Annotated in this window: 56 protein-coding genes and 2 tRNA genes (1 of these 58 running past the window's edge); 36 read left to right on the top strand and 22 right to left on the bottom strand. The window is 30.2% G+C overall.

What is annotated here, in order from left to right:
• The 3 genes in view from HGI79_RS11590 to HGI79_RS11580 are tightly spaced (at most 42 nt apart) and all read left to right on the top strand, a layout consistent with a single transcriptional unit that may run on beyond the window.
• Nucleotides 1-781, top strand: the 3' portion of a protein-coding gene (locus tag HGI79_RS11590; RefSeq protein ID WP_185650849.1) for an acetyl-CoA carboxylase biotin carboxylase subunit. It extends 566 nt beyond the left edge of the window; 781 of the gene's 1,347 nt are visible here — the last part of the coding sequence; the start codon falls outside the window, past its left edge; it ends in the stop codon at nt 779-781.
• A gap of 36 nt (nt 782-817) precedes the next feature.
• Nucleotides 818-1,693 carry an acetyl-CoA carboxylase, carboxyltransferase subunit beta gene (gene accD / locus HGI79_RS11585; protein WP_185650848.1) on the top strand — a complete coding sequence of 292 codons (876 nt, stop codon included), beginning with the start codon at nt 818-820 and terminating at the stop codon, nt 1,691-1,693.
• 42 nt (nt 1,694-1,735) lie between these two features.
• Nucleotides 1,736-2,581 (top strand): acetyl-CoA carboxylase carboxyltransferase subunit alpha, encoded by an 846-nt coding sequence (locus HGI79_RS11580; protein WP_185650847.1) that lies wholly within the window; start codon nt 1,736-1,738, stop codon nt 2,579-2,581.
• Nucleotides 2,582-3,010: 429 nt separating this feature from the next.
• On the opposite strand, the gene HGI79_RS11575 is transcribed toward HGI79_RS11580, so the two are convergent.
• The 13 genes from HGI79_RS11575 to HGI79_RS11515 all read right to left on the bottom strand — a co-directional run bounded on the left by HGI79_RS11575 (nt 3,011) and on the right by HGI79_RS11515 (nt 13,610).
• Nucleotides 3,011-3,520, bottom strand: coding sequence for a ferritin (locus HGI79_RS11575; RefSeq protein ID WP_185650846.1), 510 nt, complete (start codon nt 3,518-3,520; stop codon nt 3,011-3,013).
• Nucleotides 3,521-3,668: 148 nt separating this feature from the next.
• Nucleotides 3,669-4,865, bottom strand: coding sequence for a S8 family serine peptidase (locus HGI79_RS11570; RefSeq protein ID WP_185650845.1), 1,197 nt, complete (start codon nt 4,863-4,865; stop codon nt 3,669-3,671).
• A gap of 95 nt (nt 4,866-4,960) precedes the next feature.
• Nucleotides 4,961-5,854 (bottom strand): selenium metabolism-associated LysR family transcriptional regulator, encoded by an 894-nt coding sequence (locus HGI79_RS11565; RefSeq protein ID WP_185650844.1) that lies wholly within the window; start codon nt 5,852-5,854, stop codon nt 4,961-4,963.
• 129 nt (nt 5,855-5,983) lie between these two features.
• Nucleotides 5,984-6,415, bottom strand: a complete 432-nt coding sequence (locus HGI79_RS11560; RefSeq protein ID WP_185650843.1) for a DMT family transporter — start codon at nt 6,413-6,415, stop codon at nt 5,984-5,986.
• 109 nt (nt 6,416-6,524) lie between these two features.
• A complete protein-coding gene (locus tag HGI79_RS11555) occupies nt 6,525-7,010 on the bottom strand; it encodes a dUTP diphosphatase (RefSeq protein WP_185650842.1) in 486 nt (161 codons plus the stop codon).
• 282 nt (nt 7,011-7,292) lie between these two features.
• Entirely contained in the window at nt 7,293-8,684 is a 1,392-nt protein-coding gene (asnS, locus tag HGI79_RS11550) for an asparagine--tRNA ligase (protein WP_185650841.1), read from the bottom strand.
• 48 nt (nt 8,685-8,732) lie between these two features.
• Nucleotides 8,733-9,200 (bottom strand): methylated-DNA--[protein]-cysteine S-methyltransferase, encoded by a 468-nt coding sequence (locus HGI79_RS11545; RefSeq protein WP_185650840.1) that lies wholly within the window; start codon nt 9,198-9,200, stop codon nt 8,733-8,735.
• A gap of 180 nt (nt 9,201-9,380) precedes the next feature.
• The gene (gene rlmH, locus HGI79_RS11540) at nt 9,381-9,860 is read right to left on the bottom strand and encodes a 23S rRNA (pseudouridine(1915)-N(3))-methyltransferase RlmH (RefSeq protein WP_185650839.1); all 480 of its coding nucleotides are present in this window, start codon (nt 9,858-9,860) and stop codon (nt 9,381-9,383) included.
• 73 nt (nt 9,861-9,933) lie between these two features.
• Nucleotides 9,934-10,437: an SEC-C metal-binding domain-containing protein gene (locus HGI79_RS11535; protein WP_185650838.1), complete on the bottom strand. Its 504-nt coding sequence runs from the start codon at nt 10,435-10,437 to the stop codon at nt 9,934-9,936.
• Between the two features lie 111 nt (nt 10,438-10,548).
• Nucleotides 10,549-11,115 (bottom strand): GerMN domain-containing protein, encoded by a 567-nt coding sequence (locus HGI79_RS11530; RefSeq protein WP_185650837.1) that lies wholly within the window; start codon nt 11,113-11,115, stop codon nt 10,549-10,551.
• A gap of 17 nt (nt 11,116-11,132) precedes the next feature.
• Nucleotides 11,133-11,918 carry an MBL fold metallo-hydrolase gene (locus HGI79_RS11525; protein ID WP_185650836.1) on the bottom strand — a complete coding sequence of 262 codons (786 nt, stop codon included), beginning with the start codon at nt 11,916-11,918 and terminating at the stop codon, nt 11,133-11,135.
• A gap of 28 nt (nt 11,919-11,946) precedes the next feature.
• Nucleotides 11,947-13,209 (bottom strand): UDP-N-acetylglucosamine 1-carboxyvinyltransferase, encoded by a 1,263-nt coding sequence (locus HGI79_RS11520; RefSeq protein ID WP_185650835.1) that lies wholly within the window; start codon nt 13,207-13,209, stop codon nt 11,947-11,949.
• Between the two features lie 239 nt (nt 13,210-13,448).
• Nucleotides 13,449-13,610, bottom strand: coding sequence for a DUF1540 domain-containing protein (locus HGI79_RS11515; RefSeq protein ID WP_185650834.1), 162 nt, complete (start codon nt 13,608-13,610; stop codon nt 13,449-13,451).
• Between the two features lie 283 nt (nt 13,611-13,893).
• Between HGI79_RS11515 and HGI79_RS11510 the strand changes: the two genes are divergently transcribed.
• A complete protein-coding gene (locus HGI79_RS11510; RefSeq protein WP_185650833.1) occupies nt 13,894-14,442 on the top strand; it encodes a 2'-5' RNA ligase family protein in 549 nt (182 codons plus the stop codon).
• Between the two features lie 149 nt (nt 14,443-14,591).
• Here the strand turns inward: HGI79_RS11510 and HGI79_RS11505 are convergent, their stop codons facing one another.
• Complete coding sequence (locus HGI79_RS11505) at nt 14,592-16,685, bottom strand: glutamine synthetase III (protein ID WP_185650832.1); 2,094 nt, start codon at nt 16,683-16,685, stop codon at nt 14,592-14,594.
• A 345-nt stretch (nt 16,686-17,030) separates the two neighbouring features.
• Between HGI79_RS11505 and murI the strand changes: the two genes are divergently transcribed.
• The 6 genes from murI (at nt 17,031) to HGI79_RS11475 (ending at nt 22,573) form a co-directional block, all read left to right on the top strand.
• Entirely contained in the window at nt 17,031-17,813 is a 783-nt protein-coding gene (gene murI, locus HGI79_RS11500; RefSeq protein ID WP_185650831.1) for a glutamate racemase, read from the top strand.
• Between the two features lie 159 nt (nt 17,814-17,972).
• Entirely contained in the window at nt 17,973-18,635 is a 663-nt protein-coding gene (locus HGI79_RS11495; protein ID WP_185650830.1) for a hypothetical protein, read from the top strand.
• Nucleotides 18,636-18,787: 152 nt separating this feature from the next.
• Nucleotides 18,788-19,303, top strand: a complete 516-nt coding sequence (locus HGI79_RS11490) for a peptidylprolyl isomerase (protein ID WP_185650829.1) — start codon at nt 18,788-18,790, stop codon at nt 19,301-19,303.
• Between the two features lie 28 nt (nt 19,304-19,331).
• Nucleotides 19,332-19,706 carry a DUF3783 domain-containing protein gene (locus HGI79_RS11485; RefSeq protein ID WP_185650828.1) on the top strand — a complete coding sequence of 125 codons (375 nt, stop codon included), beginning with the start codon at nt 19,332-19,334 and terminating at the stop codon, nt 19,704-19,706.
• 15 nt (nt 19,707-19,721) lie between these two features.
• Complete coding sequence (locus HGI79_RS11480) at nt 19,722-20,390, top strand: helix-turn-helix domain-containing protein (RefSeq protein WP_185650827.1); 669 nt, start codon at nt 19,722-19,724, stop codon at nt 20,388-20,390.
• A gap of 383 nt (nt 20,391-20,773) precedes the next feature.
• Nucleotides 20,774-22,573: a heme NO-binding domain-containing protein gene (locus HGI79_RS11475; protein WP_185650826.1), complete on the top strand. Its 1,800-nt coding sequence runs from the start codon at nt 20,774-20,776 to the stop codon at nt 22,571-22,573.
• A gap of 188 nt (nt 22,574-22,761) precedes the next feature.
• Here the strand turns inward: HGI79_RS11475 and HGI79_RS11470 are convergent, their stop codons facing one another.
• A complete protein-coding gene (locus HGI79_RS11470; protein ID WP_185650825.1) occupies nt 22,762-23,661 on the bottom strand; it encodes a radical SAM protein in 900 nt (299 codons plus the stop codon).
• Between the two features lie 224 nt (nt 23,662-23,885).
• The gene (locus tag HGI79_RS11465; protein ID WP_185650824.1) at nt 23,886-24,932 is read right to left on the bottom strand and encodes a transporter; all 1,047 of its coding nucleotides are present in this window, start codon (nt 24,930-24,932) and stop codon (nt 23,886-23,888) included.
• A gap of 182 nt (nt 24,933-25,114) precedes the next feature.
• Between HGI79_RS11465 and HGI79_RS11460 the strand changes: the two genes are divergently transcribed.
• The 4 genes from HGI79_RS11460 to HGI79_RS11445 all read left to right on the top strand — a co-directional run bounded on the left by HGI79_RS11460 (nt 25,115) and on the right by HGI79_RS11445 (nt 29,382).
• Entirely contained in the window at nt 25,115-26,239 is a 1,125-nt protein-coding gene (locus tag HGI79_RS11460) for a hypothetical protein (protein ID WP_185650823.1), read from the top strand.
• Nucleotides 26,240-26,273: 34 nt separating this feature from the next.
• The gene (locus HGI79_RS11455; protein WP_185650864.1) at nt 26,274-27,194 is read left to right on the top strand and encodes a TIGR01212 family radical SAM protein; all 921 of its coding nucleotides are present in this window, start codon (nt 26,274-26,276) and stop codon (nt 27,192-27,194) included.
• 119 nt (nt 27,195-27,313) lie between these two features.
• Nucleotides 27,314-28,423 (top strand): ABC transporter ATP-binding protein, encoded by a 1,110-nt coding sequence (locus HGI79_RS11450; protein ID WP_185650822.1) that lies wholly within the window; start codon nt 27,314-27,316, stop codon nt 28,421-28,423.
• Between the two features lie 11 nt (nt 28,424-28,434).
• Nucleotides 28,435-29,382 (top strand): CdaR family transcriptional regulator, encoded by a 948-nt coding sequence (locus HGI79_RS11445; protein ID WP_185650821.1) that lies wholly within the window; start codon nt 28,435-28,437, stop codon nt 29,380-29,382.
• Nucleotides 29,383-29,593: 211 nt separating this feature from the next.
• Here HGI79_RS11445 and HGI79_RS11440 read toward each other — a convergent pair whose 3' ends face one another.
• Nucleotides 29,594-30,769 (bottom strand): class I SAM-dependent rRNA methyltransferase, encoded by a 1,176-nt coding sequence (locus HGI79_RS11440; RefSeq protein WP_185650820.1) that lies wholly within the window; start codon nt 30,767-30,769, stop codon nt 29,594-29,596.
• A gap of 525 nt (nt 30,770-31,294) precedes the next feature.
• Here HGI79_RS11440 and HGI79_RS11435 point away from each other — a divergent pair.
• Nucleotides 31,295-32,851, top strand: a complete 1,557-nt coding sequence (locus HGI79_RS11435; RefSeq protein ID WP_185650819.1) for an ABC-F family ATP-binding cassette domain-containing protein — start codon at nt 31,295-31,297, stop codon at nt 32,849-32,851.
• A gap of 49 nt (nt 32,852-32,900) precedes the next feature.
• Here the strand turns inward: HGI79_RS11435 and HGI79_RS11430 are convergent, their stop codons facing one another.
• From HGI79_RS11430 to murC, 5 genes are all read right to left on the bottom strand, one after another.
• Complete coding sequence (locus HGI79_RS11430) at nt 32,901-33,314, bottom strand: hypothetical protein (protein ID WP_185650818.1); 414 nt, start codon at nt 33,312-33,314, stop codon at nt 32,901-32,903.
• Nucleotides 33,315-33,398: 84 nt separating this feature from the next.
• Nucleotides 33,399-34,052 (bottom strand): HAD family phosphatase, encoded by a 654-nt coding sequence (locus HGI79_RS11425; protein ID WP_185650817.1) that lies wholly within the window; start codon nt 34,050-34,052, stop codon nt 33,399-33,401.
• 466 nt (nt 34,053-34,518) lie between these two features.
• The gene (locus tag HGI79_RS11420; protein ID WP_185650816.1) at nt 34,519-35,865 is read right to left on the bottom strand and encodes a [Fe-Fe] hydrogenase large subunit C-terminal domain-containing protein; all 1,347 of its coding nucleotides are present in this window, start codon (nt 35,863-35,865) and stop codon (nt 34,519-34,521) included.
• Between the two features lie 247 nt (nt 35,866-36,112).
• Entirely contained in the window at nt 36,113-36,427 is a 315-nt protein-coding gene (locus tag HGI79_RS11415; protein WP_185650815.1) for a hypothetical protein, read from the bottom strand.
• A 75-nt stretch (nt 36,428-36,502) separates the two neighbouring features.
• Complete coding sequence (murC, locus tag HGI79_RS11410) at nt 36,503-37,882, bottom strand: UDP-N-acetylmuramate--L-alanine ligase (RefSeq protein ID WP_185650814.1); 1,380 nt, start codon at nt 37,880-37,882, stop codon at nt 36,503-36,505.
• A gap of 213 nt (nt 37,883-38,095) precedes the next feature.
• On the opposite strand from murC, the gene purR reads away from it, so the two are divergent.
• The 21 genes from purR (at nt 38,096) to HGI79_RS11305 (ending at nt 57,671) form a co-directional block, all read left to right on the top strand.
• Complete coding sequence (purR, locus tag HGI79_RS11405; protein WP_185650813.1) at nt 38,096-38,911, top strand: pur operon repressor; 816 nt, start codon at nt 38,096-38,098, stop codon at nt 38,909-38,911.
• A 100-nt stretch (nt 38,912-39,011) separates the two neighbouring features.
• Complete coding sequence (spoVG, locus tag HGI79_RS11400) at nt 39,012-39,302, top strand: septation regulator SpoVG (RefSeq protein WP_185650812.1); 291 nt, start codon at nt 39,012-39,014, stop codon at nt 39,300-39,302.
• Between the two features lie 276 nt (nt 39,303-39,578).
• Nucleotides 39,579-40,949, top strand: a complete 1,371-nt coding sequence (gene glmU, locus HGI79_RS11395; protein WP_185650811.1) for a bifunctional UDP-N-acetylglucosamine diphosphorylase/glucosamine-1-phosphate N-acetyltransferase GlmU — start codon at nt 39,579-39,581, stop codon at nt 40,947-40,949.
• A gap of 19 nt (nt 40,950-40,968) precedes the next feature.
• On the top strand, nt 40,969-41,928 hold the full coding sequence (locus HGI79_RS11390) for a ribose-phosphate diphosphokinase (protein WP_185650810.1): 960 nt from the start codon (nt 40,969-40,971) through the stop codon (nt 41,926-41,928).
• 172 nt (nt 41,929-42,100) lie between these two features.
• Nucleotides 42,101-42,787: a response regulator transcription factor gene (locus HGI79_RS11385; protein ID WP_185650809.1), complete on the top strand. Its 687-nt coding sequence runs from the start codon at nt 42,101-42,103 to the stop codon at nt 42,785-42,787.
• Nucleotides 42,788-44,203 (top strand): HAMP domain-containing sensor histidine kinase, encoded by a 1,416-nt coding sequence (locus tag HGI79_RS11380; protein ID WP_185650808.1) that lies wholly within the window; start codon nt 42,788-42,790, stop codon nt 44,201-44,203.
• 82 nt (nt 44,204-44,285) lie between these two features.
• Nucleotides 44,286-45,479 (top strand): S1C family serine protease, encoded by a 1,194-nt coding sequence (locus HGI79_RS11375; protein ID WP_185650807.1) that lies wholly within the window; start codon nt 44,286-44,288, stop codon nt 45,477-45,479.
• 95 nt (nt 45,480-45,574) lie between these two features.
• Nucleotides 45,575-46,138, top strand: a complete 564-nt coding sequence (gene pth / locus HGI79_RS11370) for an aminoacyl-tRNA hydrolase (RefSeq protein ID WP_185650806.1) — start codon at nt 45,575-45,577, stop codon at nt 46,136-46,138.
• Nucleotides 46,139-46,316: 178 nt separating this feature from the next.
• Nucleotides 46,317-49,838, top strand: a complete 3,522-nt coding sequence (gene mfd, locus HGI79_RS11365; RefSeq protein ID WP_185650805.1) for a transcription-repair coupling factor — start codon at nt 46,317-46,319, stop codon at nt 49,836-49,838.
• A gap of 77 nt (nt 49,839-49,915) precedes the next feature.
• Entirely contained in the window at nt 49,916-50,938 is a 1,023-nt protein-coding gene (locus HGI79_RS11360) for a peptidylprolyl isomerase (protein ID WP_185650804.1), read from the top strand.
• 268 nt (nt 50,939-51,206) lie between these two features.
• Nucleotides 51,207-51,761: a stage V sporulation protein T gene (spoVT, locus tag HGI79_RS11355; protein WP_185650803.1), complete on the top strand. Its 555-nt coding sequence runs from the start codon at nt 51,207-51,209 to the stop codon at nt 51,759-51,761.
• A gap of 207 nt (nt 51,762-51,968) precedes the next feature.
• A complete protein-coding gene (locus HGI79_RS11350) occupies nt 51,969-53,504 on the top strand; it encodes a polysaccharide biosynthesis protein (protein ID WP_185650802.1) in 1,536 nt (511 codons plus the stop codon).
• A 14-nt stretch (nt 53,505-53,518) separates the two neighbouring features.
• Nucleotides 53,519-54,970 carry a nucleoside triphosphate pyrophosphohydrolase gene (gene mazG / locus HGI79_RS11345; protein WP_185650801.1) on the top strand — a complete coding sequence of 484 codons (1,452 nt, stop codon included), beginning with the start codon at nt 53,519-53,521 and terminating at the stop codon, nt 54,968-54,970.
• Nucleotides 54,971-55,060: 90 nt separating this feature from the next.
• A complete protein-coding gene (locus HGI79_RS11340; RefSeq protein WP_185650863.1) occupies nt 55,061-55,354 on the top strand; it encodes an HU family DNA-binding protein in 294 nt (97 codons plus the stop codon).
• A 59-nt stretch (nt 55,355-55,413) separates the two neighbouring features.
• Nucleotides 55,414-55,674: an RNA-binding S4 domain-containing protein gene (locus HGI79_RS11335; RefSeq protein ID WP_185650800.1), complete on the top strand. Its 261-nt coding sequence runs from the start codon at nt 55,414-55,416 to the stop codon at nt 55,672-55,674.
• A 133-nt stretch (nt 55,675-55,807) separates the two neighbouring features.
• Complete coding sequence (gene yabP / locus HGI79_RS11330; RefSeq protein ID WP_185650799.1) at nt 55,808-56,110, top strand: sporulation protein YabP; 303 nt, start codon at nt 55,808-55,810, stop codon at nt 56,108-56,110.
• Between the two features lie 10 nt (nt 56,111-56,120).
• The gene (yabQ, locus tag HGI79_RS11325; protein ID WP_185650798.1) at nt 56,121-56,531 is read left to right on the top strand and encodes a spore cortex biosynthesis protein YabQ; all 411 of its coding nucleotides are present in this window, start codon (nt 56,121-56,123) and stop codon (nt 56,529-56,531) included.
• Nucleotides 56,532-56,612: 81 nt separating this feature from the next.
• The gene (locus tag HGI79_RS11320; protein WP_185650797.1) at nt 56,613-56,885 is read left to right on the top strand and encodes a septum formation initiator family protein; all 273 of its coding nucleotides are present in this window, start codon (nt 56,613-56,615) and stop codon (nt 56,883-56,885) included.
• 61 nt (nt 56,886-56,946) lie between these two features.
• Nucleotides 56,947-57,357, top strand: a complete 411-nt coding sequence (locus tag HGI79_RS11315) for a S1 domain-containing RNA-binding protein (protein ID WP_185650796.1) — start codon at nt 56,947-56,949, stop codon at nt 57,355-57,357.
• A gap of 147 nt (nt 57,358-57,504) precedes the next feature.
• Nucleotides 57,505-57,593, top strand: a tRNA-Leu gene (locus HGI79_RS11310).
• Nucleotides 57,594-57,599: 6 nt separating this feature from the next.
• A tRNA-Met gene (locus tag HGI79_RS11305) sits at nt 57,600-57,671 on the top strand.

Below are 57,671 nucleotides of genomic sequence, written 5' to 3'. Positions count from 1 at the left end.
ATCAGCTTTTGGAGATGATACAATATATGTAGAAAAGTTTATTGAAAAACCTAGACATGTAGAAATACAAATACTAGGTGATAGCTTTGGTAATGTGGTATATTTAGGTGAAAGAGATTGTTCTATGCAGCGAAGAAATCAAAAAGTTCTTGAGGAAGCTCCAAGTCCTGTTATGACAGAAGAGCTCAGAAGATCAATGGGGGAAACAGCAGTGCGTGCAGCTAAGGCTGTTAACTACAATAATGCAGGAACAATAGAATTTTTACTAGATGCTAGTGGAAACTATTACTTTATGGAAATGAATACTCGTATTCAGGTAGAACATCCTATTACAGAAATGGTTACAGGTATAGATTTAATTAAGGAACAAATAAAAATTGCTGCAGGAGAAAGATTAGGATTCACACAGGAAGATATAAGAATAAGTGGTCATGCTATTGAGTGTAGAATAAATGCTGAAGATACAAGTAATGGATTTAGACCCTGCCCAGGAAAGATTCAGGATTTATATGTGCCTGGAGGCTTTAATGTAAGAGTAGATAGTGCAGTTTACTCAGGATATACAATATCACCTTATTATGATTCAATGATAGGAAAACTTATTACCTATGGAAAGACAAGAGAAGAAGCTATTTGTAGGATGAGAAGAGCATTAGGAGAATTCATAATAGAGGGTGTTCATACTAATGTGGATTTTCAACTTGAACTTATAAATAGTGAGGAATTTATAAAAGGAACTTATAATACAAAGTTTATTGAAAGTAAGTTTGATGTTTCATAGCAATTTATTATAATCCTTGACTGGAGGTAATTTAACTTGTTTAATAATTTATTTAAAAAGACTAAGTATATAACCGTAAGTCAACAAGCATTAAGAAAGAATGAAGAGGAAACAGAAAAGAAACCAAGTATTCCAGATGGCATGTGGGTAAAGTGTGAAAGTTGTGGTCAGGTATTATATAAGAATGATTTAAAAGATAACAATAAGGTATGTAGCTATTGTAAGCATCATTTTAGGATGACTGCTAGAGAAAGAATAGAACTAGTAATGGATAAGGATACTTTTAGCGAATTTGATGCAAGTATGAAGCCAGTAAATCCTATAAATTTTGATAAATATGAAGAAAAAATTAATAAAATTCAGGAAAACACAGGAATAAATGATGCAGTAATAACTGGAAGTGGTAAAATAGGTGGAGAAGATGCTATAATTTGTGTAATGGATAGTTTTTTCATGATGGGAAGCATGGGGTCAGTTGTAGGAGAAAAAATTACTAGAGCAATTGAAAAGGCTATACAATTTAAACTACCATTGGTTATTTTTACTACTTCTGGTGGTGCAAGAATGCAAGAGGGAATGTTTTCACTTATGCAAATGGCTAAGATAAGTGCTGCATTAGGTAGGCTTAGTAATGAGGGCCTACTGTATATAACGGTTCTAACGGATCCAACTACAGGAGGAGTTACTGCTAGCTTTGCTATGCTTGGAGATATTATTCTATCAGAACCTGGAGCATTAGTAGGTTTTGCAGGAAAAAGAGTCATAGAGCAAACTATAAGACAGAAGCTTCCGGAAGGATTTCAAAAAGCAGAATTTCTATTAGAACATGGTTTTATAGATAATATAGTTCCTAGAAGTGAACTAAAAGCCACAATTAAAAAAATATTGTCTATTCATAGTAGAAACAGATAGTTTAGAGGTATTTAGATTTTCTAAGGAAAGGAAGCTACTCATATGGAAAAATTAGAAAAAGTACAGCAAATGATAAGCAAAAAGTTTGATAATAAAACTGCGTGGGAAAGGCTGACTTTGGCAAGAATGATTGAAAGACCTACATCTCTTGATTATATAGAAAGAATATTTGATTCTTTTGTAGAGTTTCATGGTGATAGATGCTTTGGTGATGATTCTTCCGTAGTGGGAGGGATAGCTTTATTAGATGGGGTACCTGTAACTATAATTGCACATGAAAAAGGAAGAAATACGGCTGAAAAAATCAAGAGAAATTTTGGATCTCCTAACCCAGAGGGTTACAGAAAAGGCTTAAGACTTATGAAACAGGCAGAGAAATTTAATAGACCTATTATATGTTTTGTAGATACACAGGGAGCTTATCCAGGAGTAGGTGCTGAAGAGAGAGGCCAAGGTGAGGCTATTGCAAAGAATCTTTTAGAAATGTCATCTTTAAAAACACCAATTATATCTATAATCATAAGTGAAGGTGGCAGTGGTGGTGCTTTAGCCTTTGCTGTATCTGATGAAGTTTGGATGATGGAGAATGCTGTATATTCAGTATTGTCCCCAGAGGGATTTGCAAGTATATTGTGGAAAGATTCGTCAAGAGCAAAAGAAGCAGCAGAAATTATGAAGATAACTGCAAAAGATTTAAATGAATTTGGCATTATAGATAAAGTATTAAAAGAACCATTAGGTGGAGCACATAAGGATGTAGACAAAATGTCAGCCTTAATAAAAAGAGAATTAATAGATGGATTTAGTATGTTAAAAAAGCAATCCATAGATGAGTTGTTGCAAAGAAGGTACGAAAAGTTTAGAAATATGGGCAAATATGCAGAATAATTGTATAAAAATGTACTAAATAGAAATTTAACCAATAGATTTTTATAATACATATATTATATTATTACATAAAGTAGCTTTTAAAGAAGGCTGCGTTATATTATAGAGTGCAGTTAAATGCTCAAGTGTTAAATAAAGAATAACTAATAAAGATTAAGTAAAAAAGTATTAGACTAATGAATTTATAAGTTGTTAGTCTAATACTTTTTTAACATTTTATCCGATGACTACCCGCTCTAATACTCCCATCTTTATAGGAAACTCCTCTTCAGCGGAGTACTCACAGAGTAAGCCACCATATCAAAATCGCAGATTTTGTATGTCTGCTTAACTGGGAGTAAAGAGCAGCTACGTCCCTGGATTCGTAAGACAAACCCCATCTGATTCAAGTTTCACTTTATGTTTTAGCCTATAAAGGACATAAGATATCTATTGAGTTGTAGGTGGAGTAAATACTCTAGCTGCAAGCTCCTTATCTAATATATACAGAGCTGTAGAGTCCTCACCAATTCTTTCAAGTCTTTTAACTATAGCATTAAAAGTATTTTCTTCTTCTACTTGCTCATCTATAAACCATTTTAAAAGGCTTATAGTTGCATGTTCTCTTTCATCAGTAGCAATGTTCATTAGGTTATAAATTCGCTCAGTTACTGTTTTTTCATGAGCTAAGCCTTCTTTAAAGGCATGAAGTGGTGATTCAAAATCATTTTTAGGAGCTGGAAGCGAGTCAACTAAAACTCTTCCACCCATTTGGTTTAAATAATTAAAGAATTTCATAGCATGAAAATTTTCCTCTTGAATTTGTACGCTAAAAAAATTCGCAAAACCATCTAAGTCATTGGCAGAAAAATAAGCTTGCATTGCAAGATAGACATTAGCAGAAGAAAGTTCATAATTTATTTGGCCGTTTATGGCACTCTTTAGTTTTTCACTTAACATAACATTACCTCCTGTGTTTTCAAAATAATCTGAGAATTAGTATGTTCTAGAATATATTAACATATAATTTGTATATTTTAAATATACTTTGATACCATTACTTATTTATTATAATAAATTAAATATTTTTTATTACTATAAATTAATTTCAAGGAAGCAATTTGCCTAAATCTAATACACCTGAACCCTGAATCCACTTAGATAGTTCAGTTAAGTTGCAGGATACTTTTAAAAGAGATACTATATCTTTAAAGGATAGGTTAGGGTTGTTTTCATACAATAGTGCACAAATACTGCTTATATATGCTGCAGCACATGAGGTACCAGAGTAGACTGTATAAGGAGTATCTAATGCTTGAGGATATATTTTTACTCCATTTTTTTCCGATATATATTTTTTGTTTGAATTAGTTGAACATATGTCCACAGCTGCAGCTGCTAAATCAGGTTTTTCTAAAGTACCTAAAGGTCCTGAGGAAGAATAGATATAGGGCTTAACTATATTACTACTGGTATCTACTCCACCAATAGTAATACAGTTACCTAGAGTTGCAATACCACTAATGCTGCCTTCATTGTTTCCATTATGACCAGCAGGGACCACAACTGCTATATTATTCCTTATAGCTATATCAAATAAATTGGAGAAAAGAGATATAATAAAGTGATTATTAAATGTAAGTTCAAAGGGCAAGCAAATAACTTTAATGTTATAGCTATCCTTTTCGCTTAGTAAAGTTTGTATAGCAAATAGAATATCTGAAACATATCCCTTTCCTATGCTGTTAAATGCTTTTATAGCGTATAGGGAGCTATTTTCAGCAACGCCTTTATACATACCCTTAGATAAATATCCACTGCCACAAAGTATACCGCTAATAAAAGTTCCGTGACCGTTATCGTCATAAGGATAATGATACTTATTTATAATATCTAAAAAAGCTTTTATCTTATTATGAGGATTCAGTAAATCTGGATGAGGATATACACCAGTATCTACTAAACCTATGCATATATTTTTACCTGTAAGTTTATATTTTTCTTGAAATAATACTCCATTAGATGAAAGAACAGCTTTTCCACATAGTATAGCAAAAAAATCTAAACTTATATAATCCACCTGAGGAAACTCTGAAACCTTATCTATTGCATTTGGAGAAAGAATTGCACATACACAATTGATAAGAGGGATGACATGAATAATAGTTCCTTTATAGGATGGTATTTTCTTCTCTATTGATTCGGGTATGCTTTTACAATAAATAATTACTCTATATGTCTTATATTGTTTTTTTGCTATTGAATCTTTTAAACTGGGATCTAATTTATTCCTAATAGAAAACATTTAACGCTCCCTAAAAATTAATTACATTATATATTATAATATTAATACTTAATATATATGTGCTAGAGTAAAATTAATTTTTGAAAATTGATACCTTATTTGATATTAAATCTTTGTTTACATAAATCAAAAAAAGCCTTTGCTGTGGGAGTAAGTGTTCTTCTAGAACTTATAACTAAATAGATAGACCTTTTTAGTGAAATGTCTTTTATAGTGCTTTCTCTAATAAGATTATAGGACATATAATTTTTAAACACTTGCTTTGATACTATAGATACACCTAAACCTTCTTTAACAAACTGAAACAATGTATCTAAATTACTTACCTCGAAACATATATTTATGCTAGAAGTATTAATTCCTTGCTTTTCAAGAGATTCTTCAAAGGTCTTACGAGTTGCCGAACCTTCTTCTCTTAATATAAACTTATATTTTAACAAGAATTCTATTGTAATAGAATCAGGAATATTTAAAGAGGGAGAAGATATTAGAACCAAATCATCGGCTGTTAACTCATAGACCTTAATTCTATCATCTTTAACTAACTCTCCAATTAAGCCTATTTCATAATCAAATTTAATAATTTTGTCAACTATAGTACCTGAGCTTTGTTCTATAATGTTAAAAGATACATCAGGATATAAACTATGAAACTCTTTTATTAGTCCAGAAACTATTGTATTACAAGGTGTAGTACTGGCAGCTAGTTTTAATTTTCCTCCTACAGATTCATTAAAATTAGCTAAATGATAAATTGCTTTATCCCGTGTATTTAATATATTTATAGCATATTTTAAAAATGATTCTCCAGCAGGTGTTAACATTACCTCTTTAGATGTTCTGTCGAAAAGTTGAACATTTAAGTCTTTTTCTAAACTAGCTATGTGTGAACTTACAGCCGGTTGAGATAAGAAACTAGAATTTGCAGCTTTTGAAAAACTTTTAAATTTAGCAACATTAATAAAAGCCTCTATTTGCTTAAAGTCCATTGAGTTATTCCCCCCGAAGGTATACTTGTAATAATTATATAAGTATATTATAGTCCTATATACTAAATTAGTCTAATAAATTAAGTATATTAACAAAGCAAGGCTGAGTTTTGCTGCAGCCTTGCTTTGTTAACATTTATATTTAAATATAAGTATACCTACAATCATTACTGCAACCCCAATAAGCTTTGTTATACCAAATTTAACTTGAGGAGTATCAAATAATCCGAAAGCATCAATTAAAGCTGCAGAAGTAAGCTGAGCCACTAAAATTACAGCAATGGAGCAGGTAGGTCCTAGTGATTTAATACCTTGCATTACAGTGAATATTATTATTACGCCTAACAAACCACCTAGCAGATATAATTTATTAGCATTTTTTATGTTTTTCAGATTACCTTTTCCAAACATGAAAAGTACTATCAGAGTTAAGATAAATCCCGTACCTTGCACAAAAGCATTTGTTTCCCATTGGCCTATTTTGTCACCCAAGCGGGTATTAAAAACTCCTTGAAAACTCATACTTACACCTGCAATTAATGAGGATATTATACCAAGCATTTACATCAACCTCCTAGGTTTATTTTAACCATAATATTTACTTATTATTATAAAAAACCTATGATATTAATATCATAGGTTTTTTGAGAATATTACTATAAGTTTAACACTAATATCCTTCATCTTGTCTTTTATGATTTACAGAGTTCTTGTCATAATAAGCTTCTTCTATTTCGCTAAAAGAGAAACCTAAGCTTTTCCCTAGGCTTAAAAAGTCTTCAAACAGAGTTAAATAGTGATCCTTAGAGTAGCAAACCACAAAGTCGTTAACATCTATATAAAGATTTAAAAATTGTGCTGTCATATCGTAATTAACATCTCTATGTTCAATTACAATATCAGTAAAGTTCTTTTCTAAACCTAAGGTTAAGATGAAATGTAGGCAATCAACATACTCCTCTAAGATAGCTTGTTTATTAGATGGTTTCTTATCGCTCCAGAATTTAAAGCATCTTGTCTCATTTGCAAGTTCAGCAAGTTCAACTTGTAGCGCTAAAACTTTTTTTGAAAGTAATGATTCGCTCTCAAGTCCATGTTGTTTTTTTATGCGCTTATCTAAGTTTTCTTGTAATTCAAATAATTTTGCAAGATTCATGTATTAAAGCCGCCTTTCCATATCCTTATAATTTAATACATATTAACCTGGGGTTACTGTCGGTAGTACAAATACCCCACCTATATATTTTATCGAAATTTAATAAATATTGAAATAACACGGGAACGATTACATGAATTTTTTTTAAAAATTATGATAAAAATTTAACTTGTAATATTTATATATTACACATTATACATAAATAAAGCAAAACTTAACAGACCAATATTTGAAAAGTTTTGCTTTATTCAATACTAAAAGGAAAATTTATAAAAGGCTAAGCTAAAATTCAGCAGAACCTGTTGTTCTTGGAAATGGAATTACATCTCTTATATTAGACATTCCTGTTAAATACATAAGAATTCTTTCAAAACCAAGTCCAAACCCAGAGTGTTTAGTTTCACCGTATTTTCTTAATTCTAAATACCACCAGTAGTCCTGCTTGTTAAGGCCTAGTTCTTCAATTCTCTTTTCAAGAACATCAAGTCTTTCCTCTCTTTGGCTTCCACCTACTATCTCTCCAACACCAGGTACAAGTAAATCCGCTGCAGCTACAGTTTTTCCATCACCATTGATTCGCATATAAAAGGCTTTAATATCTTTAGGATAGTCTGTAACAAATATAGGTTTTTTAAATACCTTTTCAGTTAAATATCTTTCATGCTCTGTTTGAAGATCTATTCCCCATTCAACAGGATATTGAAATTGTTCGCCGCACTTTTGTAGGATACTTACAGCTTCTGTATAAGTTATTCTGCCAAATTCAGAGTTAGCTACATTATCTAATCTATCAAATAATCCTTTATCTATAAAAGAATTAAAAAATTCCATTTCTTCAGGTGCATTTTTTAAAACATACTTTATTATATATTTGACTAATTCTTCTGCTACATCCATGTAATCTACTAATTCAGCAAAAGCCATTTCAGGTTCAATCATCCAAAATTCAGCTGCATGTCTTGCTGTATTTGAATTTTCAGCTCTAAAGGTTGGTCCGAAAGTGTATACATTTCTAAAGGCTAAAGCAAGAGTTTCTGCTGATAACTGGCCACTTACAGTAAGATTAGTTTCTCTGCCAAAAAAATCTTGTGAAAAGTCTATATTTCCAGATTGATCCTTTGGAATATTGTGCATATCTAGTGTGGTTATTCTAAACATTTCACCAGCACCTTCACAATCACTGCCTGTAATTACTGGTGTGTTAACATAGACAAATCCTTTTTCTTGAAAAAATTTATGAACAGCATAAGCTGCTAAGGAACGTACTCTAAATACTGCAGAGAAAGTATTACTTCTTGGTCTTAAGTGAGCTATAGTTCTTAAATACTCAAGAGTATGTCTTTTCTTTTGGAGAGGATAATCTGAGGAGGATTTTCCTTCTATATTTATTTTTTTTGCTTTTATTTCAAAGGGTTGTTTTGATTCTGGTGTTAGGATAAGAGTTCCTTCTACTAATAGAGAAGTACTAAGTGGTAGCTTACTTATTTCTTTAAAGTTCTCTAAACTATCCTCAAATATTACCTGAACATTCTTAAAGAAACTTCCATCATTTAGCTCTATGAAACCAAATGCCTTTGAGTCCCTTATGGTTCTAACCCAACCTAATATTTTTACATCTTTTCCACTAAAGTTATTTGTTTCTCTATACAGACTTTTTATTAATGTTGTTTCCATAACTTAGTTTCCTCCTAGTTTCATATAAAAAGTAATTTTATACATTAATTATTTATATTGTCTTTCATGGTTTAATAACCACTCTTTTCGCCATAGACCACCACCATAGCCTGTTAAGCTACCATCAGAGCCGATAACTCGATGACAGGGGATAATAATGCTTATTTTATTATTATGGTTAGCTCCACCTACAGCTCTAACAGATTTTTCATTCTCTATTGCTTTTGCTATATCTAAGTAAGAACAGGTTTCACCGTATGGAATATTCATAAGTTTATTCCATACCTTTTTTCTAAAGAGTGTTCCATCAATATTTAGTTTTAGATTAAATTCTTTCCTAGTTCCTTTAAAGTATTCATTTAGTTGTTTTATGCATTCATTAATATAACTATTAGTATTTTCAAAGTTAACAGGTTCATCTATAAAATATAAAGAAGATATACCAGAAATATCTGCAGTTATTTCTATTAAACCTATAGGAGATTTATAATATGATACGTTATTTATTTTACTCATTTTATCACCTAATAAAAATTTATGTTTATTTATAATAATAGTTTATAATAAGCTAGCTGTAATGTTTATTTCAATCTTAAAAGTAGTAGACAATATAAATAGAGTTCTTTGCTTTAGTGGGAGTGCTAGAGCGAGTGGTCAGCGGGTAAATGCTGCTTAATTGAAGTTTATTAATATATGCTATTTATGATAAGGCTCATTATTTGCTATTCTATAACTTCTATATATTTGTTCTAATAATATAACCCTTATAAGTTGATGAGGGAAAGTCATTTTAGAAAAGCAAATGCTAAAGTTAGCTCTTTTTAAGACTTTTCCACATAACCCTAAGGATCCTCCAATTATAAATGCTAAATTGCTAGTACCCTTCACTCCTAAATCTGTTATGAAGTATGATAACTCTTCGGAAGAAAGCATTTTCCCTTTAAGATCTAAGGTTATTACAAACATATTGTCTTTAATGTGTTTTAATATGTTATCGCCTTCTTTTTCCTTTATTATCAATTCATCTTTTATAGAAGCATTATCTGGGGTTTTCTCATCTTGAAGCTCAATTATTTGTAACTTACAGTATCTTATAAGTCGTTTAGAGTATTCTTCAATTGCATCTTTTAAATACTTTTCTTTAAGTTTTCCTACACATATAATATATATATTCACAGTGGTTTCCTCGTTTCTTGTATGTATTATAGTAAAAAACCTTACACTTTAGTGTAAGGTTTTAATATACATTTTAAGCATTTTTTCCGCAACAATGTTTATACTTTTTACCACTTCCACAAGTACAAGAATCGTTTCTTCCAATCTTGTTTTTGTTAACTACAGTTCTAGATGCAACCCATTGTTGACGAATTTCTTTTCTTTTTTCTGGTGAGAATATAGAATCCCATTGAGGAAGTCCATATAAATAATCTGCTTTAGCATCTAACATATTAAAGTATAACTTCTCAAAGTTAATCTTAATGTCTATGTTTGAGTCTTCTCCTAAGTTTTCAAGATTAAGGGATTCTACAAGACTATCATTTACTCCATCTAAAAATCCCATAAAGAATACTGTTGAAGTCTCAAATTTATTAGCTAATTCTTTTATGTCGCCACTAATGCTATCATTATGTTCAGCTAAGATCTTTGTATAGATTTGTTTTTCAATTGAGCCATATTCATTCCAGAATGCAGCTTCACCTTTCGTTTTTACAAAATCTATAACCATATCTGTCCAATCTTTGTACAAACTCATAACATTTTCTCCTTTGATAATATGTTTTAATTTTAAAAATATATCACCTGAAATATTATAATAAAAATTATAATATTTTTCAATAATTTTTAATGTTTACATAAATAGTATTTACTTATTTTTTACTTTTTCAATATCATCTTTTCCTATAGGTTTTGAAAGATTAAAGTGTCCTCCCCATAAATCTGTATCTTTATTTTCTATGAAAAATTTTATTTTTTCAACAGAAGAAATTTGGGTTACAGACCAAATCATGCTTTTTATACATAATTCTTCTTGAATAATAGTCATATTAATATTGGCTTCTTTACTTAAATTAATATAAGCAATGTTATCTTTTATAGAAAAACTCAATAGTCTTGTTTCTTTAGGTAATGTTGGTTTCAAGTTACTTTTTGATGAAGGTCCTTTAATAAGTTCGTTTATTATGGTTTCACCAAGCATTTCATCTTTTTTTAGAACTCTTTCTTCTTTTGAAAGCTCAGATGAGTTGCTATCTTTAGACGAAGCAAAGTATATATTTAGATCAAAGATATTTTCTTTTTCTTTAGACAATACTATTTTTTTTTCTTTTTCTTTGTTGTTTAACTTGAAGTTATCTATTTTTTCACAAGATGTCAAAGTTAACATAGAAACTATAACTAAAGAATTAACAAGTAAGTTAAGAGCTTTTTTCATATGCTTCACCTTTTTCTTTAAAATTCTACATAATTACTTGGCATGTCTCTCTTTGCCATGGTCAAACGCAAATCTTTATCTAGTTTAATTCCAGAATCACTTAGTATATTGACAACAGTTTGATATGCAAGCTCAGGATAATTATTAGTTTTACTCAAATGTCCTAAGATCACTCTTTTGAACTTGTCATTAGTAATACTAACTATAGCATTGCCACAATCATCATTAGATAAATGTCCAACATTACTTAATATTCTTCTTTTTAAGTTATATGGATAGGGGCCAAATTTTAGCATCTGAACATCATGATTACACTCAAGTAAAACAACATCTGCATCTGCCAAAGATTTTTCTACTTCGTTAGAAAAAACACCTAAATCTGTGGCCACACAAGCTTTCTTATTTTTTGAAATTAAAGTATATCCAGAAGGTTCAGCTGCATCATGAGAAATTTTATAACTTGATACATCTAAATCTTTAATACTAACATAAGTACTGTCTATGAATTTTATGTTATGCTCTTTTATTTTTCCAACGGTACCAGCCATAGCCTGCCAGGTTGGAGCATTTGCATATATAGGAATATCATATTTTCTTGATAAAACTCCAACCCCTTTTGTATGATCAGTATGCTCGTGGGTAACAAATATAGCATCAATATCTTTAGCATTCTGTCCTATATGTACAAGAGCCTGCTCGATACTCTTTCCTGGAAGACCAGCGTCTATTAAAACTTTTGTGTTTTCAGATGATACAAATATACTATTTCCACTACTACCACTATATAAAGGACAAAAAATCATATATATGTCTCCTATTCTTAATTTACAATTAATCGGAGCAAGAAACTCTTTTTATATTAGCACCTAGTTCTCTAAACTTATCTTCAATGTTTGGATAACCTCTGTCAATATGTTCGATACTTAATACCTCAGTTGTTCCATCAGCAATAAGACCAGCTATAACCATAGCTGCACCAGCTCTTAAGTCAGTAGCCTTAACAACTGCTCCGGTGAGCTTATCTACTCCATCTATAATGGCAGTTCTACCTTCTACTTTTACGTTAGCCCCCATTTTCTTTAATTCATCTACATGTTTAAATCTACTTTCCCAGATACTTTCATTTATAATGCTTCTTCCTTCAGCAACAGTTAATAGTGTACTCATAGGTTGCTGTACGTCTGTAGGGAAACCAGGATAAGGTTGAGTTTTAATGTTTACTCCTTTTAGTTTTCCATTAGATTTTACAGTAACAGAATCACCATTTTCTGTTACCTCTGCACCCATTTCAATAAGCTTTGCAGTAATAGATTCAAGATGTTTTGGAATGACATTCTCTATAGTTACCTCGCCACCACAAGCAGCAGCTGCAATCATGTATGTACCTGCTTCAATTTGATCAGGAATTACACTATAAGAACAACCTTTTAAACTTTCAACGCCAACAACTCTTATAACATCTGTGCCAGCACCCTTTATATTAGCACCCATACTATTTAAAAAGTTTGCTACATCCACTACATGAGGTTCTTTTGCTACGTTTTCTAAAGTTGTTACGCCCTCGGCAAGGGTAGCAGCAAGCATAACATTAATAGTAGCCCCTACACTCACTACATCAAAAAATATATTAGTACCAATTAATCTGTCAGCTTCAACTGTAACGCAGCCATGCTTTATTTCTACTTTAGCACCTAAAGCTTCAAATCCTTTAATATGTTGATCTATTGGTCTAACACCAATTGGACATCCGCCAGGAAGTTCTACTACTGCTTTTTTAAACCTTCCTAAAAGAGCGCCAATTAAATAGTAAGAAGCTCTCATTTTTCTTACGTCTTCAGTATTAGCTTTAAAATTATGTATATCAATACTATCCATGCTAACTGAATTTTTTCCTATGGTTATCTTACAGCCAAGACTTTCTGTTATTCTTTGAATGCAATGTACATCTTCGATTTCAGGTATGTTATCTATAAAACAGCTGCCAGTACTAGCCATAATAGCAGCAGGAAGTATTGCTACAGCAGCATTTTTAGCACCGTTAATTTCTATAAAACCAAATAGAGGGTTACCTCCATTAATAACTAATTTATCCATTCCCGTATCCATCCTTACCATAATTAATAATTTATATTAAAATTACAATCTTAAATTCACATTATTACACAAATTTTATTATAACATAATTCTATAGTATTTTAACATTAAATTTAAAAATATGGATAGGATGTTTATGTAATTTCTCTTTATTCATTAAAAATGCTCATTTAATAATAAAATAGTTAACTTATCAAGAAAGTATTATAAGTAAAAGCACCCTGTAAGGGTGCTTTTACTTATTGCCTTTCAAAACTTCCACAATCTGTGCATTCAGTAGTTTCTGCCCTAGATTTGTGCTTAGTAACCTGAATCTTTTCTAATGTACAATAGTTATCATCTTTATGGTGAAATCTACATTCAAAGACTGTACAGCCTATACTATCATTATAATTTGTCATAACATATACCTCCAAATATATTTTGTGAGTGTTAACAATATTATTTTTTCATCAAGCAATTAATATATACTGAAAACATATATTAACTATTTAGTCATAGATAAATATAATGTAATTTTGCATAAAGCATGTTATAACTATATATTACTACGAACTATTACAAAAATTTTCAAATAAATTACAATGTAATATAATGTACAAGGATTATGTGTTATAATAGTACTTAATATTGTATAATTACACTTAACACAATACACAATGAGCTTTGGGGGATTGAGAAAAATTGAAATATTACTTAGTTGCATTATTTGATAAAGAATCTTATTCTTATATTGAAAATATACAGAGAAACATATGTAGAAAGTATAAGATATATAAGAATATTCCTGTTTTACACATTACATTAGAAGTCATTGGAGATCCAGATGTGGATAAACTTACTAAAGTAGTTTCTGATATGCTAAAACCATATAAGAAATTTAAAACTGAAATTAATGGAGCTATATGTTTTGACCCACCGTATAAATCTGTTAACCTCAAAATTGAAAATAAGGGTTATATAATTAGGCTAGCTAGACAATTAAATGAAACCTTAAAACTACATGGTTTTGAAGTAAGAAGCAATATAGATGATTGGGATTTGCATGTAGCTTTAGCAAATACTAATTATGCTATAAGAGAGTGGAGCAGCAAAGAATATGTGGCTGCCTGTGAAAGTGCTAAAAAAGAGAATATTCATAAGATGGCTAAAATAGATAGGATAGAATTATGGAAACCTATAAATAATAAAAAAGAAATGACTATAAAAAGTTTCTTATTAAGAGATTATTAAGTATATGAGTAAAATAATTAGTACACTGCAATACCTAAGAGATTATACTAAGAACATGTAAAAACCTGTTAGTTTATGATATATCTATCATAAACTAACAGGTTTTTTATTTGAGTTCTATATAATCAAAGTAATATCTTTATTACTAATTATACGTAGAATAACATATCTGCATATGTTGGTAATGGCCAGAATTCTTTATCAACTATAGTTTCAAGCTTATCAGCATCTGCTCTAAGAACAGACATCTTTTCAAATACATCAAATCTATAGAAAGCAGCTTGCTCATAAGTATCTCCATGTAAGTTTTCTGCTTTTTCAACAGATTCTTCAAGAATAGCAATATTCTTTTTCAATGAAGCTGTTAATGATGAAACTTCAGTTAATAATTCAGTTTGTGCTGATACGTCAGCATTTACACCTGCTGCATTAATAGTGTTTATAGAGCCTGCAAGGCTTGTTGCAAACTTAATAACTGCAGGTAATATTTCACGTTTAGCTATTTCAAGTGTTGTTAACGCTTCAATATTTATAGTCTTAACATAGTTTTCAAGTTGAATTTCATAACGAGATTCTGCTTCTAATTTGCTTAATACGCCATGTTTTTCTAATACAGCAACGTTCTTTTCAGCGATTAGAGCCTTAGTTGCTTCTACAGTTGTTTTTATATTTGCTAATCCTCTCTTTTCAGCTTCAACTACCCAGTCATCTGAATAACCGTTTCCGTTAAATATAACTCTCTTATGGTTTTTAACAATTTCAGTAAGAATAGTTTGTACTTCAGCATTTGCATCGCTAGCTTTTTCAAGTCTATCTGCAATTTCAGATAAAATTTCAGCAACTATTGTATTTAAAACAAAGTTAGGTCCAGCAATAGAAGCTGAAGAAGGAACCATTCTGAATTCGAATTTATTTCCAGTGAAAGCAAATGGTGAAGTTCTATTTCTATCAGTTGCATCCTTTGGAAGTGCAGGAAGCGTAGAAACTCCTATTGTTAACTCACTAGCAGATTTTGAAGTTTTAGCACCGCCATTTTCAATTTGTTCTAGTATGTCTTCTAATTGTTCTCCTAAGAATATAGAGATTATTGCTGGAGGAGCTTCATTAGCACCTAAACGGTGGTCGTTACCAGCATTAGCAGCAGATAATCTTAATAAATCCGCATATTCATCTACAGCTTTTATAACAGCGCAAAGGAATAAAAGGAATTGTTCATTGTCATGTGGAGTTTTACCTGGTTCAAGAAGGTTTATTCCATCATCAGTAGCCATAGACCAGTTATTATGCTTTCCTGATCCATTTACACCAGCAAATGGTTTTTCATGAAGCAAGCAAACAAGATCATGTTTTAATGCAACTCTTTTCATCATTTCCATAGTAAGTTGGTTATGATCAGTTGCTACGTTTGTTGTACTGAAAATTGGAGCTAATTCATGTTGTGCAGGAGCAACTTCATTATGCTTAGTTTTAGCAGAAATTCCAAGCTTCCAAAGTTCTTCATCTAATTCTTTCATATAATCAGAAACTCTTTGTCTGATAGTACCAAAGTAGTGATCTTCAAGTTCTTGGCCCTTTGGAGGTTGTGAACCAAATAATGTTCTACCAGTAAATATAAGATCCTTACGTTTTTCATAATCTTTTTTGTCAATTAAGAAATATTCTTGTTCTGGTCCTACAGTTGTAATTACTTTATTTGAAGTAGTATTACCAAGAGCTTTTAAAACACGTAGAGCCTGTTTTGATAAAGCTTCCATTGAACGTAATAGAGGAGTTTTCTTATCAAGGGCTTCACCTTTATATGAACAGAATGCAGTTGGAATGCATAATGATCCATCCTTTACGAAAGCTGGAGAAGTACAATCCCATGCAGTATATCCTCTAGCTTCGAAAGTAGCTCTAAGTCCGCCTGAAGGGAATGAAGAAGCATCAGGTTCACCTTTAATTAATTCTTTTCCTGAAAATTCCAATATTACTTTTCCATCTGAAGTTGGAGAAATAAAGGAATCATGCTTTTCAGCAGTAATACCAGTAAGTGGTTGGAACCAGTGAGTAAAGTGAGTAGCTCCTTGTTCAATAGCCCAATCCTTCATTGCAGATGCTACAACATCAGCTACGGCAGGATCTAGAGGAAGTCCTTCTTCGATTGTCTTCTTTAAAGCCTTATATGTAGCTTTAGGAAGACGTTGTTTCATAACAGCATCATTAAATACACTTGATCCAAAAATTTCATTTAAATTGCTCATTTTGAGATCTCCTTTCATAATTAAAAAAAAGTATTAAGTAATGGTAATATTTGATTTTTAGACTAATCAATTTGTTATATAGTATTGCTTAAATAAAAAAAATATCTTGATTAATAATTATAATATAATGATTAAAAATATACAATATAAATTATAAATTTATTATTTACGTTCTGTAAAAATTATAATTTTGTCATATGGTGTCTGGTGATTACGTACAATTTATTCAAAGCTTAATTAAGACAATTATGGAAAAACACTAGTTTAATTTTTAAAATTTGTATACTACAAATCTATGCTATATAATATAAACTATATACATATATAACACGATGAGGTGATAAAGTGAATGTAGATGACAGACCTATAGGTTTTTTTGACTCAGGTGTTGGAGGAATCAGTGTATTAAAAGAAGCAATTAAAATTCTACCGGGTGAAAATTTTATTTATTTTGGAGATTCTTTGAATGCTCCATATGGCATAAAAAGTGTTGAGGAAGTTAAAAATTTAACGTTTAAGGCTGTAGAATTTTTAGTGGAAAATAATATTAAAGCAGTAGTTATTGCATGTAATACAGCTACAAGTGCTGCAATAATTGATATAAGAGAAAAATATAGTACAAATATACCTGTTATAGGTATAGAGCCGGCATTGAAACCAGCAGTAGAGTATAAAAGAAAAGGGAAAATAATTATAATGGCTACACCTATGACTTTATCAGAAGTGAAGTTTAACGATCTTATGAAAAGTTATGAAAATCAGGCTGAGATACAACCTTTGCCATGTCCAGGGCTTGTTGAATTAATTGAGCAAGGTATAACTGAGGGAGAAATAGTTAAAGCTTATTTAAGAGAAAAACTAAGTCCTTTTGGAAAAGAAGGTATAGCAGCTATAGTATTAGGATGCACACATTATCCATTTATTAAAAAATCTATTTCAGAAATTTTGATTAGTAAAGTACCAATAATTGATGGAAGTAAAGGAACTGCACAACAATTAAAGAGACAACTGATAAAGCGTAATATTATAAGTACTAAAAAAAATGGTGGAAAAGTAGTTATAAATAATTCTTTAAAAAGTAATGATATAATAGAATTAAGTTATAAACTATTAAATTTAATAGATTAAGTTATATGTATTAAATTTCAAGTTATTACCTAGCAGAATTCTGTTAGGTTTTTTATTTTTATGAAAATATAATTGATGTATAATCTATTATTGGGGAATAATTAGTATATATAATAATTAAAGGGGGGAAATAAACCCTGTAAATTTGAGGTGAACTCTATGGATAACAGCGGAATTAATCCTATAAAACAGAATTTAAATATTAAACAGTACATAGGTTGGTCTATAGCTCTATTTTTTCCTTTTGCTATAAAAGGTGTTTCAGATGTTATCAAACTTCCATTGTTAGCAGCAGTTATATATTGGTCTGTATTCGGGATTTTTTTGAGACATTTGATGAGTAAAAGACTGCCATACTTTGATCCTAAGATTAGGGAAGTTAAGAAAGAAATAATAATATTACTCATGATTACTATATTATCTGTTTATTTCCACATGAGTACTTATACGCAGAATAATTTACCTTTAAGAGACATAGTATTAAATTCCCTTCTTTTTGCATTTTTGAATGGATGCTTTGAACAGCTTGTTTGGGTTAACATTTTGGATCTTGCAGGAGCAAGAATAAAGTTAAATGGATTTATAGCAGCCTTTATATATGTGACTCTCATAAATAGTTTATTTTGGGATCAATTTATACCAATGGAACATAACAGAGTTATTTTTTTTATAGTTTCTCAAATTCTACTAAATATAGTACCTTTCATAATTTATATAAAAACTGAAGATATTACTATATGGAGTATTCAACATATTATATATAATATTATATTAGTAATACTAAGTGAGTTTGGCCCTGAAGCATTTTTTTATGGCACTTAAAATTTATACAGCATATGCTAATAAATTATAACTTGTTAACATATTATTTGTGTTTAACTAATAAAAGCATTATTATATAGAATTAGTAAATAATATAAAATATGATATAATTTAAGTAAATACTTATGTTTATACGAAAGGAGAAAAGACTAATGAATCCTATTGTTACAATTAAAATGAAAAATGGAGAGGTAATGAAAGCTGAGCTGTATCCAGAAATTGCTCCTAACACTGTAAATAATTTTATAAGTCTCATTAAAAAGGGTTTTTATAATGGACTTGTATTCCATAGAGTAATTCCTGGATTTATGATTCAAGGAGGTTGCCCATTAGGTTCTGGAACAGGAGATCCAGGATATTCAATAAGAGGAGAATTTTCTTCTAATGGATTTAAGAATACTTTAAAACATACTACAGGAGTTTTATCAATGGCAAGGGCTATGAATCCGAACTCAGCTGGAAGCCAATTTTTTATAATGGTAGAGGATTCCCCACACTTAGATGGACAGTATGCTGCATTTGGTAAGTTAACTGAAGGCTTAGAAGTAGCTAATGAGATAGTAAGTACTAAAAGAGATTTGCGTGATAAACCTTATGAAGAACAAATCATGGAGGAAGTTACAGTAGATACATTTGGAGAAGAGTACCCTGAACCTGAAAAATTATAATGCTTTAAAGGAAGAGAGGGTGATGTTGTTGGAAAATAATAAAATTGCTCTTATTTATGGTTTAGATGAAGAGGAAAAACAATTAATTTATGGATTGCTAACAAAAAATAATCTGCCCATATATAAAGTTATAGATGAATCTATGGGGAAGATGAAAGTAAAAGATATACTTAGTGGATTAAAACTAGAAGTATATAACGCTCATCTTCCTAAGGAAAAAGTAGTTCTTTTTAATAACTTTGATGATCAAGAACTTAATGATATGATAATTGGTATTCGAGAAGGCTTTAAAATAAGGCCTATTATAGCAGTAGTAACAGAAACTTCCATAGACTGGAGTTTTGAATACCTACTTGAACATTTAATTGAAGAGAGAGAGTGGCATAGAAAACGTAGTAGGTAAAAGTGGGGGAAAGCAATGAGTAGAGTCGGAGAAAAAATAAAGGATACAAGAATTAGAGTTGGAATGAGTCAAAAGCAGCTTGCAAAGAAACTAGGAGTTGCTGAAAGCTTTATTAATGAAGTTGAGAATGGAAGAAAGGTTATAAATCAAAGTTTAATTGATAGAATATCGAAGGTCTTAGGTAAGGATATAAATGATATAACTATGTCCTTTGAAGAGCAGGTTTTTCAAGAAGATAAGAAACAAGATTTTTCCGCTAAACCAGAAAAAAAAGTTATAAATGAAGTATGGAATGAAGCATTTGGTTCAGTTTTAAAAAATGTTCCTATATATAAGTATAGTTTAGATAGACCAATAGCCTCAAGACAGCTACCATTAATAAATAATAAAGTAGAGGGCTATGCTCAGGACAAGGTACTATATTTAGAAATTGAAGATGATGATATGATTGGTTTTAGAATATCAAAAGGAGATATAGCCTTTGGACATATAACTCATGAGTTGGAAAATAATTCAGTTTGTCTTGTTGAATACAACGGAGAGAGAGTTATAAGGCAAATAAAGAAGCTAGACAACAACAAAGCCTTACTTTTAAGTAATAAAGGAAGCTTAAGAACAGAAACTATTGAAATTAGAAATATAAAGGTTTTAGTAAAGCTAGATAGGCTGGAAATAAAACTATAAGGTACTATAAAAAGGGGCTGTCTCATAATGCATAAATATGCGATATGAGCAGTCCTCTTTTTCAATGCACAACTAAAATTCCTATTTTTTATCCAAAAAAATTCTAAAAACTATTACTTTTAAAATATTTTTAAGGCTGTTTCAAAACATTTTGTATAATAATTCGTTTTGAGACAGCTCCTTTTTTGTGTTATAAAGTAGAATTTAATAGATATTGTAAAGGCTTTGTTGAAAAATAATTATTTTGTAAAAGTAATTATAATGTTATATAATTTATATGTATAAAAAACTATAAATTGTAAAACAAACAATATTAATTGTTATGTATTATATATGGTATATCAAGAATTTTGTGTGTAAAAGTTAGTTAAGGAGGAGTAAACATGAAAGGTACTGTAGTAGCTACATGGATGAAAACTTGTAAAAAACTATACGGCAATGAAACTGTTGAGAAAGCTATGGATTCCGTTGGTTGGGGAGCTGCTAAAATATTCTCACCAGTAGAAAACGTTGAAGATATAAAAGCTAAAGAAGCTATAAACATTATAGCAAAGGATAACAATATAGATATAAGTAGTTTATGGAGGGAAATAGGAAAAGATAACATAAACTCATTCCATAGTGATTTTCCTGCATTCTTTCAACATGAAAACCTGTACTCATTTTTAAAATCAATGTTTGATGTGCATGTAGTCATGACTAAGAAATTTCCAGGAGCTAAACCTCCACTAGTAACAATTACACCAGTATCAGGTAGAACTGCAGTATTTGAATATAAATCAGAGCGTGGTATGTTTGATTATCTAATGGGTTTAATAGAGGGAAGTGCTAAGTTTTTTAATGAAAAGCTTCAGATTGAAGAATTAGAGCGAAGTAGTAATTTCATAAAATACAAGTTTATCTTCGAAAATGATATATATTATAAAAAAGTTTATAAATTTAATAAGTTGTTATCACTAGGCTTTATTAAAAATATAGGCGGAAAAATAGCTATATTTACTTTTATAATATCATTGATATCTTCTATTTTGATAATAGGCATGAATAGCATTCCAAAAGCGGTTACAATATCTTTAGTATCAGCATTTGCATCCTTTATATCTACTTCAATGCTTATGAGACCTAAATCACTTATATATAGTAGCTTAGAGGACATTAATGAGAATAAGTTTGGTGAAGACGGAGATATTGTTACTGGAGATTTTTTTGAAGAAATATATAAGCTTATAAAGGATCATAAAAAAAGTATTAGGGCCGATTTTGTTGGGTTCAAAGGTGTTACAGATGAGATGAGCACATTTGTTAACACTATTAATATAATATCAGATGCTATGAACAACACATCTAATGAAATATCCGATGTAGTTGAACAAGTAGCTGATTGCGCAGTAGATCAAGCCCAAAATACGGAGAGTGCTGCCTTAGTGCTGAATGACAATATTCGAAATTTAAAAAGTATAGTACATAGCGAAAATGAAAATAAAGCTGAACTAGAAAAGGCATTGGAAAAAGTTAATAACAGCTATGAAAATGTCAATAATGCGAGTAAAAATATTTTAGAAACTTTGGAAAATTTCCAGGAAGTTAAAAATAAAGGGCTGGAACTTCAGGGAAAGGCAAAAGATATTACTGGCATTGTTTCAATAGTCTCAGGTATATCAGAACAAACGAATCTTTTAGCTTTAAATGCTTCTATAGAAGCAGCCCGTGCAGGGGAACAAGGTAGAGGATTTGCAGTAGTTGCTGAAGAAGTTCGTAAATTGGCAGAACAATCTAAAGATGCCGTGGAGGAAATTAATACAAACATAGTGATGTTTGCTGAGGAAATAAAAATTTTGGTTGAAAAAATAGGATATCAATATGAAATACTTCAAGGTGAGACAAAATCACTAGAAACAGTTCGTGATATAAGTTATGAGGCCACTAATTCTATACAAATTGTAGCAACATCTATGATAGAGACAATAAATGAATTAAACAAAGAAACGGATTCTATTGCAAGTATATACGATAACATAGAATCGTTAGCGGCAATAGCAGAGGAAAACTCAGCCTCTTCTGAAGAAGTAAGTGCTAGTGTGTCTAATTATACTAATGAAATCAAAAAACTTATAAATAATATACAAGAATTTAGAAATATAACAGAAACCTTTAAAGTTGAATTAGACAAGTATAAGATTTAATATATTATATAAAGGGGCTGCCTTAAAAGTCAAAATATATGTAGTTTTTTTATAGCATTCATAAGTATACTCAACGTAATAAAAACACTATCAGTTTGTTGAAATTCAATAAACTGATAGTGTTTATCTTTAATTATGAAAGGCTATTAATAAATTTTTCAATAAAAGTGTATTTTGGTGCAGCTTCTCTATATTCCTCTTAAATCAAATTTTGGAACAAAATTTTCTGAAGATGTGCCGTCGTCCTGAATAAAAGCATTTTTTATACCAATTTTTAAGCAGTATTCTATTAAAGCTTCATAGTGCTTTGGGTTTAAAGGTTTATTAACTTCTTCAAAAATATTAGCATTATGCAGTGGAGTATATTGATTCATAATACTTATATATACAGAATCTCCAAAGGTACTATAGATATAATCTATTATTTTTTTTGAATCAAATAAAAGACCAGGAAGCATAAGATGGCGTATTATCAGTCCTTTTTCTATAATACCTTTACTATTAAATTTTACATCCCCAACTTGAGAAAACATTTCTTTAATAGCATTACTAGCATAAAAAAAGTAATTAGGAGCATTGGAGTACTTAATTGCATATGTATCTTTATAATATTTTATGTCTGGCAAATATACGTCAATATATCCTTTTAACGCTTTTATGGTTTCTACATTTTCATATCCATTAGTATTATATAGAATAGGTATATTTAACCCGTTAGATTTAGCTAAATCTAACGCTCTAATTATTTGAGGTACATAGTGTGTTGGAGTAATCAAGTTTATATTATGAGCACCTCTTTTTTGTTGTTCTATAAATATTTCAGATAACCTTGTTATGGATACTTCTTTACCCTTACCATCACAACTTATTTCGTGGTTTTGACAAAAAACACATCTCAAATTACAATTTGAAAAAAATATAGTTCCTGAGCCACTAGTCCCTGAGATACAGGGTTCTTCCCAATGATGAAGAGAAGCTCTTGCAATTTTTACGTTTATATTTGACTTACAATAACCTATATTATTTTGAAGTCTATCTATGTTGCAGTTTCTTGGGCATAACCTGCAACTTTCAAGAATATTCAGCATTGTAACACCTCTAAATTAAATGAACTTTATGTATATAATTATATAATTATATACATAAAGTTGTATAGCTTAACTTTTATCTCTAAGGCATATTCAAAAAAATAACAAGTCAGTATGCTAGTCTATTTTGCGTCATGCTGCGTCAGCAGAACCCTTTGATAGCACAACTATCAGCGGAACCCTTGCCTGACACAAAATATCCGTAGCATCTTTGACTTGTTATTTTATTTCATATGCCTAAAATAAAAAACTAAACATTGAATCATAAATACAAAACTTACCACTGCAAAGGATGGATATAAATAACTTATTAGTTTGACAAAGCCTATTTGAGATATTGGAATTGCTATTAATATAATTAATACAACTGATTTCTTATAGCTAATATTAAACATAGTTTCAAAGTTTTTTGCTACACTATAAATATCGGATATTTCAGTGGAAAACATTTCCAACCATATTATGCATAAAAGCATTATTTGAATTAAGTTGCCGAATCTATTAGATATATATAACAATGGAATTTCGTACTTAAATATATAAGGAACATTTAAAAGAAGTAGGAGGTTTATTATAAAGGAAAGAACAGTTAGACCTATAGAACCAAGAATAACTCCAGTAAAAAGAATCTTTTTATTTTTTATCTCAACGCTAATGGGAGCAAGTACTCCAGAGCAACATAATATGTTAAACCCTCCATAAATAAGGGATGAAAAAAGCCAACTATTTTTATAATGAGGTATACTTTTTAAATAGGATACATTTAAATCTTTATAAAATGCTATATACAATATAAATATAGTTACAATAACTATGAATAAAGATGGCACAATAAAGGAGTTAACTTCTATTAATCCCCTAGTATCTCTAAAAAGAATAATAATTGCTGCTGTTAACATGATTATTATTCCCAACCATTTTGATACTCTAAAATATTGATGTATTAATGCTCCGCTGCCAGCTAAAATTATAGCAGAACCGCTTATTAAAAAAACAGTAGTAAAAGTATTAGTTATACTGCCAAGAAACCCAGGACTTACAAGCTTTATTAATTCATCATATGAGTTAAGCTTGTATTTTAAACTTATGTCTATAATTACATATCCCACTGTTATGTAAATAAAGCAGCATAGTATTATTCCAATAAAGCTTTTATAACCATAAACTGTAAAGAATTGAGTAATTTCCTGTCCGGAAGCAAGGCCTGCACCCACGATGGTTCCTATAAAAACTGCACCTACTTGAAATATTAAAGCTAATTTATTTTTCAATAATACCCCTCCTAGCAAATTGCTTAGATTTTAAAAAAAGACTTTTAAAACATAACTTAGACAAGCTAATATCTCCATATAAATATATATAAGTTAGCTTAAAATAATGATTTATAAATTAAATTTTTATTTTAAGGGAAAACTAATGTCAATAAATTCTTCATAGATGGAGGTAATTGAATATGAGACCTAGAAGCTGGATATGCAATATAAGTATAGTAATAATGTTGACACTTACTTCAAACATATTATGGGGATGTTCTAGTAAAAAGCAAGAAGCCAAGGAAAGTAGTGAAACATTTGATATGAAGGCAGCTTCCAATGTGGCAGACACATACATGAAATACTTAATGAAAGATGATACAGAAAATATTAAAAAATTTTATTCTAAAGAAATATCTAAAAATGCATCTAATCAGGAGAATAAAAATCTTAAAATTTTAGGGTATAATCAATCTGAAACTAGTGAAATAGGTAAAACAGGACTTTTTAAAATGAGAGTTACAAGGGCTGATTTAACTAATCCATCTGCAACCTTAGATGAATATTCACTAAAAATAAAAAAGGAGGGATTAGATTATAAGATAGATGAGACAAATAATGTAGTTCAGAAGGAGGCATTTATACAAAATAATCAGATAAGATTAAGAAATAAAAACAATGTTGATACAAATTTACTAATAGATACTAATGGAATTCCTAACTACACTTTGTCTAAAGATGATAAGGCTAATGTAAATAAGATATCCGTTCCTAAGAGTAAATATGGAGTTATTACCTTTTCGTACAGTGGGGATAGTATAGCTATATCAACTTTTGAAAAAGATTCCTATATAGCATTGGTTAAGCTAGATGAGGCTATGGCTGTTCAAGGAGATGCGGATCAGGGTGGTGAAGCAGATAAAGAAGGTGGAGATCAGCAAAACGGTGGAGATCAGCAAAAAGGTGTTGGAGGTAAAGGAAAAGAAAAACCTATTGGAAAAGAAATTACTAGTTTAGACTTGCTAAGGGATACCAAAGTGGAGTTTATAACCTTTGCACCAACAGAAAAATTTGTTGCAGTACAGTATTCAAAAGCAGGATTAGGTCGATGTATTCGTGTATATAAAGCAGATGGGGGAGATATGATACCTTTTAAATTTGAAGAAAAGTACCCTATGAATAAGGTAGATATAGTATTTTCATCCTATGATAAAGAAAACTTAAATTTTGATGTAATACCTAAAAAGGCAGAAGATAGGTCTGCTGCTGATGTTATAGGAAAATGGCAATTAAGTCTTAAGGATTTCAAGCAGAAGAAACTATGATATAATAGAATAAAAAATTATTATGGAGATAAATATGCAGTGGGGAGATAAAAGATATTATAGTTTAAACTATTTCTTAAGAAAAAAATTTGGATGTAAGGTGTTTAAAATTTCTTTAGATGCAGGGTTTTCCTGTCCAAATAGAGATGGAACTATAAGTAAAGGTGGATGTATATTTTGCAGCGAAAGAGGTTCTGGGGACTTTGCAGGTGATAGAAAGTTTTCTATAGAAGACCAATTTAAAGCCATAAAAGAAGTAATGAGCCAAAAGTGGAAGGATGGAAAGTATATTGCGTATTTTCAAGCATATACAAATACATATGCACCTATAGAGATTTTAAGAAGAAAATATGAAGAGGCTGTAAGGCACCATGGCGTTGTAGCATTAGCTATAGCTACAAGACCAGATTGTCTTAGTGAAGAAGTATTAAATCTGTTAGAGGAATTTAATGAAAAAGTTTATACTTGGGTAGAGTTAGGACTGCAAACATCTAAAGAAGAAACTTCAAAAAATATAAATAGAGGATACAATTTAAATGTTTATGAGGATGCAGTAAGAAACTTAAGAAGAAGAAATATTGATGTTGTAACTCATATTATCTTTGGGTTGCCAGGTGAGACTAAAGAAGATATGCTAAATACAGTAAAATATCTGGCAAACCAGGATATACAAGGTATAAAATTTCATCTACTTCATTTAATGAGAAGTACTCCTTTAGTTAACCTATACAATGAGGGTAAACTTAGTTTTTTAAGTCAAGAAGAATATGTTGATATAGTATGTTCGTCTTTAGCTATTATACCTTCTAATATAGTAATTCATAGGTTAACTGGAGATTCACCAAGAGATTTACTTATAGAACCTAAATGGAGCTTAAAAAAGTGGGAAGTTTTAAATTCTATTGATTTAGAATTAAAGAAAAGAGGAATTTATCAAGGAATAAACTTTAGATAAGTTCCTTTTTGTACTTTTTCACAAATTAATTTTAGTGGTTTTGGAGTTTTTGCGAATAGATAATTAAATTTTCCAATGTTAAAATAATTATATAAATAAAGTTTTGGGGGGAATTAATAATGGCAAGTTTATCATTAAAACATATATACAAAATATATTCAGGTAATGTTACAGCAGTAAAAGATTTTAATCTTGAAATAGAAGATAAAGAATTTATAGTCTTTGTAGGACCATCTGGATGTGGTAAATCTACTACGCTTAGAATGATTGCAGGACTTGAAGAAATATCAAAAGGGGATCTACTTATTGGTGATGCTCTTGTAAACGATGTAGCACCTAAGGATAGAGATATAGCTATGGTTTTCCAAAACTACGCGCTATATCCACATATGACTGTATATGACAACATGGCTTTTGGACTTAAGTTAAGAAAAGTTTCCAAAGATGAGATTGATAAAAAGGTTAAGGAAGCAGCTAGAGTTCTTGATATATCCCATCTTTTAGACAGAAAGCCTAAAGCCTTATCAGGTGGTCAGAGACAAAGAGTTGCTATGGGAAGAGCTATAGTAAGAGAACCTAAAGTATTTTTAATGGATGAACCTCTATCAAACCTTGACGCTAAATTGAGAGTGCAGATGAGAACAGAAATAGCTAAATTACACAATAGATTACAAACTACATTTATATATGTTACTCATGATCAGACAGAGGCTATGACCCTTGGAACAAGAATAGTGGTTATGAAGGATGGTATTGTGCAACAAGTTGATACTCCTCAAACGCTTTATAATCATCCTATAAATATATTTGTTGCAGGATTTATAGGAAGTCCTCAAATGAATTTTATTGATGGCAAATTGGAAGAAGTTAACGGAAGGGTTAAAGTTATATTTGGTGAAGATCAACTTATTCTGCCAGAAGATAGTTCTAAAATACTGAAAGAAAAAGGTTATATTGGCAAGGATATAATAATGGGTATAAGACCTGAAGATATAAGTGATTTAGAAGATGATATTATAAAATTTAAAGACTCCGTAATACAAGCAAATGTTGATGTAACAGAACTAATGGGAGCTGAAACATATATATATCTATCTAAAAATAAAGCTAGTATAACAGCAAGGGTAAATGGTACATCAAAGGCTAAATCTGGTGATAAGATAAAGATATCTCTAGATCCAAATAAGATTCATATCTTTGATAAAGATACAGAGTTAACAGTACTATAGGGGGAATTAGTATGAATAGTTTCAGAGATTTTCTACAAGAATTAAGTACAAATACAGGGATTAAGTTTAATTTAATTGAAGATAATGGACAAGAATTTTATAATGGTTTTGATATGAAAAACTCTGATACTATATCCTTAAACTTACGGTTAACAGATAGAGTTATGAAGCTCTATATATTGAAAGAATATGAGAGTAATAGTAGTCTTCTTAAATATATCATTATAAATAAATATAATGATATATTTAAGAATGGTGAACAAATAATAACAGATATATTAGAGGGGAATGAAACAGATAAGGACAGAATAGAAAAAGCATTACCATTTATATCAAATGGATGCAGCCTTTTTATTGTAAATGTTGATGGAGATAAAAAAGAGGCACTGGAAATAATAAGGCAGCTATATGTGGGTTGTCAAGTGTTGAGTGCTATATACAAAGATAACATTATTATAATAGGTTTATTTAATGAAATAGAAGAACACGCTAGGAGTATCAAAGATGCTATAATGTCTGATTTATATCGTAAGTGTTATATAAGCGTAGGAAATCCTATTGGCAGCTATAATGATATAACTAGGGCTTACTGTGAGGCTAATGAAAGCATGGTGCTCGGGAAAAAGCTTAATTTAAAAAATAGCATTTTCTATTACAATAAAATGCTATTTGAAAGAATAGTTTATAACCTTGGAGATAATGTTAAAACAGAGTTAACCTATAAATTTCAAGATAAGTTTGATAAATTTGATAATGATATAATACTTACTATAGAGCAGTTTGCTAATTGTGGATTAAATATAAGTGATACAGCTAAGAAGCTGTATGTACATAGAAATACATTAATATATAGACTGGATAAAGTAAAAAAGGATACTGGATTTGATATAAGAGATTTTAAGGATGCAATGATATTCATAATAGCATTTTTTGTTTGGAAGGAATTGCAGCTTTCATAAATATTTTGATAAAAAATAATGTAATTTTATAAAAGAAGTACCATTGATATAAGTACTTCTTTTTGTTATGTAATCCATTGGTTCATATTGTTTATAGAGGGAATTATATCTGTAAGAAAAGATTTATAAGAAGAGAGCATTAAAAAAAGAAAAGAACTAACTAAAAACATCTTTGAGTCAGTTCTTATATACTCTTAAATATTAAGAAAAACTAAACAACTTGGAATATATAAAACTTTAAATAATAAGATTCATCAGAATTCCACAGTATTGGATGATCAGATGATTGAGTTCTAAATTCTACTTGGCGTAGTAATCTTCTAGCATCCCTAGCAGCATCAGCAATAGTGTCTTTAAATAGTTCAGGATTCATAAAATGTGAACAAGAACATGTAACTAGAAAGCCGCCAGGCTTAACCATTTTTATACCTCTAAGGTTAATTTCTTTATACCCTCTTACTGCACTGTTTATAGTAGATCTAGATTTCGTAAATGCAGGTGGATCAAGAATTACTACATCATATTTTCTTCCTTCCTTAACCCATTGATGAAGTACATCGAATGCATTATGGCATTCAAATTTTACTGTATCTGAAAGTCCATTTAATTGAGAGTTTCTTGTGGCCTCTTCTACAGCAAGTTCAGATATATCTAAGCCTAAAACACTTTTTGCGCCAGCAATACCAGCATTTAATGCAAAGGAACCTGTATGTGTAAAACAATCCAAAACATCTGCGTCCTTACAAATTTTGTGTATAGCTAGTCTATTTTCCTTTTGATCAAGGAAAAATCCTGTTTTTTGACCATTTTCAATATCTACTTTATATTTTACACCGTTCTCAATAATTTGTATCCTAGTATCGAAGGAATCTGTTAAAAAGCCTTTTGTTTGTTCCATTCCTTCCAGTTCACGTACTTTTACGTCACTTCTTTCATAAACCCCTTTAGCACCAAAGTCCTCTTTAAGTAATTTTACTATTATGTCTTTATATCTATCAATTCCTAAAGCTAAGGATTGTATCACATAATAATCTTTATATTTGTCTATAATTAAACCAGGAACAAAGTCAGCTTCTCCAAATAAAAATCTACAACTAGAGGTATCAATGACCTTCTTTCTATATTCCCAAGCACTGCTTAATCTTCTTCTAAAAAAAGCTTCGTCTATTTCCTCATTAATGTCTCTTGTCATCATTCTTATAGTAATTTTAGAACAATCGTTTATATATCCTTTACCAATAAAGTCACCTTTAAAGTTATATACTTCAATTATGTCACCATTCTCATATGTGCCGTCATATCCCTCTATTTCGTTAGTATATATCCATGGATGACCATTCTCAGCTTTTCTGCCCATACCTTTATATAAATAGAATTTACAAGCCATTAGTAGTTTACCTCCCTGTTTTTGTTCATTATGTAGTATACCACAACTAAAAAATTAATAGTATAAATTATTTCTTTTCATGGCTTTAAAGTTAACTATAACACTATAATAAGAAAATTTCATTTAATATGAATATAACTTAAAATTCCTTTGACATAATGATAGATAATAATTTAAACTATTTCTGTATTGTGTTTAGAAATTTATAGATAATCACGTCCGAAACTTAACTTATACTCCGGAATATGTTGCCAAACTTCAGCACGTTAAAAATTTTTAATCAGTCTAAAGTTCGTGTTTTTGAAAATCTAAGAAGCTTTGATAAACTCGTACCTCAAACATATCAAAGCTCCTAAGATTTTCTAAAAACACTTCACTAAGACTGATAAAAAAATTTTTTAAATGTGCTTCAGTTTTGTCAATATATTCCTACGTATAAGTTAAGTTTCGAGCTCGAAACCCTATAAATACTTTAAAATTAGATAGTTGAATTATAAATTTTACTTTGTTATAAGGAGAGAAAGCATGAGTATACTAACGGTTAAAAATATAAATCATGGTTTTGGTGATAGAGCTATATTTGAAGATGTATCCTTTAGGTTATTAAAAGGAGAACATGTTGGACTTATAGGTGCAAATGGCGAGGGAAAATCTACATTTATGAACATAATAACAGGAAAGCTTGCACCAGATGAGGGAATAATAGAATGGTCTAATAGAGTTAGAGTTGGGTATATGGATCAGCATGCAGAACTTCAAAAAGGACAAACTATAAGAGACATACTAAGAGGTGCTTTTCAATATCTTTTTGATCTTGAAAAAGAAATGCTTGACATAACAGATAAAATGGCAGATGCATCACCAGAGGAACTAGAAAAACTTCTAAAGGATATGGGAGATATTCAAGACTTACTTGATAACAATGGTTTTTATATAATAGATGTAAAAATTGAAGAAGTAGCAGGTGGTCTTGGTTTAAGAGACATAGGGCTTGATAAAGATGTATCAGATTTAAGTGGAGGTCAGAGGACAAAAGTTTTACTGGCAAAACTTTTACTTCAAAGTCCGGATATACTTCTTTTAGATGAGCCTACTAACTATTTAGATGAAAAACATATAGAATGGTTGAAGATATACCTACAAAATTATGAAAATGCATTTATACTTATATCTCATGATATACCTTTCTTAAATAGTGTTATTAATCTAATATATCATGTGGAAAATAGACAACTTACTAGATATGTTGGGGACTATGATAATTTTATAAGATTACATGAGGCTAATAAGAAACAATTAGAAGCTGCCTATGAGAGACAGCAAAAAGAAATAGCTAAATTAGAAGACTTTGTTTCTAGAAATAAAGCTAGAGTTGCAACTGTCGGTATGGCAAGGGCAAGGCAAAAGCAGCTTGATAAAATAGAAAGAATAGAACTTACAAAAGAAAAACCAAAACCAGAATTTAATTTCAAGATAGCTAGAGCAGCAGGAAAAGTCATATTTGAAACAACGGATTTAGTTATAGGTTATGATTCTGCACTTTCAAAACCATTAAACTTGAGAATGGAAAGAGGAGATAAAATAGCCTTAGTAGGAGCTAATGGATTAGGAAAAAGTACTTTGCTAAAAAGTCTTTTAGGACAAATAAAACCTATATCTGGAAAAGTTCAATTGGGTGATTACTTATACAATGGATATTTCGAACAAGAAAGTAAAGAATCAAATTATAATACTTGTATAGAAGAGGTTTGGAAGGAGTTTCCTTCTTATACTCAATATGAAGTAAGAGCTGCACTTGCAAAATGTGGATTAACAACAAAGCATATAGAAAGTAAGATAGTAGTTCTAAGTGGTGGAGAACAAGCTAAGGTTAGGCTATGTAAAATAATAAATAAGGAAACAAATGTATTAATCTTAGACGAACCTACAAATCACCTAGATGTTGAAGCTAAGGAAGAGTTAAAAAGGGCCCTAAAGGAGTATAAAGGAAGTATTCTTTTGGTTTGTCATGAGCCTGAGTTTTATAGAGACGTAGTTACAGATATATGGGATTGTGAAAAGTGGACAACAAAGATTGTCTAATATAAAAAAGTAACGAGCATAACTATCAATGTTGCTCGTTACTTTATTTTTACTGTAATTCTGTATTTGATAAAAATTTAATATGCTCCGATTTAACCCAACCCTTGGAGTTAGTCCTATCATCTGTTATAAGGGAAATTTCATACCAAAGTTTGTAGTTAACCTCCGCACTATCTTGTATTTCTATGACAGTATTTTCATTTAAAATGTTGAGTACAGTAGAATTAGATAGTGGTGAGAGTAGAAGCTTACAATTTGTTATGACAATGCCTCTATTATAAAGAGGGGTAATATATTTAATAATTATATCATTAGTATCATTAGTTTTAACATTATGTTTTAGTGCATTATTTTGATACTTTAGAAGTAAAAGCTGTTTTCTTTGATTGTGTAATTTGTTGGAGAAGTAATAAGAAACATATAGTGAAAAACCCACAAGAACTATGAAAAGAAAAAATAACATTATATTTTCCTCCAAGATTTATATAATAACATTATATTCTACTTGGAAGGAAAATTATAATATTATTTTACGATATAAGGTATTTTATATAACCTCTGTGAGTTCTCCGTACTCACAAATATACTTATCAGCTAATTCTATTATATCTTTTTTTTGATAATCTGAATAAAGATCATGAACGCCTATTACAGTCATTCCAGCAGCCTTTGCACCTTTAACTGCAGGTAGGATATCCTCAAATACTACACACTCTTCGGGTAATAAGTTTAGACGGTTTGCTGAGAGTAAATATATATCAGGGAAATCCTTGCCCCTGGAAACTTCATCTGTAGTACTTATGGAATCAAAAAAGTTATATATACGATTATTTTTCAATGCAGTTTCTATAAGAAGGTGACAATTACTGGTGGCCAAAGCAATTTTTATTCCTTTAGATTTTAATAGATTTAAAAAATCTTTTGCACCGGGCTTTAATTTAACATTATGGGTGTACTCATACAAAGCCATTTCATTCCATTCTGTTGTGATTTCTTCTATGGTATCTTGTATATTAAATCTATCTTTAAAATATTGTGCTACCTCATTGAAGCTCATATGCTGTATATTTTCTTTTAAATTTTTAGGCAACGTTATATTTCTTTTCTTTAAGTAGTCAGCGTCAATTTTACTCCATACCCACATAGAATCGATTAGAGTTCCGTCCATATCAAATATAGCACCTTTAATATCTTTTAGCATAAATATCACCTCAAATTTCAGTATATCACCAAAAGTATATAATATAAACACTTAAAAAATTGAAATAACAGCATTAAAACCTTACTATAAAGCTATAATAAGGTTCTAATTATACTAGTTATAGATAACCACAACCTAAATTTAACTTATACGGAGGGGTATATTACCAATGTTGAAGTCACATTTAAATATTTTTTATTAGTCTTAGCGAAAATTTGAGAAAAAATCTTAGAACTTTAGATATGTTTGAGCATAGCGAGTTTATCAAAGTTCTTTTGTATTATTATGAAACTCCTCTTCCTTTCGTCAGAGGAGTAAGCGATTCGCACAAAATCATAGATTTTGGCTCTCTGCTTAAATTTGAGCTCTAGACTAATTAAAAATATTTAACGTAACGAAACATGGTAGCATACCCCGGAGTATAAATTAAATTTCGGCCATGGTTATCTATAAAGGTAGAATATACCTAAAATTTTCTCTCAAATATATGTATTTTTTCTTCATCTTTAAAATCTTCTGTAGATTCTATTCCAAGTTTATCTAATATTACATTCATACAATCACTATCTATAGATACTTTTATTGAGGAGTTTTCAGCCATATGATTTACATGATCTGTTCCTTTCTCTCTTGGTATAATAGCTTTAGGTCCACCTACACAGCCCCCAATACAGCCCATTCCTTCAATAAAGTTAGCATCTATATTACGGTTCTTAGCTTCTTCAAGCATAGCCTTACAAGCTTTAACTCCATTTGCATGAACCGATTTAAACAACGTATATTTTTCTGGAAATAGTCGTTCAACGGCTTCACTTACAGCTACAGATACTCCACCAGTACGTGCATATAACCTTCCACCTCTTGAGGCGTATTCTGTAGATGGGTCTCCCTCTAAATCTATTGGACTTATTGATAGTGCTTCGAAGATATCCTCAACTTCTGCAAAAGTTAAAACATAGTCTATATCTCCTAAAAGATCTTTTTCTTTTGCTTCAGCTTTTTTTGCAACACATGGACCTATAAAAACAACTTTACAATCATGGTTTAGCTCCTTCATTACTCTACCAGATGCAATCATTGGAGATACTGAAGGAGAAACATATTTCACCATATCGTTGTAAACTCTCTTAAGCATAGCTACCCACATAGGACAACAACAGGAAGTTATCATTAAATCATCTTTTTTATTAACAAAGCGATTAAATTCAACAGCTTCTTTTAGAGTAAGCATATCTGCAAAAAACGCTACTTCTATCATGTCTGTAAACCCTATTTTCTTAAATGCAGCCCTTAATTGATCTATAGTAACGTTATCTCCAAACTGGCCAATGATAGCAGGAGCTACCGCAGCTATAACAGGAGATTTGCTTTTTAATAAATCAAATAGAGGAATGAATTCTATCCTGTCTAATATACTACCAGTGGGGCAAGCTTCTACGCAAAAACCACAATCGGTACATTTATCTTCATTAATAACACTTGTGTTTTTTTCTTTACTTATAAAAATGGCATCAAAAGGACAAGACTTTTGACAGATTGTTTCACCATTTACATCGGCACAATCCATAGAACAATAATTAATTTTATTTACTATTTTATGATCAGCTTTATATGATGATATAGCGTTTCTTAAATCACTAATAAAGTTATCACTATAAGTAATTCCTGTTCCACATAAAGAAGATATAACTCTACATAATTGATCTTTGTCAACATCTTCCTGAGATATAATTTGAGATACACTTTGTTCGAAGTTATCTTCATAGTATGCTTTTACTATGGTTTTAAACAAATCGCTATATTTTGCTTTCATGTTAACAACTCCTTAAAATTTAGTCGGAATGTAATATTTTATATTATATCATACTATTTGTAAAATAACCCATAAATTAGCTATAGGTTTATATAATAAGCATAACTTAAGGGATTACGAATATATACAACAAGTACTATTTAAATGCTAGTGCCATACAATTAGGACTTTAGAGTAAAGAAGAGTTACTTTGATGGTAACTCTTTTAGTAAATTTTCCATCTTGAACCCTACATCATAATATAATTTTAATCCTTACTTTTATCATCTCCAGCTCCTCGAGTAGGAACTGTAGATATAAGAAATCCTACTAATATGGAAACAAGAGCAGGTGCTACAATGTTAATGTAGGATATATACCAGGTTCTATATAATATAAAGGCAGTAACACCAGTTATAACTATTGCAGCAATGAAAGTATAGATAACAAATTTTGCAAAAGAACCAAAAAACTTTTCGTAAAGTCTATGTCTTGTGGGGCCACTAATAATGCTTCTAAATAAAAAATAGGAGCTAAAAATTAATACAATATCTAGTACTGCAGATATTAAAAAATTTCTCATAATAAAAACACCTCCAACGGGTAATTAATAATATTATTTACCAGGTTGGAGGATTTTACACCTAATCATTATATTTTAATTTTTAAGGTATATTTCACCTATTTTAAATACATCACCAGCACCAACAGTTAAAAGCATATCTCCATTTTTTAAGTTATTGTTCAGATAATCAACAATTTTATCGAAACTTTGAAGATTAGAACATTTAATTCCTCTTTCTCTAATTTTATCTCCTAACATAGTTGAGCTAACAACTCCTGTATCTTTTTCACGAGCAGCATATATATCTGTTAATATAAGTTCACTAACACCATCAAAACATTTACTAAACTCTTCAAGTAAACTTAAGGTTCTAGAATAAGTGTGGGGTTGAAAAACGCAGACTATTCTTTTATGAGGATAATTTTTAGCTGCATCCAAAGTTGCCTTTATTTCAGTTGGATGATGAGCATAGTCATCTATAATAGAGACACCATTTTTAGAGCCTTTCATTTCAAAGCGTCTATGAGTGCCTGTAAAGTTTTTTAGTCCGTTGACCATACTATCTTTTGAAACATTTAGGCTTATTGAAGCACATATTGTAGCGAGAGCATTTAGAACATTATGTCTGCCAGGAACATTTAGTTTAATGGATAAAATTTTATTGTCTCCCTTATATACATCAAATTCGCCACAGCCTCTTTCGTCAAACTTTATATTTTGTGCAGTAATATCACCCTTATTTATACCATAAGTTAAGATGTTACAATTTGCTTCACATATTATTTTAGAAATTCTTTCATCATCAGCACAGCACACTAAGTAGCCATTATTTGGAATGAGTTTTGCAAAATTTATGAATGCTTCTTGTATATCATTAATATCCTTATAGTAGTCTAAGTGATCAGCATCTATATTTAATATTATTCCTACGTAAGGGAAAAATTCTAGGAAGGATCTTTTATATTCACAGGCTTCTGTAATAAAATATTCGCTATTACCTGTACGTACATTTCCTGATATTGCATCTAGCTCACCACCCACAAGTATTGTAGGATCTAAGTTTGCATCTAGGCATATATGCGACAACATAGAGGTTGTAGTGGTTTTCCCGTGAGTTCCAGCAACTGCTACGTTATATTTATGACCTTTCATTATATATCCTAAAAGTTCTGCCCTAGTTAACAGAGGTATTTTTAATTCCTTTGCTTTAATAAGTTCAGGGTTATCCTCAGATATAGCAGCAGTATATATAATTATATCTATATCTGATGTTATATTGTCAGATACTTGTCCTATATTAATTTTAGCACCATGATTTACTAATTTATCTATTATTGGTGAGGAATTTATATCTGAACCTTCCACTTTAAAGTTTCTTTGCAGCAAAATTTCAGCTAGACCACTCATGCTTATTCCGCCTATACCTATAAAATATATCTTTTTACCTTTATCATTTACGAAATCAAATGCCAACAAAATCAGCTCCTTTAAATAAATAACTTCATTTTATAATTATATACAAAAATAAAGGAAAAAAACACAGTAAACAATTAAATTTAAGATTTTTACTTTATATAAGGTATTACAATAAACTATTGATAATATGGTTCTTTTAGAATAGAATATGAATAATAGGAATATAATTTTTAAAAATTATTCGTAAATTTTATATAAATGGGTGATGATATGGATAAATTTAGCAGAAATCAAAGGGTATCGGCTATAACAAAAATATTGATTGAAAATCCTAATAAAATTATAAATTTAAATACATTTACTGAACTATTAAATGCAGCAAAATCTACTATAAGTGAGGATTTAGTTGTGGTTAAAGATACATTAAATAAGTTACAGATAGGTAGAATAGAAACTATAGCTGGTGCAGCAGGTGGAGTAAGGTATATATATGGCTTATCACATGAAAAAAGTAAGGAATTTGCTGAAAAACTATGTATTATTTTGAAAAATAGAGATAGAATAATACCAGGGAATTTTTTATATATGACAGACATAATGTTTAATCCACAAATAATTCACACAGCAGCCATTATACTTGCATCAGCTTTTAATGATAAGAACATTGATTATGTAGTAACAGTTGAAACTAAAGGAATTCCATTGGCCTATGAAGTAGCAAAAAAATTAGGTGTGCAGCTTATAGTAGTAAGAAGAGATACAAAAGTTACAGAAGGTTCTACTTTAAGCATTAACTATGTGTCTGGAACAACAGGCAGAATTCAAAGTATGTCCTTATCAAAAAAGGCTATGAATAAGGGAAGTAAATGTGTATTTATTGATGATTTTATGAAAGCCGGTGGTACTGCCTTAGGAATAATAGATCTACTTAAGGAATTCGATAGTGAATTATTAGGAATAGGAGTATTAATAGATAATGTAGAGATTCCTAAAAAACTTATTAGAGAGTATGTATCAATTGTAGATTTTAAGGGAATTAATGAAGATGGAGAAGCCTTGCTATTTCCTTCTAAAATGTTTAAATAAATAATTTTCAAAAAATTTATTGATTTTTAAAAAAATAAGAAGGAAAAATATAAAATATAGAGAATATTATATACATAAGCATCTTGGAGGTGGATTTTATATGCAAATTACAGACGTTAGAGTAAGAAAAATTGCTGCTGAGGGTAAAATGAAAGCTATTGTTTCAGTAACCTTTGATAACGAATTCGTAGTTCACGATATAAAGGTTATAGAAGGTCAAAATGGGCTTTTTATAGCAATGCCAAGTAGAAAGACTCCGGATGGAGAGTTCAAAGACATTGCACATCCAATTAATACCCAAACAAGAGAAAAGATACAAAAATCAATCTTAGAAGAATATGAAAAAGCAAAAACAGAAGAACCTGTTTCTGAAGAAACTGAAGAAGAATAATTAGAAACAATAAGGAGGAGTAGAAATACTCCTTTTTATTATTGTGTTAAAAAAATATTTTATATAAAGAAATTATTTTTTATGTATAACTAATTTTAACATTTAGTTAATTTAAATATAATATTAAGCATGTTTATGATATGCAAAATAGTGAAATTTTTTATAAAAACTCTGTACGAGGTTGAAAATAATCCTTATATAAAATATAATATTAATGAATGTTTTAAAAAAATTGAGTAGAAAAATGTAGGTTTATGACCACAAAGAGGTGTTATAATGTATAATTGTGCTATAATATTAGCAGCTGGTGAAGGAAAAAGAATGAAATCTTCTACACCTAAAGTACTCCATAAAACATGTGGAAAAGAAATGGTAAATGTAGTAATAGACACAATTAGAAAAGCTGAAATAAATGATATAAACGTAGTAGTAGGAAGAGGCGCAGAAGAAGTAAAAGAAGCTACAAGAGATAGAAATGTATGTTATTCGTTTCAAGATAAGCAGCTAGGAACTGGTCATGCTGTTATTTGTGCAAAAGACTTCTTAAAGGGAAAAAGTGGAAGCGTAGTAATATTTACAGGTGATGCTCCACTAATTACAGAAGAAACAATTAAGAAGTTAACTGAGTTTCATATAGATAACAATTGTAAAGCTACAATATTAACTTCTATAGTAGAAAATGCACAGGGATACGGAAGAATTGTAAGAGAAGAAAATGGAGAAGTATATAAAATAGTAGAACATAAAGATTGTAGTGAAGCTGAGCTAAAAGTAAATGAAATAAATTCTGGAATGTATTGTTTTGATATAGAAAGTTTACTTAATAGTTTAAATAAATTAAATAATAACAACTCACAGGGAGAGTACTATCTTACAGATGTAATAGAAATCTTAAAAAGTGAAAAACAAAAAATAGGTGCTGTACCTACAGTTTTTGAAGAAACTATAGGGGTGAACTCTAGAGTGCAGCTTTCACAAGCTGAGAAAGTTATGAGAAGGAGAATAAATAAATTCCATATGGAAAATGGAGTTACATTAATTGATCCTGAAAACACTTATATAGATATTGATGTGATTATAGGAAATGATACTATAATATATCCAGGTAACATGTTACAAGGAAAAACTATTATAGGAAATAATTGTACCTTATATCCAAACTCAAGAATTGAAAATAGTATAATAGGAGATAACATTATAATACAAAGCTCTATAATACTAGAAAGCAAAATAGGCGATAATACTACAGTAGGACCATTTGCATATATAAGACCAGAAAGTAATATAGGAAAACATGCTAGAATAGGAGATTTTGTTGAGATTAAAAAATCAACTATAGGTGATAATACAAAAGTTTCACACTTAACCTATATTGGTGACGCAGAGGTTGGAAGTGGATGTAACTTTGGATGTGGAACTGTTATAGTTAACTATGATGGAGTAAATAAACATAAAACTATAATTGGAGATAACTCGTTTATAGGTTGTAATGTAAACTTAGTTTCACCAGTTGAAGTTAAAGATAATACATATATTGCTGCAGGATCAACCATAACAAGAGAAGTTCCAGAGGGAGCTTTAGCAGTAGCAAGAGCTAATCAGAAAAATATCGAAGGTTGGGTAGAAAAAAAAGGATTAAAGAAATAAATTTTAGGAGGATTAATTAATGATAACCCATTGTAAGAACATTAAAATTTTTGCAGGAAACTCCCACGCTGAGTTGGCAAAGGATATAGCAGATATATTAGGACTACCTATTGGAGACTCTAAAGTTTCTACTTTTAGTGACGGTGAAATATCTGTAGATATTAATGAAACAGTAAGAGGAAGAGATTTATTTGTAGTTCAATCAACTAACGAACCAGTTAACGACCACTTAATGGAACTTTTAATAATGATTGATGCTTTTAAAAGAGCATCTGCAGGTAGAATAACAGCGGTAATTCCTTACTATGGATATGCTAGACAAGATAGAAAAGCAAAAGCAAGGGATCCAATTACAGCAAAACTTGTAGCTGATATATTAACTGCAGCAGGAGCTGATAGAGTTTTAACCATGGATTTACATGCTGCACAAATCCAAGGGTATTTCAATATACCACTAGATAACTTGTTAGGAGCTCCAATACTTGCTAAATATTTTTTAGAAAAAGGATTTGGTGATAGAGAGGACGTAGTAGTAGTTTCTCCGGATCTTGGCAGCGTAACAAGAGCTAGAAAATTTGCTGATAAATTGCACGCACCAATAGCTATAATTGATAAAAGAAGACCTAAAGCTAATGTTTCTGAAATAATGAATATTATAGGTGATATTAAAGACAAAACTGTTATATTAGTGGATGATATGATAGATACAGCAGGAACTATCACAAATGGTGCTAACGCGTTGGCTAAGATGGGAGCAAAAGAAGTATATGCTTGTTGTACCCATGCTGTTTTATCAGGACCAGCTATAGAAAGAATACAAGAGTCAGCAATACAAGAGTTAGTAATGTTAAATACTATAAATCTTCCACAAGAAAAAACACTAGATAAATTTAAAGTTTTATCTGTAGCGCCTGTATTTGCAGAAGCTATAAATAGAATATATGAGGATCTTTCAGTAAGTAAATTATTTGATGAATAATATTAAAAAGCATGCAGGAGTATAAATCCTCATGCTTTTTATTTTAGATATAGTAAATTATTTGTAACTTTTTAAGGATATACTATTATTAAGTATAAAATATATGATAAATTATATTATATTAGATATATACATTAAAAATTTTACTTTGATTATTGGTGGAGGTATGAGTATGGAAGGATTGATAGGTAAGGTTCTAATTGTAGATGATGATGTAAATATATGTGAAGTAATAAAAATGTATGTAGAAAGTGCTGGATATGATACTAGAGTTTGTCATAATGGTAAAGCGGCAGAAGAAGAGTTTTTAGAATATAAGCCTGATTTAGTATTACTAGATATAATGTTGCCACATATTGATGGTATTGATGTACTTAAGTGGATAAGAAAAGAGTATGAGACTCCAGTTATTATGCTTACTGCAAAAGGAGAGACCTTTGATAAGGTTTTAGGATTAGAGCTTGGCGCAGATGACTATATAGTAAAACCCTTTGAGCCTAAGGAACTTTTAGCTAGAATTAAGGCGGTTCTAAGAAGATATAATATTGATAGTGAAAATAGAGAAATATTAAAGTTTGAACAGTTAACAGTTGATATAAATTCATATACAGTAGTATATAAAGGTGAAGAAATAAAAATGCCACCAAAAGAATTTGAACTCTTGTATTATTTAGCTAATAACAAAAACAGAGTATTCACTAGAGAACAACTTCTATGTGAGGTTTGGGGATATGATTATCCAGGAGATTCTAGAACCGTAGACGTTCATGTAAAGAGACTTAGAGAGAAGCTTCAAGGTGGACCTAATTGGCAAATTGAAACAGTATGGGGTGTTGGATATAAATTCGAGGTGAAATAAATGAAAAAGGGCTTATTCTCAAAGCTAGTTGCTACTTTTACGGCTATTATCACTGTAAGTTTTGTTATGACCGCAGCCTTTTTATCCTATTGGTTTGAGGGTTACTATTTTGAACAAAGAAAAACTGAATTAATAAATGAATATAAGTTCATAAGAGTTGCAGCACTGGAATATATAGATAGAAATATTTCAGCTGATAGAATTAGTGATATCATGACAAGTATTGCCAGAATTTCATCTTCATCCATATGGCTTGTTGACAACTATGGTTATATATACACTGTATCAGATAGTAATCATAGGAGTCTTATTGCATCAAAACAAATACTAACAAGTGATTTAGATAAGCTAAGATTAGGACATACCGTAGAAAGAAAAGGGTTTTACGAAAATATATTTAAAGTTCCAGTTTATACTTTTGAAATACCTATTGTATCAGAAAATGGAGTATTTAAAGGTGCAGTATTGATGCACACCCCAGTAAGTGAGTTAACAAGTGCATTGAAAAGAGTTTACGTAATAATATGGATTTCTGCTGTATTTGCTATTTTAATATCTAGTATAGTAATATATTATCTTTCGCAAAAAATAATTGTAAATCCTCTTGCGCAAATTAATTATGTAGCTGATAAAATATCTAAAGGAGAAGTAGATAAAAGAGTAAGTATAAATTCAAAAGATGAAATAGGAGAACTAGCTAAATCTTTTAATTCAATGGCGGATTCATTAGCAGAGGTGGAGTTGAATAGACGAGAGTTTATATCTAATGTTTCTCATGAAATAAGATCACCTATAACTTCAATTAAGGGTTTTATAGGTGGGATTTTAGATGGTGTAATTCCTAAAGAAAAAGAAAATTACTATTTATCTGTTGCTTATGAGGAAACTCAAAGATTAACAAGACTTGTAAATGATTTACTAGATTTATCAGCAATTGAAGCAGGCCAATTTAAGCTTAGAATAGAATCTGTTGATATTAATGAAATTATAAGATTGTGTATAATAAGATTTGAAACTAAAATTAAAGATAAAAAATTAAAGGTAGATGTGCTTATGAATGATAACAACCTCTTCGTAGCTGCTGATAGAGATAGAATAACCCAAGTAGTGACAAATCTAATAGATAATGCAGTAAAATATGTGGTTGAAGGCGGAAACATTAGGGTAAGTACGAAAGTTAAAGGTGATAAGGCTATAATATCCATATTCAACGATGGGCCAACTATCCCTCATGAAGATTTAAAATATATATGGAATAGATTTTATAAGATTGATAAATCAAGGACTTCTAAGGTGAGTACAGGGTTAGGTTTATCTATAGTAAGAAGTATACTCACCCAACTAGGAGAAGATATATGGGTGGAAAATAAAGAAAGTCAGGGAGTTACCTTTACATTTACACTAAAGAGGATTTAAAGATTAATTACATTTTGTTCATATTTATGTAAAAATATTTTATTATAATATCTTTAATATGATGAGTTATGAGGTGCATTGCATGGATGAAAATAAATATGATGAAAATAGATATAAAGAAATTAAGGATGCTAAATGGGAAAGCATAAAAGTTAATGAAGGTGAAATAAAGTTTACTAATAAAAAAAGACATTTTAAAATCAGGAGTTTTTTTCGAGGAATTATATTTATATTAGTAGCTGCTATCTCTGGAGCAATATCAGGAACTTATTTTGTGAATAAAAAGTATGAAAATAAGAATTATATAACTAATAATCAATCCTTAACTGAAACTAAAGAGACAAATAATCAAAGTAAAATCACAGATGTACCTAAAAATTCTATAACTAAAGTAGCAGAAACAGTTGGTCCTGCTGTAGTAGGTATAAGTAATACAACTGAAGGCTATTTTGAAGCACAGGACTCTAGTGGATCTGGTATAATATTTGATCCTAACGGATATATAGTTACCAATAATCATGTTATTGAGAGTGCAAATACTGTATCTGTAAAACTTTCAAGCGGTAAAGTTCTACTTGCAAATGTAGTAGCAACAGATCCAAAATCCGACTTAGCAATTATTAAAGTAAATGCACAAAACTTGCCTGTTGCTAAATTTGGAGATTCATCTAAAGTTAGAGTAGGTGATACTGCAATTGCTATAGGAAATCCTTTGGGAGAGGAATTTGCCGGATCTGTTACTGCTGGAATAGTAAGTGCATTAAACAGGAGAATACAGTACGGAGGAGCGATATATAAGGTTCTACAAACCGATGCAGCTATAAACCCAGGTAATAGTGGTGGAGCCCTTTGCAATGAGGCTGGTGAAGTTATAGGAATAAATAGTCTAAAGATCGGTGTAGAACAGAATGCAGAGGGTATGGGATTTGCTATATCGATAAATGAAGCAAAGAACATAATAAACTCATTAATGAATTATGGTAAGGTTTCACGACCTTCTATTGGAATTTATGGTGGAACTGTAGTATCTGAGGATAGAAGTGTAAGTGGAGTATATGTAAATCAAGTTGTTCAAGGGAGTGGTGCTGCAGCTGCAGGGATTAAACCAACAGATATTATAATAGAATTAGATAAGAAAAAGATAACAAAATTTGAAGAGTTATCAGATATTTTAGACAGTCATAAAGTTGGAGATGCAGTTCAGTGTAAGCTTTGGAGGAACGGAAAAACTATAGAAGTAAATATAATACTTTCAGATTTGAAAGAAAAAAAATAATAAAGAGACTTTTCAGTCTCTTTATTATTTGTAGTTTTTAGTATAATATATTATTAAACGTTTAAAAGTCATCTATATTAGTTAGGAGTGGAAAAATGTTTTTAGTAGTAGGACTAGGCAACATAGGGAAACAATATGAGCATACCAGACATAATGTTGGATTTGATGTTATAGATTTAATAAGCAGCGAGTATAATATACCTGTTAACAGGGAAAAATTTAAAGGGATGTATGGAGAGGGTACAATATCAAATAATAAGGTATTGCTATTAAAGCCAAGTACATATATGAATTTAAGTGGCGAAAGTATACGGGAGATTATGAACTTTTATAAAATCCCTAATAAAAATATAATAGTTATTTATGATGATATAAGTTTAGAAGTAGGAAGACTTAGAATAAGGTCACAAGGAAGTGCGGGGGGACATAATGGGATAAAGAATATTATATCTAATTTAGGTAGTGATATATTTCCAAGGGTTAAAATAGGAGTGGGACAGCCTAAGGATCAGTTAGTGTCACATGTTTTAGGAAAGTTTTCTAAGGAAGAGAGAACCCAGATAGAGGAAGTATTCAAAGCAGGTATGAATGTAGTAGAATATATTGTAAGTAATGGTATTGATGAAGCTATGAATAAATTTAATAGTTTTAAATTATAAATATAATAGGGAATATTTTTCATAAACTGTTATATGTAAATTAAGAACTCAGACCAATTAAGTCCGGGTTCTTAAGTCATGTATAACAGGTACTAATTATTCCCTTAATTATCATGTTAACCTTCAGTTTAAATGTTGAAGTAAAAAATAATAAATTATTTGTAGGGTGGTTGTTAAAATGAGACTAGATGGGTTACTAAAACCTCTTAAGTCCAGTAGTGAATTTAATAATATAATTAATAACATAGATAAAGAAAGATTTCCTATAGGAATTTATGGACTTTCAGAATCAGGTAGAGGCTACCTCATTAATGGAGTGTATGATGAATTAGACAAGCCTCTTCTTATACTTACACATAGCGATGTGGAAGCAAGAAAGCTGTATGAAGACCTATATTTTTATGTACCAAAGGTTTATTATTTTCCTACAAAAGAAGTTGTATTTTATAATATTGATGCTATATCAGGAGACTTAAGGTGGGAAAGACTAAAAGTTATAAGGGAAATGGTCGATTCAGGTAAAAAGATAATTATTACTTCTATTGAATCTATAGCTTCCAGTTATATTCCTGTAGACCTTTATAGAAGATATACCTTTAAAGTTGCCGTTGGCCATACTCTTAATTTAGAAGATCTAAGTGAAAAACTTATACAATGTGGCTATGAGAGAGTAGATATTGTAGATGCAAAAGGCCAGTTTTCAATAAGAGGAGGGATAATGGATGTATACTCGCCAATAGCTGCAGAACCCTATAGAATAGAGCTATTTGGTGATGAAGTAGATTCTATTAGAAGCTTTAATATAGAATCTCAAAGAAGCATAGAAAAAATAAGTAAAATTGAATTGTTTCCAGCTAAAGAGATTATTTTGGATAGAGATGCAGTTGATAAAGGATATAAGAGTATAGAAGAGGATTTAAATAAGGTTACAAATAAATTAAAAAATAAAAAAGATAAAGATGTTATAGATAAAATACAAGGAACAATTGGAAGAAACTTAGAGTTACTTAAGGAAAATTGGAGCTTTGAAACAATAGATAGTTTTTTACCATATTTTTATGATACTCCATCATCATTTTTTGATTATATAAAGGATTGTTTTATACTTATAGATGATGTACAGAGGTGTAAAGGGAAATTAGACAGTGTATATTTTGAATTTGAAGAAAATTATAAAAGTGCTCTTGAAAGAGGAAACATTTTACCAATTCAAAGTAAACTTTTAATCAATGAGGAAACTATAATAGAAACTCTAAAAGAAAAAACTGGTATAACATTACAGGCAATTGCTAAGTCCACGAAGTTTCTTTCGCCAAAATGCATAGTAAATTTCTCGCAAATTACTTTACACAATTATCATGGACAAATAGATCTGCTTATTGATGATATAAGAGATAAAAAATCCAGAGGATTTAAAATAGTGATCCTCTCGGGTACAAGACCAAGAGGAGAAAGGTTAGTAGATACTCTAAGAGATAGAGATATAGAAAGTTCATATAAGGATACTATTCATGATATACAACCTGGTGAGGTTGTTATAACCTTTGGAAGTCAACTGAATGGATTCGAATATCCTGAGCTTAGGGTTTCAGTGATTTCAGATAAAGAAGTTTTTGGAGAAGCAAAGAGAAAATCTAGTAATAAACAAACTAAAAAAGGTGTAGGCAAAATAAAAAGTTTTACGGAATTAAAGCCTGGAGATTTCGTTGTCCATGTTAATCATGGTATAGGTGTATACAAAGGAATTAAGCAATTAGAGCTAGATAGCCATAAAAAGGATTATCTAGAGTTAATATATGATTCAGATGATAGGCTATATGTACCTGTAGAACAACTTGACATGGTGCAAAAGTATATAGGGACTGAAGGAAAGACTCCAAAGATAAATAAGCTTGGAAGCGCAGAATGGGCTAAGGCAAAGAGAAAAGTAAAGAAATCTATCGAAGAAATTGCCGAAGATTTAGTTAAACTTTATGCTGTAAGATCTACGCTAAAGGGATATAAGTACTCTAAAGATACGGTTTGGCAGAAACAGTTTGAGGAAGAATTTCCTCATGAAGAAACACCAGACCAACTCTCAGCTATTATTGACATAAAGTCAGATATGGAATCAGATAAAGCAATGGATAGACTACTATGTGGTGATGTAGGCTATGGAAAAACTGAGGTAGCTATTAGAGCCGCATTTAAAGCAGTGATGGATGGAAAACAAGTTGCCTTATTAGTTCCAACTACAATACTTGCACAGCAGCACTATAATAATTTTGTACAAAGATTTTCTGATTTCCCTGTGAAAATAGATATGGTAAGTAGATTTAGAACAGCAGCACAACAAAAAGCTACTATTAAATCAGTAAAGGATGGAGAAGTAGATATACTTATAGGAACTCATAGAATTATCCAAAAAGATATTCAATTTAAAGATCTAGGTCTTTTAATAGTAGATGAAGAACAAAGATTTGGGGTTACCCATAAAGAAAAAATAAAGAACCTCAAAAAGAATATAGATGTTTTAACATTAAGTGCAACTCCTATACCAAGAACACTGCATATGTCACTTGTTGGAGTTAGAGATATAAGTGTTATTGAGACGCCTCCAGAAGAAAGATACCCAGTACAAACTTATGTAGTTGAATATAATGATCAACTTATAAGAGATGCTATACTAAGGGAACTAAATAGAGGGGGACAGGTTTACTTTGTATATAATAGGGTAGAAAATATTAAAGACATGGCAGCCTATGTTGCTAAATTAATTCCCGAAGTAAAAGTAGCTGTAGCACATGGGCAAATGCAAGAGAGAGAATTAGAAAATATTATTGTAGATTTTATGAAAAAAGAGTATGATGTTTTGTTATCTACAACTATTATAGAAACAGGAATGGATATTCAAAATGTAAACACAATGATTATATACGATGCTGATAAGATGGGATTATCTCAGTTATATCAATTAAGGGGTAGGGTAGGGAGAACTAATAGAATAGCATATTGTTATCTAACCTATAGAAAAGATAAAGTTTTAACAGAAGTAGCTGAAAAGAGACTTAAAGCCATAAAAGATTTCACAGAGCTTGGATCTGGTTTTAAGATAGCGTTAAAGGATTTAGAGATAAGAGGTGCAGGGAATATGATGGGAGGGTCTCAGCATGGCCATATGGCCTCTATAGGCTATGATTTGTATTGTAGAATGCTAGAAGATACTATAAGACTTGTTAAAGGTGATATAGATCAAGAACCTGTTGAAACTACTGTAGAATTAAAAGTAGATGCATATGTTCCAAGAAACTATATAGGCGATGAAGTACAAAAAATTGAGATTTATAAGAAAATAGCTGGTATCGAGTCCTACGAGGATTTTGTTGATATAGAAGAAGAATTGGAGGATAGATTCTCAGACATACCAGCATCGGTGTATAATTTAATGAATATATCCTATATAAGAAGCATGGGTAAAAAGCTTGGTATAGAAGAAATTAAAGAAAGAAAGGATGAGGTAATATTCCAATTTGAAAGCCAAGGAAGAGTTAACGAAAAAGTTATGCAGGTCATTCTTAAAGAGTATAGTAAAAAAATAGTTCTTAAGTTAGGAGAAAAACCTGGATTTGGATTTAAGCTTAAGGATATAAAAAGAGCAGAGTTGATTACAGACCTTAAGAAAATGATGGAAACTATGATAAATGCATATGAAGAAAAATAATTTTGTAGTAAAAATGTTTTTGTGTTAAAATTATTTTGTATTGTACGAAAAGATTAAAGAGAGTGGAGGAATACATTGTGAAGAGTATAAAGAAATTAGTCAGTGCAGCAATGGTAACTATGTTTGCTTTTTCCATGGCTGGTTGCAATATGATAGCTAAGACACCAGAAGCAATAGCTAAAAGTTCGGTAGCCGTTGTTAATGGAGAAAAAATAACAAGAGGAGAACTGGATAAAGATCCTGCTATGATGCAGATTTTAGCACAGGCTAAACAACAGTATGGTGAAAATTACGATAAAAATGAAGAAGCTAAAAGTGCTATAAAAACTCAAAAAGAACAAATACTTGATGAAATGATAATTGAAAAAGTTATGTATCAAAAAGCTAAAGAATTAAAGCTTTTACCAGATGAAACTAAATTAAAAACTGAAGTGGATAAACAATATGATGATATTAAAAAACAGCAATTTGGAAATGATGATAAGAAATTTCAAGATGCTCTAAAACAACAAAATTTTACTGAAGCATCACTTAAGGATATGTTTTTAACTCAGCTAAGAAAGCAAGAAATAGCAAAGAATCTTAATGATAATGTAACTAAAAATGTAAAAATAGATGATAAAAAGATACAAGATTACTATGATGCTAATAAATATGAATTTACAGAAAAACCTAATACAATACATTTAGCACATATATTAGTTAAAACACAAGATGAGGCTAATAAAGTAAAAGACAGACTAGACAAAGGTGAAGATTTTAGTAAAGTTGCTAAAGAAATTTCTACTGACCCAGGTTCAAAGGATAAGGGAGGAGACTTAGGAACTGTAAATTATGTTAACTCAGGATTTGATCAAACATTTATGAATGCAGCATTAGCGTTAAAAGAAGGAACTATATCAGCACCGGTACAAACTCAATTTGGATATCATGTAATTAAGTGCATAAAAAAGGAAGAATACCCAGTTAAGAAGCTAGATACGGTAAAAGATCAAATAAGAAAACAGTTAGAGGATAAAGAAAAGAACACATTATTTTCTCAAAAGCTTGATGAATGGAAAAAGGCGGCTAAAGTAGATAAAAAGATAAAAAATCTTTAGTTTATGAAAATGGCAGTCAATAAGATATCTGTTGTAGAAGGTTTATCAGATTACTATACGCTTTAATAATAAAAAGACAAAGACACACTATGAAATTTGTTTAATTTAAACAGATTTTATAGTGTGTCTTTTTACTATAACATCTGGGATAAAATTAATTATTATAAGTAAATCGAATTTAAATAACAATTGTGTATAAAATTTCATATTTAGAAAGATAATATGAATACAAATCAGATTTATATTATATTTGAGGAGGTACTAATAAATGAAAGCAACAGGTATTGTTAGACGTATAGACGACCTAGGAAGAGTAGTTATACCAAAGGAGATAAGAAGAACTCTTAGAATAAGAGAAGGAGATCCTCTTGAAATTTTCACAGACAGAGAAGGAGGAGTAATACTCAAAAAATATTCTCCCATTGGAGAACTAAGTGATTTTTCAAAAGGATATGCAGAATCACTTCAACAAACAATAGGAAATATTGTAATGATTTGTGACAAGGATAGTATAATATCTATAAGTGGATCAACAAAAAAAGAATACTTTGAAAAAAAGATAAGTAGTGACTTAGAAAGAATAATAGAAGCAAGAAAAAGTGTTTCTTTTGGAGAAGGAAGCGATAAAACAATAGCTTTATATGATGATGAAGAAATAGATGGAAAATATTCAGCACAAGTAGTTTCACCTATAATAGCTGAAGGTGATGCAATTGGAGCTGTAATAATAGTAGCTAGGGAAGAAGGAGTAAAATTTAGTGATGTAGAAGTTAAACTAGCTGAAACTGCATCATCCTTCTTAGGTAAGCAAATGGAACAATAATCAATGGCAGCTATGCTGCCATTCCATTTTACTTTCATAACAAATTATTGACATGAAACTAAAAAATATTCATTTATAAAGTAATAATACCCTCTAGATTAAAATATTTATAAACATAGAAATATTTTAAGTTTCTATGTTGTGGATATTAAAGTAAGAAACATATACACAAGGTAGTTATCACATTAGTGGTTCGGGGGTATTTTTATGAAAAAACAATCACTTGTTAAAGGAACGCTGGTTTTGGGTATTTCAGGAATTTTGGCCAAATTCTTAGGCTTATTTTTTAGATGGCCGCTACAAATGCTTATTGGTGATGAAGGTGTAGGATACTATCAGATGTCGTTTCCTTTGTATATGTTTTTTATTGCATTAGCATCAGGAGTACCTGTAGCAATATCTAAAATGGTATCTGAGAGAAATGCAGTAAATGATAACGAAGGCGTAATTCAAGTACTTAGAAAGGCCATGTTGCTTATGCTTTTTTTAGGAACAGGCTTTACAGCCGCACTTCTTATATTTTCTAGGCCCATTATAAGTTTCTTGAAATGGGATAACAAATCTTATTATTCATTAGTATCTATTGCTTTTGCACCTATATTTATATCAATAATGAGTGTTCTTAGAGGATTTTATCAGGGATTACAAAATATGAATTATACTGCAGTTTCACAAGTAATAGAACAAATAGGAAGAGTGATAGTTGGAGTTGGACTTGCCTATCTGCTATTACCTTATGGTATTGAATATTCTGCAGGAGGAGCTGCACTTGGAGCTGCAGCAGGAGGTTTGTTTGGAGATATATACCTTTTAATAAAATATCCTAGTATAAGAAAAGGATTTAAGATAAAAAGGATAAAGGATAACCCAGATATATTAGGTAGAATACTATATATAGCTATACCTGTGTCTCTAGGTGCTGCTGTGAGTAGTATAATGAGTCTTATTGATTCAGCATTAGTACCACAAAAGTTGCTGGAAGCAGGATTCACTTATAAGCAATCCACTATATTATATGGACAACTTACAGGTAAGGCTTTTATATTGATTAATGTTCCATTGACTCTCTCAGCAGCTTTATGTGCATCGTTAATGCCTATAATTGCTGAAGCTTTTATATTAAATAAAAAATTAGAAGTTATTAATAAAGCTGATTTGGCTGTAAAACTATGCATGGTTATTGCTTTACCTTCTGCATTAGGATTATATAGCCTTGCTCATCCGATTTTAGATTTGATTTTTCCGGGACAATCTGATGGATTTCAAATATTACAGTATTCGGCTTTATCCATACCCTTTATAGTTATGGTTCAGACTTCTACTGCTGTTTTACAAGGTGTAGGACAATATATAACACCTATAGTTAACTTGATGATAGGTTGTGTAATAAAAGTAATTGTAACTTATATATTGGTTCCTATACCGAATATTAATGTATATGGTGCTGTTATTGGCAGCTTAGCAGGTTATATAGTAGCTACTGTTATGAATACAAAATTGCTAGAAAACAAACTAAATATTAAACTAAGCTATTTTGATATAATTGTAAAACCAGCTTTTGCATCTGTGCTAATGACAATAAGTGTTGTAATTATTTATATGAATGTCTATAATTATACAGTAAGTACTAGAATAGCCTGTTTTATTTCAGTACTATTAGGAATGGGTATATATGCATTATTAGTTATTCTACTTAAAATATTTGACTATAATTATATAAAAAACAGATTCTTAAAAAAATAAAGGAGAGAGTATAAATGATAAAAATAATTGGGTTAGGACCTGGCTCAAAGGAAGCTCTTACTATTGGTGCTTTAGAAACATTAAAAGGTTCCAATAAAATTTATTTAAGAACAGAGAAGCATCCAACAGTACAATATCTGCGTGATAGCGGTATAAGGTTTGAAACCTATGACCAAAAATACGAAAATAGTGAGAGTTTTGAAGAAGTTTATAACTCAATTGCTCAAGACTTAATAAAGAAAGAAAAAGAATTTTCAAATATTGTTTATGCAGTACCAGGGCACCCGCTTGTGGCGGAAAAATCTGTAAGTGTTTTACTTAAGCTTTGTGAGGAAAAATCTATAGAAACAGAAATATTGCCTGCAGTAAGTTTTGTAGATATGGTGATGGAAAGTTTAAAAATAGATCCCATCGAGGGGATTAAAATAATTGATGCATTTGATATAAAAAATCAAATTCTTGATAAAAGAGTTGGAATAATAATTACTCAAGTGTACGACAAATTTATTGCTTCAGAAGTAAAATTAGCTTTAATGGAGTACTATAAAGATGATACTTCTATATACTTTGTTAGGGCTGCCGGAGTAAAAGATTTAGAAAGTATAAGGAAAATATCACTTTATGAACTAGATAGACAAGAAGACATTGACTATCTTACCTCTATATACATTCCCAAAAACCTAGATTCCATTATGGATTTTCAAGATCTTCTAGATATAATGGATAAATTAAGGTCAGAGGAAGGGTGTCCTTGGGATAAGGAACAAAATCATAAAAGCTTAAAGAAGTATCTCATAGAAGAAAGTTATGAAGTTTTAGAGGCTATTGATGAAGAAGATGAAGATAAAATTATAGAAGAACTTGGAGATGTATTACTTCAAATAGTTTTCCATGCCCAAATAGGTAAGGAAGAGGGTTTTTTTAATATAAATGATGTTATAAAAGCTATTTGTAATAAGATGATTATAAGACATCCTCATGTATTTGGCATAGAGAATGCAGATACATCAGAAAAGGTTTTAGTTAACTGGGATAAAATAAAAAGAAAAGAGCAGGGGCTTAATAGTTATACAGATGAGCTAAAACATGTTGCAAAAAGTCTACCATCATTAATAAGAGCTGAAAAAATTCAAAAAAAAGCTGCTAAGGTAGGATTTGATTGGGATAAGGTTGAAGATGCTTTAGATAAAGTTTTAGAAGAATATTATGAAGTAAAGAATGTATATAAAGGTAAAGAAAGGGTAAAAATAGTAGAAGAAATAGGAGATTTGATATTTGCTTCCGTAAATGTTGCAAGATTCCTTGACATAGACCCTGAGTTTGCATTAAATTATACTATAGAGAAATTTATTAACAGATTTGCATACATAGAACAAGTAGCTAATTCAAAAGGTATTGAGATGGTGGATATGACACTAGAACAAATGGATGAGCTATGGAATGAAGCTAAAAATAGTAAGTTTTAGCCCTTATGTATAAAAAAATCTATAAATAAAGAAGGATTTTTTTAATTAGTGAAGAATAAGCTAGTATGCTAATGATTAAGCATACTCAATATTAAGGAGGTAAAAAAGGTGAATAAATCAGAATTAATTGCAAGCATAGCAGAAAAGTCAAAGCTAACAAAGAAAGATGCAGAAGCAGCTTTAAAAGGTTTTATAGAAAGTGTTGAAGAAACACTTGAAAAAGGAGATAAAGTTCAACTAGTTGGATTTGGGACATTTGAAACAAGACAAAGAGCTGCAAGAGTTGGCAGAAACCCAAGAACTAAAGAAGAAATAACTATTCCAGAATCAACAGTTCCAGTATTTAAAGCTGGTAAAGAGTTCAAAGATAAAGTTAACAAATAATTACCATCAGAAAACCTGGGTGTAAATCTAGGTTTTTTATTTTAGTAAGGAGAATTAATGTGAGGCTAGATAAGTATCTTAAAGTATCAAGGATTATAAAAAGAAGAACTGTAGCTAAAGAAGCTTGTGAAGGTGGAAGAGTTAGCATAAATGGTAAGATAGCTAAACCAGGCACAGATATAAAAGAAGGGGACATTATAGAAATTCAGTATGCTAACAGGTCATTAAAGGCAAGAATAGTTAACATTGCAGAGCATGTGACAAAAGAAAATGCTCAGGGTATGTATGAAATTATATCTGGACAGGAAGACGAGGAATAACATTATTATAAGCAATGCATATATCATATATAAAACCTATATAATATATGCATTGTTTATTTTTTGAAATTCCCAAAAAAAGTAATATAAATAATCGGTATTGCATATATTTATTACAGGTGGAGGGGATGTTATGGAGAAAAAAGAAATAAAGAGAGAAATAAAGATAGAAGAGAAGAAAAGCTCTCTTAATGTTGAAAATAGAAAGAGATTAGTTTTGAATGGTGTTATTGAAGTAATAAGTTTTAATGAAGAGCAAATAGTTTTAAATACTAACCTTGGTAAACTAAATATAAAAGGGCAAGGTTTAAAAATGAATAAGCTTGATGTTCAAAATGGAGATGTTATAATAGTTGGAACTATAAATTCCTGCATATATACTAATAGTGAAATAAAAAAGCAAAAAGAGAGTATAATATCGAGATTATTTAAATAGGAGTATAACTATGGTTATATCTATAAATCAACAACTTGGACTTGTTATTTTTAGCATTATTGCAGGAATAATAACTGGAGTACTTTTTGATCTGTATAGATTAATAAGAGGGATGAATAATATTAATAACATAATAACATTTATAGAAGATACTTTATTTTGGACATTTACAGGGGTAATTGTATTTATATTCTTATTATATATGAACTATGCGTATATTGGTATGTACGTATATGTATGGATTGTTATAGGAGTATATCTATATATTAAGTTGTTTAGTAAAATATTTATACGTTCACAGTGTAAGATTTTTAAGTTTTTAGGTAAAATATTTAGAGTACTTAAGAATATATTGTTATACCCTCTGGAGATTATATTCTATAGCATGAAAATAAAAAATAAGAAAAATTATAAAAAATAACTTGAAGAAAATTGAAATTCAAATTAAAATATAAATATAATAGTCTAATATCTCTTACTTTAGAGAAGTTGGTGGGTATAAATGAAAAAAAAGTTTAAAAGGAGAAGCATAATCTATGTTTTGGCATTTTGTTATGCTTGTTATATTTTTATAGGTCAGCAAATAACTATAAATAACATAAAAGCCGAGATATTTGAAAAACAGATGGAACAACAAAAGATTAAAGAAAAAAATGAAGAGTTACAGGATGAGGTTAAGATGTCTAAGACAGATATGTATATAGAAAAGTTAGCCCGAGAAAGACTAGGTCTCATTAAACGAGGAGAGACTCCTGTAATAGATACTAAAAATTAATACTTAGTTTTTATTTTAAATTCATATAAATATTATTATTTTAAGGAGGAGTCTTTTTAATATGACCTTAAAGGCAGGAAGCATACTAGAGGGTACAGTAGTTAACATTACTAGTTTTGGAGCTTTTGTAGATGTAGATGGTAAAACTGGATTAGTTCACATATCTGAGGTATCAGATACTTATGTGAAAAATATAAGGGACTATCTAAAGGAACAAGATAAAGTAAAAGTAAAAGTAATTTCAGTAGATGAAAATGGTAAAATAAGTTTATCTATAAAGCAGGCAATTCCAGATAAAAAAACCATTAAGCCAGCAGAAATAGATTGGCAAAAAGAAAAGGGTAAGCAAGTTCAAGGTAATTTTGAAGATAGGTTATCTAAGTTTTTAAAAGATAGCGAAGAAAGATTTCAAGATTTAAAGAGACATCAGGATTCAAGAGGAAAAGGATATAAGAGAAGTTCAAACTATTAATACTATAGTGCAAAGAGGCTATATAAGATGGCCTCTTTTATATTTAAAATTTAATTATATATATTTTAAAAAATATAGTTGACAATTATATTTTTCTATAATATAATTGTCTATGTTGTTAGGTGCTAAGACATCTAAGTAATAAATGCTGAAGTGGCGGAACTGGCAGACGCACAGGACTTAAAATCCTGCGGGCCTTAAAACCCGTACCGGTTCGATTCCGGTCTTCAGCACCAAAATATCGCGGGGTGGAGCAGTTGGTAGCTCGTCGGGCTCATAACCCGAAGGTCGTAGGTTCGAGTCCTGCCCCCGCA

This window comes from Clostridium sp. DJ247, from assembly GCF_014231265.1.
Note: the sequence above shows the minus strand (reverse complement) of the source record. Positions and strands in the feature narration are given on the sequence as shown.

Coding starts and splice junctions, on each gene's coding strand:
- HGI79_RS11315 (WP_185650796.1), top strand. CDS start 56,947: ATGACCTTAAAGGCAGGAAGCATACTAGAGGGTACAGTAGTTAACATT.
- HGI79_RS11435 (WP_185650819.1), top strand. CDS start 31,295: ATGAGTATACTAACGGTTAAAAATATAAATCATGGTTTTGGTGATAGA.
- HGI79_RS11460 (WP_185650823.1), top strand. CDS start 25,115: ATGAGACCTAGAAGCTGGATATGCAATATAAGTATAGTAATAATGTTG.
- HGI79_RS11320 (WP_185650797.1), top strand. CDS start 56,613: ATGAAAAAAAAGTTTAAAAGGAGAAGCATAATCTATGTTTTGGCATTT.
- HGI79_RS11490 (WP_185650829.1), top strand. CDS start 18,788: ATGAATCCTATTGTTACAATTAAAATGAAAAATGGAGAGGTAATGAAA.
- HGI79_RS11450 (WP_185650822.1), top strand. CDS start 27,314: ATGGCAAGTTTATCATTAAAACATATATACAAAATATATTCAGGTAAT.
- HGI79_RS11375 (WP_185650807.1), top strand. CDS start 44,286: ATGGATGAAAATAAATATGATGAAAATAGATATAAAGAAATTAAGGAT.
- HGI79_RS11475 (WP_185650826.1), top strand. CDS start 20,774: ATGAAAGGTACTGTAGTAGCTACATGGATGAAAACTTGTAAAAAACTA.
- HGI79_RS11380 (WP_185650808.1), top strand. CDS start 42,788: ATGAAAAAGGGCTTATTCTCAAAGCTAGTTGCTACTTTTACGGCTATT.
- HGI79_RS11415 (WP_185650815.1), bottom strand. CDS start 36,427: ATGAGAAATTTTTTAATATCTGCAGTACTAGATATTGTATTAATTTTT.
- HGI79_RS11535 (WP_185650838.1), bottom strand. CDS start 10,437: ATGAGTTTGTACAAAGATTGGACAGATATGGTTATAGATTTTGTAAAA.
- glmU (WP_185650811.1), top strand. CDS start 39,579: ATGTATAATTGTGCTATAATATTAGCAGCTGGTGAAGGAAAAAGAATG.
- spoVT (WP_185650803.1), top strand. CDS start 51,207: ATGAAAGCAACAGGTATTGTTAGACGTATAGACGACCTAGGAAGAGTA.
- HGI79_RS11515 (WP_185650834.1), bottom strand. CDS start 13,610: ATGACAAATTATAATGATAGTATAGGCTGTACAGTCTTTGAATGTAGA.
- HGI79_RS11525 (WP_185650836.1), bottom strand. CDS start 11,918: ATGATTTTTTGTCCTTTATATAGTGGTAGTAGTGGAAATAGTATATTT.
- HGI79_RS11390 (WP_185650810.1), top strand. CDS start 40,969: ATGATAACCCATTGTAAGAACATTAAAATTTTTGCAGGAAACTCCCAC.
- HGI79_RS11430 (WP_185650818.1), bottom strand. CDS start 33,314: ATGTTATTTTTTCTTTTCATAGTTCTTGTGGGTTTTTCACTATATGTT.
- HGI79_RS11570 (WP_185650845.1), bottom strand. CDS start 4,865: ATGTTTTCTATTAGGAATAAATTAGATCCCAGTTTAAAAGATTCAATA.
- pth (WP_185650806.1), top strand. CDS start 45,575: ATGTTTTTAGTAGTAGGACTAGGCAACATAGGGAAACAATATGAGCAT.
- HGI79_RS11505 (WP_185650832.1), bottom strand. CDS start 16,685: ATGAGCAATTTAAATGAAATTTTTGGATCAAGTGTATTTAATGATGCT.
- spoVG (WP_185650812.1), top strand. CDS start 39,012: ATGCAAATTACAGACGTTAGAGTAAGAAAAATTGCTGCTGAGGGTAAA.
- HGI79_RS11560 (WP_185650843.1), bottom strand. CDS start 6,415: ATGCTTGGTATAATATCCTCATTAATTGCAGGTGTAAGTATGAGTTTT.
- HGI79_RS11445 (WP_185650821.1), top strand. CDS start 28,435: ATGAATAGTTTCAGAGATTTTCTACAAGAATTAAGTACAAATACAGGG.
- HGI79_RS11420 (WP_185650816.1), bottom strand. CDS start 35,865: ATGAAAGCAAAATATAGCGATTTGTTTAAAACCATAGTAAAAGCATAC.
- yabQ (WP_185650798.1), top strand. CDS start 56,121: ATGGTTATATCTATAAATCAACAACTTGGACTTGTTATTTTTAGCATT.
- HGI79_RS11555 (WP_185650842.1), bottom strand. CDS start 7,010: ATGAATCTTGCAAAATTATTTGAATTACAAGAAAACTTAGATAAGCGC.
- purR (WP_185650813.1), top strand. CDS start 38,096: ATGGATAAATTTAGCAGAAATCAAAGGGTATCGGCTATAACAAAAATA.
- HGI79_RS11580 (WP_185650847.1), top strand. CDS start 1,736: ATGGAAAAATTAGAAAAAGTACAGCAAATGATAAGCAAAAAGTTTGAT.
- HGI79_RS11480 (WP_185650827.1), top strand. CDS start 19,722: ATGAGTAGAGTCGGAGAAAAAATAAAGGATACAAGAATTAGAGTTGGA.
- yabP (WP_185650799.1), top strand. CDS start 55,808: ATGGAGAAAAAAGAAATAAAGAGAGAAATAAAGATAGAAGAGAAGAAA.
- HGI79_RS11545 (WP_185650840.1), bottom strand. CDS start 9,200: ATGAGTAAAATAAATAACGTATCATATTATAAATCTCCTATAGGTTTA.
- HGI79_RS11470 (WP_185650825.1), bottom strand. CDS start 23,661: ATGCTGAATATTCTTGAAAGTTGCAGGTTATGCCCAAGAAACTGCAAC.
- HGI79_RS11530 (WP_185650837.1), bottom strand. CDS start 11,115: ATGAAAAAAGCTCTTAACTTACTTGTTAATTCTTTAGTTATAGTTTCT.
- asnS (WP_185650841.1), bottom strand. CDS start 8,684: ATGGAAACAACATTAATAAAAAGTCTGTATAGAGAAACAAATAACTTT.
- HGI79_RS11565 (WP_185650844.1), bottom strand. CDS start 5,854: ATGGACTTTAAGCAAATAGAGGCTTTTATTAATGTTGCTAAATTTAAA.
- HGI79_RS11455 (WP_185650864.1), top strand. CDS start 26,274: ATGCAGTGGGGAGATAAAAGATATTATAGTTTAAACTATTTCTTAAGA.
- HGI79_RS11575 (WP_185650846.1), bottom strand. CDS start 3,520: ATGTTAAGTGAAAAACTAAAGAGTGCCATAAACGGCCAAATAAATTAT.
- mfd (WP_185650805.1), top strand. CDS start 46,317: ATGAGACTAGATGGGTTACTAAAACCTCTTAAGTCCAGTAGTGAATTT.
- HGI79_RS11385 (WP_185650809.1), top strand. CDS start 42,101: ATGGAAGGATTGATAGGTAAGGTTCTAATTGTAGATGATGATGTAAAT.
- HGI79_RS11520 (WP_185650835.1), bottom strand. CDS start 13,209: ATGGATAAATTAGTTATTAATGGAGGTAACCCTCTATTTGGTTTTATA.
- mazG (WP_185650801.1), top strand. CDS start 53,519: ATGATAAAAATAATTGGGTTAGGACCTGGCTCAAAGGAAGCTCTTACT.
- HGI79_RS11440 (WP_185650820.1), bottom strand. CDS start 30,769: ATGGCTTGTAAATTCTATTTATATAAAGGTATGGGCAGAAAAGCTGAG.
- HGI79_RS11350 (WP_185650802.1), top strand. CDS start 51,969: ATGAAAAAACAATCACTTGTTAAAGGAACGCTGGTTTTGGGTATTTCA.
- HGI79_RS11495 (WP_185650830.1), top strand. CDS start 17,973: ATGGATAACAGCGGAATTAATCCTATAAAACAGAATTTAAATATTAAA.
- HGI79_RS11425 (WP_185650817.1), bottom strand. CDS start 34,052: ATGCTAAAAGATATTAAAGGTGCTATATTTGATATGGACGGAACTCTA.